The organism is Labrys methylaminiphilus subsp. lupini, assembly GCF_051161885.1.
GTDB lineage: Bacteria > Pseudomonadota > Alphaproteobacteria > Rhizobiales > Labraceae > Labrys.
The window spans coordinates 3,724,624-3,781,783 of the sequence record NZ_JBMDIH010000001.1; the positions used below are offsets into that span (position 1 = coordinate 3,724,624).

Sequence of the window (57,160 nt, forward strand, 5' to 3'; positions counted from 1 at the left end):
CTATGACAACATCGCCTTCGGCGTGCGCCTGCATGAGTCGATCTCCAAGGCGGAAATGGACAGCCGAGTCGAATGGTGCCTGACCAAGGCCGCCCTGTGGAACGAGGTCAAGGACCGCCTGCACGCCTCTGCGCTCGGCATGTCCGGTGGCCAGCAGCAGCGCCTGTGCATCGCCCGCACCATCGCGGTGAAGCCCGAAGTCGTGCTGCTGGACGAGCCGACCTCCGCGCTCGATCCGATCTCGACCGCCAAGATCGAGGAACTGATCGACGAATTGAAGCGGGACTTCACCATCGTCATCGTCACGCACAATATGCAGCAGGCGGCGCGTTGCGCGGATGTGACGGCCTTCTTCTATCTGGGTGACCTCATCGAGGTCGGCCAGACCAACAAGATGTTCACCACCCCGAACGACAGCCGTACACAGGATTACATCACCGGCCGCTTCGGCTGATCCCTCGGCCAGCGTCGAATTCATTTGGAGGCGGCATGTCCGACCACATCGTTACATCCTTCGATCAGGAATTGCGCGAATTGCGCAACATGATCGCCGAAATGGGTGGCTATGCAGAGAAGAGCGTAGCCGACAGCGTCGAAGCCCTGCTCAAGCGCGACACCCAGCGCGCCAAGGCCGTGATCGAGCTCGATCTGGCGATCGACAAGCTCCAGCGCCAGGTCGAGGACCGGGCTATCCTGGTCATCGCCAAGCGCCAGCCACTGGCACTCGACCTGCGCGAAATCGTCTCGGCCCTGCGGGTGGCCAACGATCTCGAACGCATCGGCGACCTCGGCAAGAACGTCGCCAAGCGCGTGGTCGCCATCCACAGCCATGCGCAGCCGGCCCAGCTCTTCGGCGGTTTCGATCATATGGCTGACCTGGTGCTCGAGCAGCTCAAGCAGGTCCTCGACGCCTTCGCCCAGCGCAATGTCGAAGAAGCGCTCTCGGTCTGGAGTTCGGACGGCGAGATCGATGCGATGTACACCTCGCTGTTCCGCGAATTGCTGACCTACATGATGGAAGATCCGCGCAATATCGGCTTCTGCACCCATCTGCTGTTCTGCGCCAAGAACATCGAGCGCATCGGCGACCATGCCACCAACATCGCCGAGACGGTGCATTACCTGGTGACCGGTGAATCGCCGGCCGGCGAGCGGCCCAAGGCGGACAACAGCACCGATCTCGTCGACCTTCCTGTGCCGGCTAAGTAACAAGGGATAGGCCATGCCTCCCAAGGTTCTGATCGTCGAGGACGAAGAAGCATTGACCCTGCTGCTGCGCTACAATCTCGAAGCCGAAGGCTATGAGGTCGACAGTGTGGCGCGCGGTGACGATGCCGAGATCCGCCTGCGCGAAAGCGTGCCGGATCTGGTATTGCTGGACTGGATGCTGCCGGGGTTGTCGGGTATCGAATTGTGCCGGCGCATCCGCATGCGGCCGGAAACCGAGCGCCTGCCCGTGATCATGCTCACGGCGCGTGGCGAGGAAACCGAGCGTGTGCGGGGTCTGGCCACCGGCGCCGACGATTATGTCGTCAAGCCCTTCTCCGTGCCGGAACTCTCGGCCCGCGTCCGCGCTCTGCTGCGTCGGGCCAAGCCCGATCACGTCGCCTCCCTGCTCAAGGCCGGTGACATTTCCCTCGACCGCGAGACCAAGCGCGTTCATCGCGGCAATCGCGAGATCCGCCTCGGCCCGACCGAATTCCGCCTGCTCGAATTCCTGATGCAGGCGCCGGGACGCGTGTTCGCACGCGAGCAATTGCTCGACAGCGTCTGGGGCCGCGACGTCTACATCGACGAGCGCACGGTCGACGTGCATGTCGGGCGACTGCGCAAGGCGATGAACCGCACGCGCGAGATCGACCCGATCCGCACGGTTCGCGGCGCCGGCTATTCCTTCGACGAGACCTTCGCCAAGCAGGCCTAGGACGGATATTTCATCGCCCGACACCAAGGCCGGCGGCTCGCCGCCGGCCTTGTCGCATCACGTACCCGGTACTCGCCCGATCTAGGCGATTTCAGAGGCTTGCGATAAGACGACTTGCCAAAGAAAATGCCGGGGTTGCCATGATCCGTTCCTTGCTCGTCGCGTCGCTTTTGACTGCCAGTTCGTTGGCGCTGCTTCCCAGCGATGCCGCAGCGGCCAAGCTCAAGAAAACCTTGTGTTCGGGCGAGTTCGGTACCGGCTCCGGCTTGGCGGGCTCCTATATCGGCAAGGATTGCTTCATCGCAGCCGACAGCGACATGCAGGAGCAGGTCGCCGGTATCTGCAAGGAAGGCTCGCGATGCGAGGTCGAGGCCATGGTGGAGGTCGCACCCGATGGCAGCAGGCAGATCAGGACCGTCTTGTCCGTCAGGCAGGCCGGACGCGCGCCCGCCACGCGCATGTCCTATGCCCAGAAGGCGGGCAACTATGCCGACGGCATCTATGCCTTGCAGGACGATGGCTGCGACAAGCAGGGGGCGACGCCAGGCAACCGGGTTTCCGTGCAGCTTCTACGGGCAGCCGGTCCTGCCATCCAGCTCTACGGCAAATATTGCGCGGTCATCGAGGCCGATGGCGAGGAGCCTTCCAGCGCCAAGTTCCAGGCGACGCTGCAGCTTCGATGCGGCAGCTCGCCGGCGCAGGACCAGGCCCTGCGAAGCGGCCGCTCCGGCACGGCGGAAACCATCGTGATGACCCCCGCCCCCGAGCGGCAGCTGTGGCTCGATGAAGACACATTGATCCGTTGCCCGATCAAGCGCGCCTATACACCGCAATGGTGGATCGAGGCCCCGCCCTTCAATGGCCGCTATCCCCAATAGCTTCTGCAGGCGCCGATATCAGCCCAGAGCCGCCAGGCGCCCTTGCAGATAACGGCGGATGACGGGATCACTCTCCAGCCCGATCGCCCGCGAATAGGCGTTGCGGGCCTCCTCCTGCCTTGCGGCGCGGGCCAGCAAGTCCGCGCGTGCAGCCCAATAAGGCTGGTAATCGGCGATCCGCCTGTCGCTGGCGACCTCGTCGAGCCCGGCCAATCCGGCTTGCGGTCCCGCAAGACGGGCGAGCGCCACGGCTCTGTTGATGGCAGCGACGGGGGACGCGGTCAGTAGTACCAAGGCCTCATACAGCGTGACGATCGCGGCCCAGTCCGTCGTCGCGCAGATGCGCCTATTGGCATGGGCCGATTGCAGCGCGGCTTCGAGCTGATAGCGACCGATCTGTCGCGCCTGCCCGGCCCTGGCGAGCAAAGCCTCAGCCTCCTCGATCAGGGCGGCATCCCAACGCGTGGTATCCTGCTGTTCCAACGGGATATAGTCGCCGACCGGGCTACGGCGTGCAGCCCGCCTCGCCTCGGCATGCAGCATCAGGGCCAGCAGGCCGAGCACTTCCGGCTCGCCGGGCAGGAGCGAGACCAGCAACCGGCCGAGCCAGATGCCTTCCACCGACAGATTGCGCTCGCGGGCCTGCGCCCCTTCGGGATCGGCCCAGCCCTCGGCATAGACGGCATAGACGGCCTCCAGTACCGCTTCGAGACGACCGGGCAACTCGTCGGGTTCCGGGATCCGGAAGGGGATGGCGGCCTGCTTGATCTTGAGCTTGGCCCGCACCAATCTCTGGCTCATCGCCGCAGGTGAAACCAGGAAGGCGCTGGCGATCGCGCCGGCGTCGAACCCCAATATCGTCTGCAGGATCAAGGGCGCGCGCACGGCGGCATCGAGCGAGGGATGAGCACAAGCGAACATCAGGCGCAGGCGCTCATCGGGAATGACAGGCTGTTCGGCCTGCTCGGAGGCGAGGGCCTCGACATGGCGGATGACCTCGTCCGCCTTTTCGCCGCGCAGCTTGGCGCGGCGGGCCGCGTCGATCTGCCGGCGCCGGGCCGCGGTCAGGAGCCAGGCTTCGGGATTGGCGGGCACACTGCCCGCCGGCCAATGTTCCAAAGCCGCCGCAAAGGCGTCGGCCAGGGCGTCCTCCGCCCCCGCAATGTCGCCCGAACGTGCCGCGAGAAGGGCGACGAGCCTGCCATAGCTGCGTCGCGCGACGATTTCGGCAAGTTCGACGGCGGGGGCGGAAGGCACCGGATCGGCTCGCTTGGTTCAATAATCCTTGGGGTCCCACACCGGCCGGACCTCGATGGTACCGATGGCTGCACTCGGGCAACGCGCAGCCCAGCCGATCGCGGCATCCAGGTCCGGCACATCGATGATGTAGAAACCGCCGAGTTGTTCCCTGGTGTCGGCGAAGGGGCCGTTGAGCACCTGGGTCTTGCCGTCGGCGAGGCGCACGGTCGTCGCCGCAGACGTGGGGCGCAGACGGCTCCACGGGCCGAGAGCACCGGCCGATCTGAGGGCCTCCGTATAGGCCTGATAGGCGGCCAGCACAGCCTGCTTATTGGCGGGGTCCACCTTCAGCATGGCTTCCTCGTTGCTGTAGATCAGAATCGCGAACTGCATGGGTCTCTCCTGTCTCCGCCGGCGCATGATGCGCCGACATGACAATGACGCGCCATCCCGTTCGCTTTCGACAGCAGGACGAAAATTATGCGCTCGCCTTGGTGAGTTGCTCGATCTCGCCCGAACCCAGATTGAGTTCGGTCGCCTTGATCAGGTCCCCAAGTTGCTCGACGCTGGTGGCGCTGGCGATCGGAGCGACGATGCCGGGCCTTGCGATAAGCCAGGCGATGGCGACCTGGGCCGGTGTGGCGCTCTTGGCCTCGGCTACCGCATCGAGAGCGGCCAGGATGCGCAGGCCCCGCTCGTTGAGATAATTGGCCATCTCGCCGCCACGCGCGTTGCTCTTGGCGAAATCGGCCTCGCTGCGATATTTGCCGGAGAGGAACCCCCTCGCCAGCGAGAAATAGCTGGTCACGCCGATCTCGTTCTTGAGACAGAACGCCTCGAGCTCGTTCTCATAGCCGGCGCGGTCATAGAGATTGTAGTGCGTCTGCAGATTCTCGAAACGCGGCCACATCTCCTTGGTGCTGATAGCCAGCGCCTTGAACATCGTGTTGGCACTATGATTGGAATTGCCGATCACGCGCACCTTGCCGGCCTTGATCAACTCGTCATAGGCGGAGAGCGTTTCTTCCAGATCCACCTCCGGATCCTCCCAATGGGAGAGGTAGAGGTCGATGTAATCGGTTTGCAGGCGCCGCAGGGAATCCTCGGCCGCCTTGAGGATATAGTCGCGCGACAGGCCCTTCTTGCCGGGCCCCATTTCCGAGCCGACCTTGGTGGTGAGCACGATGTCGGCGCGATTGCCGCGGGCCTTCATCCATTTGCCGATGATGGCTTCAGACTCACCGCCCTGATTGCCGGGAACCCAGGCCGAATAGACATCCGCCGTGTCGATCAGGTTGAAGCCGCCCCCAACGAAAGCATCGAGGACAGCGAAGGAGGCTTTCTCATCCGCGCTCCAGCCGAAGACATTGCCGCCCAGGCCCAACGGAGCAACCGAAAGATCAGACCGCCCAATCGCACGTTTTTCCATAAATGCTCTCCATGATCATGACAAAATATGGACCTGACCGGCACGAAAGCGTGCCGGCTCGGCCTCCAGGGCCGCAGGGAACTCAAATCGAATAGGTCAGTTCCTGTTCCCCGCCACCTGCCCGACGCATCTCTTCCACCGACATGTTGTCGAGCAGGTCGGAAGAAAGGTCCCGCACACGCCGCATCAAAAGGCGTACGGTGCAACCTGGAACATCCGGGCAGTCGAGGCAAGGCTGATAAGCGGTGTGGCTGGCGCAGGCGATCGGCGCGAGCGGACCGTCGAGGACCCGGATGGCATTGCCGACGCTGATCTGGCTGGCCTCGCGGGCCAGCATATAGCCACCGCCCTTGCCTTTCTTGGAGCGCACGATGCCGGCCACGCGCAACTCACCCAGGATCGCATCGAGAAACTTCTTGGGAATGCGGTTTGCCTCGGCGATTTCCTGGCTTTGCGCCGTCTCGCCGGCCGGCAGGCCGGCCAGATGCGCCAGCGCCTTGAGACCATATTTGCCCTTGTTCGTCAGCATCGCCCTGATTGCTCCGCGTGACAGAAGTCTATCCTGTCTATCACGAATATAGGGATTATCGATCGAATCGGAAGGTCTACCCCAACGAAGGAGGGGCTCGAAACCAAGGCGCATGTGGAAAGAAAGATGCAGGCGAGGACGCCCGTGATCGCAAAGAAGGATCTCAGCTCATCTCAGGCAAGGTCTTGGGCCTGCCCGGCGGTTCGGGAGAGAGATCCTCGTATAGCCCCTGGGCCTCACTGGCAGGCCCCCGGCGCTCACCGAGCGCGAGAATGCGATAGACCCTGACGGTACGCTCCAGCGCGATGGTCAGAACATCCTCGGGCTTGACCGCCTTGGCAGGCGTATCAATTCGGGTGCCGTTGAGGCGGACATGACCGTCCGCCACCAATTTTGCTGCCAGAGAGCGTGTCTTCACGACACGCGCATGCCAGAGCCATTTATCGATCCGAAGACGATCCTGGCTGCCGGCCTGGTCCATAGGTCAGGTTCCTCGAATCCGGTTCCTTGAATCCGATTCTTGGGATCAGCTCTTGTCCGACTTGCCGCCCTGCATCTGCTCCTTCAAGGCAAGGAGCTTGGCGAAGGGCGAGTTCGGATCCGGGGCGCGATTGGACTCGCGTCCCTGCGGCTTGGAGTCGCTCGACCAGTTGCGCGGACGCTCACCACCCCGATCCTGGCGATCGGGACGCGGGCCGCGATCGGGACGAGGGCCACGATCGGGACGGGCATCGCCCTGGCGGCGCCCTCCTTCTCCGGCCGGCTTGCGATCTCCGGGCCGGTTTTCTTCGCGCGGCCGGCCATTGCCGCGATCATCGCGACGCGGCCGTTCGAAGCGATTTGGCCGTTCGCCTTGCCGGGCCTCCGCCCCCTCAGCCGGCGCGGCCGGCGCCGCTCCGTCCACGGGCGCGGGGCGGCCGCGGCGGAAGCCGCCGCCGGCCTCCGGCTTGCGCTCCCCGCCCGGCTGGCGGTTGCCGTGCTGGGGGCGGCCTTGATGATGCGGGCGCTGATGACGCTCGAAGCGCGCCGGACGCCAGACCTCGATCTCCGGCACTTCCTCCACGCCTGCCGCGACGGTAGGCGTCTCGGAGGCAGGTGCCTCGGAGGAGGCTTCGACGGTGGCTGCAGCTTCACCGGTGGCAATCTCGGCGCTTTCGCTCGGTTCCGCGGGCGTCTCCGGAGCCACAGCTTCGTCTGCCGGCGCTTCGTCGACTTGAGTTGCCTCGACTTGAGCTTCTTCGACTTGGACTTCCTCGGCCTGAGTCTCCTCAGCCTGAATGTCCTCCGCCTGGGCTTCCTCCGCTGGCGCCTCGATGCCGGGCATCGCCTCGACCGGCGTTTCGTTCGCCGTCTCCCCGGCAGCCTCGGCGACTTCCTCGAAGCTGTGCTCATGTGGCGGCGAGCCGATCGCCTCCATGGCATCGATCTCGGCCGGGCTCGGCGTGGCCTCCTGGCTTGATTCGGCCGCCTCCGCCCCATTCGCCGCGTCAGAGGCGGCAGCCTCGACAGGGGCTGCAGGCTCGGTCGGCGCAGGCAGCCTGATCTCGTGGGTGATCGCCGGCCCCTTGCGCTTTTCGGAGCGATAGCCCAGGCCCCGCAGGATCGAGGCGAAGTCTTCGCCCGAGCAGCCGACCAGCGAGGTCATCTGCACGGTCGCAATGAAGCTGTCGCCATCGGCAGCGCCGGCCGGCGGCTGGCCTACCGTGGTGCCTGGACGATAGGCAATCGCCGGGCGAATGAGATCGGCAAGGCGTTCGAGAATGTCGACCCGCACCGCCCGCTCACCGCAGACGCGATAGCCGACAAGGCGATAAAGTCCCTTGTCGATGCTCTTGTCGGCCGGCATCGAGGTCCGGCCGGATGCCGCCAGATGCGGGATCTCGTCGAGCCCCTTCTGGTCGAGGCCACCATGGGTGAGAGCCCAGAGCTGCGCCGCGAGCGCGCGGGGCGCCGGTTTCATCAGCATCGGCAGATAGATGTGATAGGCGCCGAAGCGCACGCCATGCTTGCGCAGCGAAGCACGCTGGTTCTGGTCGAGCTGCTTGAGGTCCTCGGCCACTTTGGAGCGGTCGAGCACGCCCAGCGCCTCGACGAGCTGGAAGGCGATTCCCTTGGCCAGGCCCTGCAGATCTTCGGCCTTGTCCAGCAGCAGCAGCGGCCCGAGCAGGCGGGTAATATGGTTGCCGATCCAGATGTCGAGCCGCGTCTGCACGGAATCGCGCGCGGGGCCCGTCAATTGCTCGTCCGCCAGCAGGCGGATGCGCGGGGCGAGCGGCCTTTCCCCACCGAGGAGCTTGGCTACGGGCTCGCCGATCCAGCGCACGGTGCCATCCGCCGCCAGGGCGAATTCGGTATCGGGCGCCTGCGCGAATTTCTGGCTGCGCGTCTCGATCTCGCCAGCCAGAGCCTTGGCTGCCGCGGCTCGCAAGGCACGGCCGCTCTCACCGTCACCGGCACTCGGATCGGGTGCAAACTGGAAACCCTGCAGCGTTCCGACATGCTGCCCTTCGACAATCACATCGCCGGTCTTGGTAATTTCAGTCTCAAGCATAGCGTTTTCTCTAAGGCGCCGCATCAGCACGCTGGTGCGACGGTCGACAAAGCGTTGGGCAAGCCGTTCATGCAATGCGTCGGAGAGCTTGTCCTCCACACTGCGTGTGACACCTTGCCAATGAGCGGGGTCTTTCAGCCAGTCAAGCCGATTTGCCGCAAAAGTCCAGGTTCGGATATGGGCGATACGCGTTGAGAGCGTATCGATATCGCCGTCGGTCCGATCCGACATGGCGACCTGACGGGCGAACCAGTCGTCGGGGACCTTACCCTCACGCATCAAAAATCCATAGAGATTCGTGATGATGTCGGCGTGAGAATGAGGAGAAATCTTGCGATAGTCCGGCAGCCCGGCCACTTCCCACAGGCGCGCCACGGCCTGCCCTCCCTTGGCGAGGCGCCTCACCTCCTCATCGCGGGCGAGGATGGAGAGGGCCCGGATGTCGTCGGCGTCGGGAGCCCGGGTCAGGCCCTGCTCCTCCGGCGTGGCCGACAGCGAGGCCTGGAGCGCCTCCACCGAGGTGAAATTCAAGGCCGGATTGCGCCACTGCAGCACTTTCACGCTGTCGAAGCTGTGGCCTTCGATGGCCTCCACGAGTTCGGGCTCGAAAGGATCGCAGCGTCCGGTCGAGCCGAAGGTGCCGTCGCGAACATGGCGCCCGGCACGGCCGGCGATCTGCCCGAACTCGGCAGGCGTCAGGCGGCGGAACTGATAGCCGTCGAATTTGCGGTCACCGGCAAAGGCGACATGGTCGACATCGAGATTGAGCCCCATGCCGATGGCATCGGTGGCCACCAGGAAATCGACATCGCCATTTTGATACATCGCCACCTGCGCATTGCGGGTGCGCGGCGACAGCGCTCCCAGCACCACGGCGGCGCCGCCGCGCTGGCGGCGGATCAGTTCGGCGATGGCATAGACCTCGTCGGCCGAGAAGGCGACAATGGCGGTTCGCCGTGGCAGACGCGTCAGCTTGCGGTCGCCGGCGAACAGGAGATGGGACAGGCGCGGCCGAGTGACGACGTTGACGCCCGGAATCAATCTCTCGATGATCGGCCTCATCGTCGCCGAGCCGAGCAGCAGCGTCTCATGCGTGCCGCGGCGGTTGAGCAGCCTGTCGGTGAAGACATGCCCGCGTTCGAGATCGGCGGCGATCTGGATCTCGTCGAGCGCCACGAACGGCACTTCCAGATCGCGCGGCATGGCTTCCGCCGTCGCCACCCAGTAGCGGGCCTTGTCGGGCTTGATCTTTTCCTCGCCGGTGACCAGCGCCACGAACTCGGCTCCGACCCGCTCCACCAGCTTGTTGTAGACCTCGCGCGCCAAGAGGCGCAGCGGCAGGCCGATAATGCCAGCGCCATGGCCAAGCAGGCGCTCGATGGCCAGATAGGTCTTGCCGGTATTGGTTGGCCCCAGCACCGCTGTAACGCCGCGTGCGCGCACGGATGGAGGCAGGATGGGAGGCAGCATCAAGTCGGCGGTCTTTCGGGTGTCATTTCACAGAGCAAAGCGCGTTTTGGCGATAACGCTTCCTGGCTCTAATTCCTTGTTTCGATGCGTCTTTGCGATTCGGCGCGATTTCGTCAAATCGCTTTTGGGGAAGCCGAAGCCCCCGATTCAGGATTTGCCGGACACCCATTGCCCCGCGACGTCAAGGAAATACGACCTTTGCGGGTATTTCCTGCATTCTGGTACCAGACACACGCCATTCTGTCTCGCCATGAAACGCAAATATGGGCGCGGGCGGCCGAAATTTAACCCCCCGAACGGGATTGGAACGAAAAGCGCCCGAATCGCTGCCCCGGCTGAATTCCTGCTCTGTTCGGCTGATGTCAGGAAGGTTGGCGCGACGGGAGCCCCTTGCCTGAACAGGGTTAACACCGCATCCGCTCCCGACAGCAGCGACACGCCGGCTCGTTTCCCATTCTGGAACGGGCTTTCGGGGCCTTCCGACAGGCCATTAACGCTTGGAACGGCGTCTGAACGAAGCGAGAGCGAATCACCGACTATCCTGCCGATCGAGCGATCCGGCCCTCTGTTCATCTCTCTTCGCCCATGAGGAAAGTGTTGCTGGCCCCTACTCCCGGCAGGCAAGGGTTAATTCCCGGAATGGACCACCCTGGCCGGCTTTTCAGGGTGCGGCTTAAGGCTTGGTACGCGCCTGGAACAAAGGGCGCCCGAATCACCGACTTGGTTCGACAGCAGAACGGGCCGGTCCTGGGACCGGCCCGCAAATCATGTCGCCCAAATCATGTCACCCCTGGGCGACGAAGTGGCTGCTACCAGCGATGCCAGCGGCGATGTCCCCCGCCCCAGCCGCGATGGTGGTAGTAGCGGGGGCGATAGTAGTGGCGGTAATGGGGCCGATAATAATGGCGCCTGTAATAGGGACGGTAATAGGGGCGATAATAATGGCGGGGTCGCCAATAGGGGCGATGACGCACGCAGCGTCCCCAGCGATTGGGAGCCCAGCCCCGCGGGCAACCCCAGCGAATATCCTGCACCAGACCGCCGGCGTTGGTCTGGCCGGCCGGCGCAACAGGCATGGCTGACGAAGTCTGGACCGTAGCGAAGAAGCCGATCGCGGCAAAGCAAGCCGCGAAGATCAACCCAATGGGTGTTCTCATCCCGCACTCTCCTTGAACGTTTTGCGCTTCAGCAGAACCATAAAGACGCATCGACAAAGGAAGCTCAAGCAAAGACGCGTTTTTTCAAAACACGCTTTGCTTCAGACACTTGTGATGACGAAAATTAGCAAGGGTGAGCTGAACCGTATCTGAACGGCACAGACCTCTGTTCCAAAGCGGAACAACTGGGCTCGATGAGAGACAACGTCTTAAGAAAGCGAACAGCGCCTGAACGAAAGGCGAGCGAATCAGCCTTCGTGGCCGTTCGGATCGGAGCCGATGCGGCGCAGGCGTTCCTTCACGCCGGCCAGTTCGGTCGACATTTCCTGCACGCGGTGACGAAGCTCGTCGGCGATGCGGGCCGCCGTCGCCGGATATTCCTCCAGCGTACGCCGGAACATCTGACGCGACACGCGCAGCACCACGCTGGCCTCGCGGGCGATGGCGGTGGTGGGGCGGCGCGTTTCCGACAGCAGGGCCATTTCGCCGATCAGGGTACCAGGCCCGACGATGGCGCTGGCGACATCATCGTCGATCAGGGTGATCGCACCCGAGACGACGACGAAGCCATATTCGGAAATGTCGTCCTTGCGGAACAGCGTGTCGCCGGCGCGCAGCCGCCTGGTTTCGGACGAGAAGGCGAGCAGGCGCAAGGCATCGCGGTCCATGGCGCGGAACAGCGCCACTCTTTCCAGCAATACCATATCGTCTTCGAGCGCCATCTGCGGCCCTGGGTTCGAGAAGAGAGGCCCTAGAGGCTGTTATGGACCATGGATAGGGTTTTGATGAGGTCAAGACTGGCTAGATGGGAGGAGCGAGCGCTGCCAAGACTTTCGTCTTGGCAAGCGAAGCGACGCTGCAGATGGCCAGTCTTGACCTCACCCCGCAGGGGCGTGGTGCTTTTGCTCGACGAGTACGTCCTTCTTCGTAGCAAACCGCAAGGTTTGCGTCCTCGAACTCCTTCTCCTCGATCAAAATCGCTCACGTCAAACCCCCATCCATGGTCCATAACAGCCTCTAGGGCACCAGCTTGTAGCCGCCGCCTTCGGTGACCAGCAGGGCCGCGTTGGACGGATCCTTCTCGATCTTCTGCCGCAGGCGGTAGATGTGGGTTTCGAGCGTATGGGTGGTCACGCCCGAATTGTAGCCCCAGACCTCCTGCAGCAGCACGTCGCGCTGTACCGCCTTCTGACCGGAGCGATAGAGATAGCGCAGGATCGAGGTTTCCTTCTCGGTCAGCCGCACCTTGGAGCCCTTCTCGGTCAAGAGCAATTTGGAGGCTGGCTTGAAAGTGAAGGGGCCGATGTTGAAGACGGCGTCCTCGCTCGTCTCATGCTGGCGCAGATGGGCGCGCACGCGGGCGAGCAGCACTGCGAAGCGGAAGGGCTTGACGACATAGTCGTTCGCCCCGGCCTCGAGGCCGAGAATGGTGTCGGCGTCGGAATCATGGCCGGTGAGCATGATGATCGGCGATTTGAACCCGTTCTTGCGCAGAAGCTTGACGGCTTCGCGCCCGTCCATATCCGGCAGACCGACATCCATGATCACGAGATCGAGATGGTCCGACTTGGCGATCTGAACCGCGCGGCTTGCGGATTCGGCCTGCTCGATCTCGAACTCGTCATAGAGCGCCAATTGCTCGGCCAGGGCCTGGCGCAGCTCGTTATCATCGTCGACGATCAGAATTTTTCGACTGCCGGACATGAGATTCCCCAGAAGGCGGAAGCGTTTGAAATCCCGCAGATTCCTCCTGAGCGAGCCTGTGGTTCGATCAGGAAGAATCTGTTCAGGCGCTCGGCGTGCGCGGCAGGAAACCCGGTATGCTTTCGCGCTTTGAATACCAAAGCAAAGCGCGTTTTAGCGAAAACGCCCTTTTGCCCTAGTTTCCGAGCCAATCCAATGGATTGGCTCGAGCGTCTTTGCGATTCCTGGTGACTCCCACAAATCGTAAAACGCTTTAGCGCTCTATCGCATTATGACGGTGTGCGCCATGATTTGTGAATCGCAGCAATGCACTTTCGACAGGCATTTGTGCCGAAATTATTGAAAGTCAGCCCTTGAAACACAGGATCGACCTCATCCGCGCGCGGGTCTCGCTGCTTTCAGGCGGCCGCGGACGTTTGACGGTAGGTTGGGTCGCCTATCTTTGGGCGCGCCGACCGCCGGCTTCGTCGCCGTACCACCGGACGTGTTCCGCAAGGCGCTGCCGCGTCTGTCGCGCTATGCCGTGATGGTGGCCGAACGAGGGAGGCATCGGCCATGCGAAAAAGCCCCGAGATATTTCATAGCAAGGATGAATTGATGAGGAAGATCATTTTCGCCGCAGCCGGATTCGCGATTGCCGCGACGGCTTTTGCCACTGCGACGGCGGCCATGAGCGTTCAGGATGTCGCAGCTGGCACCTATGTCCGTCGGGACAATGGCGAAGCCACGCTCGTGGTCAAGCGAACCAGCGAGCATTGGCGGGTGAGCGCCGCCATCGGCGGCGTTCCAAACGGCGCGGCGACGGTTGCCGACTGCGGCTTCATCGCCGAAGGCACGATCACCGGCCGGGCCTTCGAGGGCAAGGTTACCCGCGTCAACATCGTGGCTGATCTCGACGAGGAGGGCGATGTGGCCAAGCCCGGCCTCGGCCTCGCCTTCTCCGTCGACAACGGCGCGATCACGATTCGCGGCGCCGATGCGGCAGCCATCTGCGGTGGCGGGGGCAGCGTGATAGACGGCGTCTACAAGCGCAGGAGCCATTGATACCGGCGCTTCACGACCTGCCTTCCTTCAACCCCGTTGCCGCCCCCTTTCGATCCCCCTGGAATATTCGCAATGAAACGCCTGGCTTTCAGCGTAGCCGCCCTGACTGCATTCCATGCCCTGCCCGCCCACGCCATCGACTGCAAGAAGGCCTCGACCTCGATCGAACGCCGCATCTGCGCCGACAAATCGTTGCGGCAGGCCGATGCCGCGATGGGCGCAGCCTATGCCAAGATCCTCAAGGCCAGCCCGGATCCGCAGATCCGCGCCATGCTGATCGAAAGCCAGAAACATTGGCTGGCGCGGCGGGACCTTCGCCTGGACAACGAGAGCGAAAGCCAAGGCGACGGCCGGAGAGAGGGCGAGGAAGCATCCGATGAGGAGGCGCCGAATGTGCTGCTCAAGGCGATCGAGGCCCGAACCGCGGATCTGGCCGAATACTCCAAGGCCAATCCGACGCTACCGCGCCTCATCGAGATCGCCAACAAGCAGCGCCAGTTCAACGCCCAGTTCACCGGTGGTCCCTTCGCGGGCTACAGCGCGGATTGTGACTTTCTGCCCAGCAGCGGGGACCAGATCTATACCTGCCTGGGAACCCGCTCCTATCAGAACAAGGACCGGGTCTGCTCCGTGACGACGGACTTTGCCACCAACGCGCTCTATGTCACCCAGACGGTGGCCGACGTCGTCGACGGAAAGCTCAAGACGATCGCGACCTGCGGCGACGAGAACGGCAACAGCCCCTGCCCCGATAGCCGGCCTTCCTCCGACCGGCATTGGACCCCTCAACCGGCTGCAAGTGCCAATACAGGCGGCGGCGCGAGCACGCCCTCGCCTAAGATCAGCGCCGATCTCGGCGAGGACGAAGACAGCCCATGGCTGCGCGCCTGCCTCACGGACAAGAGCTATCCCCTCGCCGACCCCACCAGCGACGGCAGCAAGAAATAGCCCCCGCGCACGCCGCCGGCCGAGAGAAAAGCTCAGCGTGTCCCGAAGATGGCGCTGCCCACCCGCACATGGGTGGCGCCGACCTCGATGGCAGTCTCGAAATCGCTCGACATGCCCATCGAGAGCATCGAAAGCCCGTTGCGCGCGGCGATCTTGGCGAGCAGGGCGAAATGCGGCCCGGGCGACTGCTCCACCGGCGGAATGCACATCAGCCCATCGATGGCGAGGCCATAGTCGTCGCGGCAGGCCGCGATGAAGGCATCGGCCTCCTGAGGAACAACACCGGCCTTCTGAGCCTCCTCGCCCGTATTGACCTGCACCAGCAAGCGCGGTGCCTTGCCCTGCCTGGCGATTTCCTTGGCAAGCGCCTGGGCCACCGAGCGACGATCGACCGTATGGATCACGTCGAACAGGGCCACCGCCTCCTTGGCCTTGTTGGACTGCAGCGGGCCGATGAGGTGCAGTTCGACATCGGGAAAGGCGGCTTTGAGATCAGGCCACTTGCCCTGCGCCTCCTGCACGCGATTCTCCCCGAAGACCCGCTGGCCCGCGGCGAGCACGGGCTCGATCGCCTCCGGCCCGAACGTCTTGGAAACGGCGACCAGCGCCACCGAACCGGCGGGACGCAGCGCGTCGGCTTCAGCGCGGGCGATGGCTAGGCGGACCTCCGCAAGGCGGGCCGGAGCATCGGACATGAGATGATTTCCAGAGAGTGACGGAAGACGAAACAGGCCTTCGACATAATAGGACAGGCGGGCCATGGCTACCGGAACCTCGCCGGGCCGTGCTAAAAGCCCTCTCCAGTCATTTGCAAGCGTAGCGTAGAGAGGGTAGGCCGATGATGCGATTCAAGGTGGCCAAATCTATTTTGGCAAGAAGGCAGATCTTGGCACGAAGCACCCTGGCAGCGCTCCTGATCTGCGGTCTGGGACGGCCAGCCTCCGCCCTCGATATCGGCCCGACCACGATATCCCTGCCGGTCTTTGGTATTCCCCTCGACATTCCGATCCGCGCATCGCTCCACAGTAAGAGCGAGGCGGGCGGCGTCCAGCTCGACCTCGCCGTCACCGGCGATCTGAAATCCCTGCAGGACAATGCGCTGGCGATCGCGCGCAAATTGCCGTTTCCGGAGGATGCCTGTGCCCGCAAGGGCCCCAATCTCGTGGTCAACAGCATCGACAGCGCCCGTATTCGCGCCGAGGGCGACACGGCGGTGATCGACGTTGCCGGCAAGGTGACGGCCTGGGGCTGCGCCAAGGTGCTGGGACAGAAGATCAAGACCAAGATCGCCACGGACAGGATTGCCATCACCATCCCGGTCGAGCTCTACATCCCGACGCCGCGCCAAGTTGCCCTGCGGGTGAAGGGAGAAGCCTCGATCAAGACCGGCGATCCGCAAATCACCGAAATCGCGACCGCCCTGCTCGGCAATCTCAACCAGCGCCTGACCGCGGCGGTGGCCAAGGCCCTCGACGAGGACAAGGCCCGGGCCTCCGTACCTCAGATACCGGGCCTCGAGATCAAGATCGAGCAGGCCGTCTTCGCCCAGGATCAGGACAAGCTCCTGGTCAAGGCCAAGGCCGACGGCCACGCCACGTCAGCCGCCTTCGAGAGCCTGATCGGGCTCGCGGGCAAGAAGGCGCCGTGAGGCATTGTCGGGAAATAATTGAAGCACCGCCTTTTTCATGCCCGGGCTTGACCCGGGCAACCAGCGCCCTTGTCTTCGTTGTCTGAAAGGGGGCTGGATTGCCAGAGCAAGCCTGGCAATGACAAAGGCCGAGCCAAGTCGATTCATTTGTTCACGGACGAATCTTAAGCTACCTCAAAGCTGCTGCCTGAGCGTTTCCTGCACGGCTGAATCGAAGGAATCGGCCTTGTTTCTGCCGGTCTTGGTGCGCTCGGCCGCCACGAAGGCATCGCGCTTGCGATTGATCTCGGCGAGCTTCTCCTGCAGGCCCTTGCGCTTGGAGAGTTGCTCTTCGACATAGGCCTTGCGCTCGGCTTCGGACTTGCCTTGCAGCACTTTGGGAAGCGCCGAGGCCGCGACCTTGTCGAGGCTCTGGCGGCCATTGGCGATATCGGCGGTGAGATCTCCCTCGCCCGTCACCACCTCCTTGGGTCCGGCCTTCTTGCTGTAGAAGCTGGAATTGTCGACCTGAGCCGGGGCCGGCGCCTGCTTGCGCAGATCCATCTTGTTGCGGACGGCCTGCTGCCTTTCGCCATCGCCATAGGGCAGCACGGTATCGTCGAGCGACTGCTGCAGTTGCAGGATGTCCTCGTCATAGGGCGTGGGCACTTCGACGATCTGCCCGCCATCCTGGGGGATCGGCAAATAGCGGCCATTGCCGCGGCGGGCGATGTCCTGCCAGATCTGGCGGGTGTCGCCGGCATCGCCGGCCTGGACCGTGTTGACCACGATGCCCTTGGCCACGGCCGCCTTGACGATCTCGGGGTAGCGAGGCGCATTGGGATAATCCATGTGCGGCGGCGCATCCCCCACCAGGAAGATGATCTTGCGGGTCTGGCCTCCGCTATCCCATTGCAGGCTGCGGACAGCCTTATCCAAAGCCTCGTTCACGGATTCAGGCGTGTCGCCGCCACCGTCGGCGGTATATTGCACCAGATCGCCATAGAGCCCCTGGATATCACCCGTAAGGGCATGGACATCGGTGACATAGGCATCGCCGCGGTCGCGATAGCCGATCAGGGCGATGCGAATCTCCGCATCCGGATTGGCGTCGACGATGGCATTGGCGATCGACCAGATCTTGCGCTTGGCACCGTCGATCAAGCTCGCCATCGAGCCGGTGGTGTCGAGCACGAAGGCAACCTCGACGCGCGGCCGCACCTGCGGATCCGAGGTCGCATGGGCAGGCAGGATCGGCATCGCGAGCGCAAGCAGGCTGGCCGTCGCGAAAGCGAGGCGAAGGGCGGATTTCACGGCGTATCTCCCGGGCGTTCTGCAATCGAGTTGCAACACGCCAAGCTCGCCACCGATGATGGCAAAGTCGGGCTCTGGCAGTGGCGCAAGAGCGGCAAAGGAGGTCCTTGGCCGCCACCTGTTTCCTGCGGAACATGTCGAGCCGCGACCCAGATGCGGCGCGGCGGCTTGCCATCTCCTACCCCAGGCGGGAATGTAGCCCCCCACCGCCGTTCGAGCGGCCAGGCTCGCTGCTCGTTGGCGAAGACAAGACATTTGAAACCAGGAGGAAATTTTTGATGAAACGATTGATGGCGGCCGTCCTGCTGGCCGCAGGGGCATTCCTGGCTTCGCCAGCCAGCGCTGCCCCCGAAAAAGTCATTCTCGACACGGATTTCTCGACGATCGGCGATGACGGCCAGGTGCTGATCATGGCGGCCCAATTGCAGAAGGATGGTGTGATCGACCTTCTGGGCATTACCGTGGTCACCGGCAATGATTGGCTGAAGCAGGAAGTCGCCGATGCCCTGCGCGCCGTCGAACGCCTCGGCATCGAGGACAGAGTCGGCGTCTATGCCGGCGCGAACCTGCCCTTGGTGCACGATCCCCGCAGCTTCGAGCATGAGCGCGCTTTGTTCGGCTTCGGCGAAAGCTACAAGACTTCGTTCCATCGCCCGCAGCCTAAGGATGCCGACCTGATCGCCCCGCCGGACGGCTTTGCCAAGAAAACCAAGCTGCGCAAGGACGATGCCGTCGACTTCATCGTGGACACGATCAAGGCCAATCCGCACCAGGTCTCGCTCTTGGTAATCGGGCCGGCCACCAACATCGCCCTGGCAATCCGCAAGAACGCGGAAATCGTGCCGCTGATCAAGCGCATCGTCTACATGGCCGGCGCGGTTGACGTGAAAGGCAACACGACGCCCGCCGCCGAGATGAACGTCTGGATCGATCCTGAGGCCGCCCGCATCGTCATGCGCGAACCGATCGAGCAAGCCCTCATTCCGCTCGACGTCACCGACATCACCCAGATCGGCAAGCCCGAGTTCGATCGCCTGACCGCTGGCAACGGCCCGATTCAGAAACTCTTCCAGGATAGCTGGATGGCCAAGAAATTTGCCAAGGATGACAAGGCCAAGGCCAGCGTATTCGATACGCTCGCCCTCGCCTATCTGGTCGATCCAAGCTTTGCGACGAAGGTCGACGATCTCTATATCGACGTCGACGTGGCGTTCGGGCCTGGTTATGGCCGCACGCTCGGCTATTGGCAGAAGCAGCCGACGGACCTCCTGCAGAAGGTGAAAGTGGTCAAGCAGTTCGACAACAAGCGCTTCTCCGATTTCTACGTCGACCTCTTGACCCGTCCGGTACCGGTCAAGCTGGCCGAGTAGGCAGGGCCTGCCCGACGTTCGGCCGTTGACGATGGCTCAACCCTTGTCATTACCGGGCTCGACCCGGCAATCCAGCTCTCGTTTCCAGAGCGGAAATCCGTCGACGCTGGATGCCCGGGTCAAGCCCGGGCATGACAAAACTGCGCCTGTACCGGCCCTGTCGGGTGATTTCCCGCAGATTCTTCAGGCCTTCGAAAGGAGACAAGGCTAGCTTTGCACCTCCGTGCCCGCTAAAAGCGGCGTTTCAAAATCAACTGTCAGTTGACTATTCAACTCCGAGTTCCCTCCCCCATGACCACCGAGCGCTATAACGCCCGCGACGCCGAGCCCAGATGGCAGAAGATCTGGGCCGACCAGGCGATCTTCGAAACCAGGAATGAGGATCCGCGTCCGCGCTATTACGTGCTCGAGATGTTCCCCTATCCCTCCGGGCGCATCCATATGGGCCATGTGCGCAACTACACCATGGGCGACGTGGTGGCGCGCTATCGCCGGGCCAAGGGCTTCAACGTGCTGCATCCCATGGGCTGGGATGCCTTCGGCATGCCGGCCGAGAATGCCGCGATGCAGAACAAGTCGCATCCGGCCAAATGGACCTATGCCAATATCGACACCATGCGCGGCCAGCTCAAGTCGATGGGCCTGTCGCTGGACTGGAGCCGCGAGATCGCAACCTGCGATCCCTCTTATTACCGCCACCAGCAGGCGATGTTCCTGGACTTCCTGCAGGCCGGCCTGGTGGAGCGCAAGGTTTCCAAGGTCAACTGGGACCCGGTCGACCATACCGTGCTCGCCAACGAGCAGGTGATCGACGGCCGCGGCTGGCGCTCGGGCGCCCTGGTCGAGCAGCGCGAACTGACCCAGTGGTTCTTCAAGATCACCGATTATTCGCAGGACCTGCTCTCGGCCCTGGACACGCTGGATCGCTGGCCGGAGAAGGTCCGGCTGATGCAGAAGAACTGGATCGGCCGGTCGGAAGGCCTGCAGGTGCGCTTCGAACTCGACGCGGCCACGGCGCCGCAGGGCGAGAACGAGCTCCTGATCTATACCACCCGCCCCGATACGCTGTTCGGCGCCAAGTTCATGGCCGTAGCGGCCGACCATCCGCTCGCCAAGGCTGCCGCCGCGAACAATCCGGAGCTGGCCGCGTTCATCGAGGAGATTGGACGTACGGGTACCTCGGCGGCCGTGATCGAAACGGCCGAGAAGAAGGGATTCGATACCGGCATCCGCGCCGTGCATCCCTTCGATCCGGACTGGAAGCTGCCTGTTTACGTCGCCAATTTCGTGCTGATGGAATATGGCACGGGCGCCATCTTCGGCTGCCCGGCGCATGATCAGCGCGACCTCGATTTCGTCAACGCCTATGGTCTCGGCAACACGCCGGTCGTGTGCCCGCCCGACCAGGACCCCGCCAGCTTTGTGATCACCGACATCGCCTATGACGGCGAAGGGCGGATGATCAATTCGCGTTTCCTCGACGGCATGACCATCGAGCAGGCCAAGGAAGAAGTGGCCCGCCGGCTGGAGAGCCGGACGCGCGGCAACGCGCCCGTGGCCGAGCGCAAGGTCAATTTCCGCCTGCGCGACTGGGGCATCTCGCGCCAGCGCTATTGGGGCTGCCCGATTCCGGTGATCCATTGCGAGGTCTGCGGCGTGGTGCCGGTGCCCAAGAAGGACCTGCCGGTCAAGCTGCCCGACGACGTCACCTTCGACCGGCCCGGCAATCCGCTCGACCATCATCCGACCTGGCGCCATGTCGACTGCCCGCAATGCGGCAAACCGGCCCGCCGCGAGACGGACACGATGGACACCTTCGTCGATTCGTCCTGGTATTTTGCGCGTTTCACCGATCCGTGGATCGAGACGGCACCGACAGTCCGTAAGGAAGTCGATGCCTGGCTGCCGGTCGACCAATATATCGGCGGCATCGAGCACGCCATCCTGCATCTGCTCTATAGCCGCTTCTTCGTGCGCGCCATGAAGAAGACAGGCCATGTCGGCCTGGATGAGCCCTTCAAGGGCCTGTTCACCCAGGGCATGGTGGTGCACGAGACCTATCGCGCCGACAATGGCGAGTGGGTGGTGCCGGCCGACGTGCGCATCGAGGGCGATGGCGCCGAGCGCCGTGCCTTCAACAACCGCACGGGCGAACCGGTCGAGATCGGCTCGATCGAGAAGATGTCGAAGTCGAAGAAGAATGTCGTCGATCCCGACGACATCATCGCCGACTACGGCGCCGACACGGCACGCTGGTTCATGCTGTCGGACTCGCCGCCCGAGCGCGATGTAATCTGGACCGAGGACGGTGTACAGGGCGCCAGCCGCTTCGTGCAGCGCATCTGGCGCATCGTCAACGAGATCGCCGCCCATACGGCCTCTCCCGTCGGCCCCACCGCAAGCGAGGACGACGTTCTGGCCGTGCGCAAGGCCGCGCACCGGGCCCTGGCCGCCGTCGAAGCCGATATCGAGCGCCTCGGCTTCAACCGCTGCGTGGCGCATATCTACACGCTGGTAAACAGTCTCGGGCGCGCGTTGGACGGCACCAAGAACGCCGAGGCAGTGCCTGCCAATCTCGCCGCCGCCCTGAAGGAAGCCGGCGTCATGCTGGTGCAGTTGATCGCGCCGATGATGCCCCATCTGGCCGAGGAATGCTGGAGCGTGCTGGGCTGTCAGGGCCTGGTGGCCGAGGCTTCCTGGCCTGTGGCCGATCCTGCTTTGCTGGAAGACGACACCATCACCCTGCCGGTGCAGTTCAACGGCAAGAAGCGGGCCGATCTTACCGTGCCGAAAACGGCATCGCCAAAGGAAGTCGAAGCTGCCACACTGGCTGATGAAACCGTCCAGCGTGTGCTGGAAGGGCGCTCTCCCAAAAAGATCATCGTCGTGCCGGGAAGGATTGTGAATGTCGTCGTCTAGTCAGACCTCGCGCCGCGGTGCGCTGTTCGCCCTCGCCCTCCTGCCGGCCGTGATGCTGGGCGGCTGCTTCCGCCCGATGCTGGCGGATCCCGGCAACGGCTCGCCCGGGCTGAAGGGGCGCCTTGCTTCCATCGCCATCGATCCGGTCGACGACCGTGTCGGCCAGCAGGTACGCAACCGCCTGTCGTTCAATCTCACGGGCGGCGCCGAAACGCCGCCGTCGCGCTACCGGCTGGTGCTTGCGACGTCGTCCAGCTCCGATTCCGCGCTGGTCGACGCGCTGAGCGCCACGCCCCAGGTCGACACCGTGACGCTGACGACGGATTACACCCTTATCGATCCGGCAACCGACAAGATCCTGCTCAAGGCGAAGAACTTCGCGCGCAAGTCCTATAATTCCGGCCTGCAGCGTTTCGCCACCGTACGGGCGCGGCGCAATGCCGAGAATGATGCGGCTGACGTGATGGCCGACCAGATCCGGCTCCGGTTGGCGACCTGGCTCGCCGACCATCCCTGATAGCCGGGGTGAGGCACGCCCGTCCGGCGCGCCTCACCCTATCCCTGGTTCGGTAGCGGCTTGCCCCGCCTGCTTCGGTGCAACGCAAGGCACCACAGACAGTAACGACACCCATAGGCAGTAACCATACATGGCCTCCATCGAACGGCGCGCCGTCGATGCCTTCATCAAGAAACCGGACGCCCATTTCGCGGTGATCATGGTCTATGGGCCGGATACTGGCCTGGTGAGCGAACGTGTCCGTGCACTCGTGGCGGCCTCAGTCGACGATCTCGACGATCCTTTCCAACTCGTTCGCCTCGACGGTGACGAAATCAGCGGCGACCCGGCCCGCCTGGCCGACGAAGTCTTCACCATTCCCCTCTTCGGGGGGCGCCGCGCCGTGCGCCTGCGGGCCGGCAGCCGCAACATCGTGCCGGCGGTCGAGCCCGTGCTCGCCAACCCGCCAGCGGCCTGCCGGGTGGTGATCGAAGCCGGCGATCTCAAGAAGAATCACGCTTTGGTTTCCCTGGTGGAGAAATCGCGAGCCGGGGCGGTAATCGCCTGCTTCGGCGACGAAAATGCCAATATCGGCCAGATCATCGCCGAGGAAGTCGCCATTTCAGGCCTGACCATCGCGCCCGAAGCGCGCGAGACGCTGATTGGCCTTCTCGGCGGCGATCGCCTGGCCACCCGCAGCGAGCTGAAGAAGCTGACGCTCTATGCCCATGGTGCCGGGCGTATCGAACTGAGCGATGTCGAGGCCGTGGTGGGCGATGCCAGCGCGCTCGCTACCGACGAGATCATCGACGCCGCCTTTTCCGGCCGGGCCGACCTGCTCGACTCCACCTTGGCCAAGGCCTGGAATGAAGGGGTCAACACCTCTCAGCTGGCAGGAACGGCTCTGCGTCACGCTCTCCTGCTTCACCGCCTGCGAGGCGAGGTCGAGAAGGGCCGTCCTGCGGCCGCCGTCGTCGATTCGATGGGCATGCAGGTGCATTTTCGCCGCAAGGCCGGCGTCTCGGCTCAGCTTGCGGCCCTGACGATGGCGAGGCTCGATCGCATCGTGGCCGACCTGTCGGACGCCGTGCTCGATGCCCGCCGCAATACTGCCCTGGGGCAGGCGATCGTCTCGCGCGCCTTGATGCGGATCGCCCTCATGGCGAAGGCCCGGCGCTGATCCTGCCTGCCCTGGGCAAGCCTTTTCCTGCAGCGCTGGCCTTGGGCCTTCACCCTCGATGCCCAGCCATAGAACAGGAAGCAACTTCACGGCCACAACAACTGTCGATTACTCTAATAAAGCCCTTATTAATTTACATTCATCGAAGAAATAAAGACAGAATACCGAAAATACCTCATCCTATCCTTCTGAATGCGCGAGAGCTTGCCCTGGAGGCGGCCGGAATTCAGCAAGGAGGACGCGTTGAGGACAGAGGAAGTGGCAGACTTGCCAGGCAGCGATCCGCTTCCGGCCTGGTTGATCTTTACCGGCGTGACTTTATTCGCCTTCCTGCTGGCATGGTATTTCGGGCTGATCGCCAGAATGGTTGCGAGTGACCGCACCTTCATCTCCGTCGTCATTGCCGTTCTATATGTCGTCGCCAGCCTGCACTGCCTGTGGCGCGTCCTGATCATCTCGAAGGAGGGGCAAGCAGCCCTGCGGTCGGCGCGGCTTCTCATCGGCTACGAGAACGGTCGTTCCAATGAGCCGAAAATCGATCTCGTCAAGGAGCTGCCGGCCGGACTTGTCTCGTCCCATATCCGGGACCTCAAGACGAAAGCCAGCCTGCAGGGGCATATGCGCCTCGACCAGACGCTGCTGCTGCGTGTTCTCGCCAATCGCCTGCGGGGGTCGAACGGCCTGGGCGCCTTTGCCAGCGACACCCTGATGAAGCTGGGGCTCCTGGGCACCATCATCGGGTTCATCATGATGCTGGCGCCTATTGCCGGCCTCGACATCGAAGATCACGCGGCCATGCGAACCTCGATGTCGCTGATGAGCGACGGCATGGCCGTGGCCATGTATACCACGCTCGTCGGGCTGGCCGGCTCCATCCTCTTGAAGATCCAGTATCAATTCCTGGAGAACGCCACCGCCGCCATCTTTGCCTTCGCCGTGGACATTACCGAGGTCTATGTGGTCTCGGCGCTGGAGCGGCGGGCTCAGGCGGCATGATCGACGATTTCGACCTGATGCCTCGCGAGGAGGCGTTCGATCCGTTCAGCGTGGTGCTGTTCAAGGCGCTGCAGGTCGTCGCCTTCCTGTTCTTCATCGCCTTGATCATCGTGGCACCCAAGGCTGACAACGGCAAGGTCGACAGCAAGGCCGAATTCCTGATCAGCATGGACTGGCCGGACAACCACCCCGACGACATGGATATTTTCGTCCAGGACCCGCTTGGCAATGTGGTCTGGTACCGCCGCCGGGAGGCTGGCTTCATGCTGCTCGATCGCGACGACAGAGGTGGGATCAACGATTTCGTCATGGTGAATGGCAGCAAGGTTCCGACGGCGACCCGGCAGGAACTGGTCAGCATCCGAGGCTTCGTCGCCGGGGACTACACCATCAACGTCTACCACTTCACTGCGCTGACGGGTCGTATGGTGCCCGTGACAGTGACGCTGCAAAAGCTCAACCCCAAGGTGACCATCGTGGCCAAGGAGACGCTGGAGGTTGTCGACGGCGGCACCGAGAAGACTGCGCTACGCTTTACCATGGATGAAAAGGGCGCGGTGACGAAGGTCGATCGGACGCCGAAATCGATCCTGCAGACCTTCTACAATCCCCGCGCCAATGGTGCCAAGCCATGAGCTGGGTCCAGATCCATGTGCTTCTTCTCACGCTGGCCTATGTCACGACGGCGGCCTTGCTCCTTGCTATCGTGAGCAAGCTGGCATTCAACCGGCTGGCGAAGGTGGCGGCGATCTTGGCTGCCAGTTCCTTCTACGTCGCGGTCTTCTTCTCCACGCAGGGCCTGCTCGGCTGGTCCGCGCCAAGGGCCTTGCCCGAGCGTTTCAAGGTGTTGTGGACCTATGTGGTCGAGCCCGATCCGGCACACGCCAATCCGGGCGCGGTGCATCTTTGGGTCGAGGAACTCGATGCGGCCAATTTGCCCAGCGGTGAACCCCGCTCCTATCTCCTGCCCTATTCGCGACAATTGGCCGATCGGGTCAACCAGGCGCAGGCCCAGATCAAGGACGGCATGCTGGTTGGCGGCAAGCCCCGTTATTATGGGAATCCGTCCTCGACCGAGGGTGTTTCCGGCCCCATCAACGTAAACGCACCGCCGGGCGGCGACCCTTCCGGAGGCGGGGTGCTCGATCCGGCCTTTCTCGGCGGCCAATCGAAGAATGTCGACCTCATTCCCCTGCCAAAGCCGATCCTGCCGGAAAAGGAACTGACCGAGCCGGCACAATGAACGGGCCTGCTTCAGCCCACCTCGATATCGGCTCTTCCTGGGTCCTATTTCAGGATCTTGGTCTGGTCGATATAGAAGATCCGATCCGGCAACTGCAGCTTGCGATCGATGCCGGAGATCGTCACCGTGGTGTCGTAGCCCTGCGGATCGGTGACGGTCCACTGCTTCAGATCGTAGTTCGGTGCCGGAAAGGTCAGCTGTATGCGGGACTTGCCGCCGCTGGCTGCCGACCCTTCCTCCAGGATGACGCTGATTCCGGCCGCTTCGCGCCCGACCGCCAGCACCCTGGAATCCTCGATCAAATCGAGCCTGTCGGCCAATAGAAAGCGCAGCGGCGTCTGCTTGATGAAATAGAGATCCTGGGTGTTGAGCTTGCGGTTGCGAACGGCCACCGAGGTGCCATCCGCCAGCAGTTGCAGCGAGGACGGCGGGTCATAGTCGAAGCGCATGCGGCCGGGCTTGGACACCCAGAACTTGCCATTGATGCGCTTACCGTCAGAGCCGACCTGCACGAAGCTGCCTGAGAAGAATTTGATATTGTTGAAATAACTGTCGATCTGGTCGAGCGTCGCCTTGTCGGCCGCACTGAGTGCCTTGGGATTGATGCGATGGGTATCGATTTCCAGAGGCTGGCCCGAGGCGACCAAGTCGGGTGACGGCAGGGCGTCGGCGGCAGCCGGCACCGTGGCGGCGGGCGGCGTACCGGACTCGTTCTGCCCATAGGCAGTGCCGGCCAGCAAGGACAGGCTCAGAGCGACGAGAACGGTACGGGCAAAAGGCATTGCAAACTCCGAGACGACCGGCGCGGAGACCGGAACCGGCAACTGGAAACGAATGGGGCACATCCCAAAGCGTTTTGCGATTCGAGGGTCTCACCAAGAATTGCAAAGACGCGTCTAAGCGAGGGACCAGAGCAAAGCGACGTTTCACCAAACGCGCTTTGCTCTGGGGAATGTGCCCTAAAGCGTGTCTATGGCCTTTTAGCGGCTTTGCAACAACAAAGCCGTGCAGAAGCCGCGATCAAATATGGATCGCACGTCCTTCGACGGCCAGCGCTGCCTCCTTGACGGCTTCCGACATGGTCGGATGCGCGTGGCAGGAACGGGCGAGATCCTCGGATGAGCCGGTGAACTCCATCAGCACCACGCCTTCATGGATCATCTCGCCGGCACCGGCACCAAGGATGTGCACGCCGAGCACGCGGTCCGTGCTCGCATCCGCAATTACCTTGACGAAACCTTCGGTGGTGCGGTTGGCGCGGGCACGGCCATTGGCGGTGAAGGGGAATTTGCCGACCTTGTAGGCGATACCGGCCGATTTGAGCTCTTCCTCGGTCTTACCCACCGAAGCGATCTCGGGATAGGTGTAAACCACCGCCGGAATGACGTCGTAGTTCACATGACCGTGCTGGCCGGCCAGGATCTCGGCGACGGCAATGCCCTCGTCCTCGCCCTTATGCGCCAGCATTGGCCCGCGCACCACGTCTCCGATGGCATAGATGCCGGGGACATTGGTGGCGAAATGGTCGTCGATAACAACCCGCCCACGCTCCGTGACGACACCGGCTTCCTCCAGGCCAAGGCCGTCCGTATAGGGCCGACGGCCGGTGGCGACCAGCACGATGTCGGCTGCGATGGTTTGCTTGTCGCCGCCCGCCACCGGTTCCACGGAGACGACGGCACCCGCAGCGCTGGTCTCGACACCGGTGACCTTGGTGGCGAGCTTGAACTCGATGCCCTGGCGGCCGAGCAGACGCTGGGCCTGCTTGACGACCTCGCCATCCATGCCGGGCAGGATACGATCAAGGAATTCGACCACCGTAACCTCGGCGCCGAGGCGGCGCCATACCGAGCCGAGCTCGAGGCCGATCACGCCGGCGCCGATGACGACCAGCTTCTTCGGCACGGTGGCGAGCTCGAGCGCGCCTGTGGAGGAAACCACGGTCTTCTCGTCGATGGTGACGCCGGGAAGCTGGGCGACATCCGAACCCGTGGCGATCACGATCGACTTGGTTTCCAGCGTTTCAACCGAACCGTCTTCGGCCGTCACCTCGACCTTGCCGGCAGCGAGGATCTTGCCGGTGCCTCGATAGGCCGTGATCTTGTTCTTCTTGAACAGGAAGGCAACGCCCTGGACATTGGCGTCCACGGTCTCCTGCTTGTGCTTCAGCATCTGGCCGAGATTGAGCACGGGCGCCGGCACTTCGATGCCGAAGGCCTTGAAGCCATGCCCGGCCTCGTCGAACAGTTCGGAAGCGTGCAGTAGCGCCTTGGACGGGATGCAGCCGACATTGAGGCAGGTGCCGCCATAGGTGGCACGCTTCTCGACCACTGCGACATTCATGCCGAGCTGGGCGGCGCGAATGGCGCAGACATAACCGCCGGGGCCAGTGCCGATAACGACGAGATCATGAGAGGGCATGGGCTTTCTCGTTTTTCTTTACCCTCCCCTGGAGGGGGAGGGTCGGCCGGAGGCCGGGGTGGGGTGATTTCCGCGCGCCCGTCGATACGACCAAGTGTGGTAGCGCTCCGCAATGTTGAGCCACCACCCCACCCCGACGCTACGCGTCGACCCTCCCCCTGCAGGGGAGGGTAAAATTTTACAGATCCAGTACCAGACGAGCCGGATCCTCCAGGCTCTCCTTGACGCGCACCAGAAAGGTGACCGCTTCCTTGCCGTCAATGATGCGATGGTCATAGGACAGCGCCAGATACATCATCGGACGCGCCACGATCTGGCCGCCGATGACCATCGGACGCTCCTGGATCTTGTGCATGCCGAGGATGGCCGACTGGGGCGCATTGAGGATCGGCGTCGACATCAGCGATCCATAGACGCCGCCATTGGAGATGGTGAAGGTGCCGCCCTGCATCTCCTCGATCTTGAGCTGGCCATCACGCGCGCGCTTACCGAAATCGGCGATGGTCTTCTCGATGCCGGCGAGGCCGAGCGTCTCGGCATCCCGGATCACCGGCACGACGAGGCCCTTGTCGGTGCCGACGGCGACGCCGACGTGGCAATAGTTCTTGTAGATGACGTCCTGCCCGTCGATCTCGGCATTGACGGCCGGCATCTCCTTGAGGGCCTGGGTGCAAGCCCGCACGAAGAAGGACATGAAGCCGAGCTTCACGCCGTGCTTCTTCTCGAACAGATCCTTGTACTGGTTGCGCAGCGCCATGACGTTGGTCATGTCGACCTCGTTGAAGGTCGTCAGCATGGCCGCATTGGCCTGCGCTTCCTTGAGGCGGCGGGCGATGGTCTGGCGCAGCTTGGTCATGCGCACGCGTTCCTCGCGCGCGGCATCGGCCGGGGGCGAAGCGACCCGCGGAGCTGATGGCACCGGAGCAGCGGCAGGAGCCGGTGCGGGAGCTGCAGCCGGGGCCGTGGTTTGGGCCGGCTGAGCCGTAAGCACATCGCCCTTGAGCACCTGGCCGCGGCGGCCAGACCCTTCGATCTGGGCGGGGTCGAGCCCGCGATCGGCGGCGATCTTGGCCGCGGCGGGCGAAGGCGGAACAGCGGAAGCAGCCGGCGCGGCGGCTGCCGGCGCAGCAGGGGCTGGTGCCGGGGCGGCAGGAGCCGGAGCGGGCGCGGCGGCCGGGGCAGCGGCTGTGCCGGAGCCCGCCCCGATGGTGCCGAGCGTGGCGCCCGGCCCAACGGTCTCGCCTGTCTTGGCCAGGATCTCGCCAAGCACGCCGGCGGCCGGGGCATTGACTTCCAGCGTGACCTTGTCGGTCTCGAGTTCCACCAATGGCTCGTCGGCCCTCACGGCCTCACCCGGCTTCTTGAACCATTTACCGATGGTGGCTTCCGTGACCGATTCGCCCAGGGTCGGCACCTTGATTTCCGTCGCCATGCTCTCACGCCCGCCTTGAGGCGCCCTCTTTTTCAAAGCGTTTTGCGATCTGGCGGAATCGCCAAGAATCGCAAAGACGCGTCCATACAAAAAGTTAGAGCAAGGAAGCGTTTTCATCAAAACGCGCTTTTGCTCTGGGGAGTTGCGGCAGGCGGGAACAGATCCCGCCCGCCGGTGCGAAGTGAGCCCGTCAGATCGTCAGGGCTTCGTCGGTGAAGGCTTGCAACTGGGCCAGATGCTTGGACATCAGCCCCGTTGCGGTCGCAGCGGAAGCCGGACGGCCGGCATAGGCAGCCCGCTTGGCCTTGGTGCCCGCCTGCCCCAGCACCCATTCCAGATAGGGCTCGACGAAGGACCAGGAGCCCATGTTCTTGGGCTCTTCCTGGCACCAGACCACATCGGCCTTGCGGAAGCGCGACAGCTCGTTGGCCAGCGACTTCAGCGGGAAGGGATAGAGCTGCTCGACGCGCAGCAGATAGATGTCGTCGATGCCCCGCTTCTCGCGCTCGTCGAGCAGGTCGTAATAGACCTTGCCCGTGCACAGGATGACACGCCGGATCTTCTCGTCCGCCACCAGCTTGGTGGTGGAATTGCCGAACTGGGCATCATCCCACAGGATGCGATGGAAGGTGGTGTCGGCCCCCATCTCGCTGAGCTTGGAGACGCAGCGCTTGTGGCGCAGCAGCGATTTCGGCGTCATCAGGATCAAGGGCTTGCGGATGTCGCGCTTGAGCTGCCGGCGCAGGATGTGGAAATAGTTCGATGGCGTCGTGCAGTTGGCGACCTGCATGTTGTCCTCGGCGCACATCTGCAGGAAGCGCTCGAGGCGGGCAGAGGAATGCTCGGGCCCCTGCCCCTCATAGCCATGCGGCAGCAGGCAGACCAGGCCGGACATGCGCAGCCATTTGCGCTCGCCCGAGGAGATGAACTGGTCGAACACCACCTGGGCGCCATTGGCGAAGTCACCGAACTGGGCTTCCCACAGGGTCAGCGCCTTGGGCTCGGCCAGCGAGTAGCCATATTCGAAGCCGAGCACGGCCTCTTCCGAGAGCATCGAGTTGATGACCTCGTATTTGCCCTGACCTTCGCGGATGTTCTTGAGCGGCGTGTAGCGCTTCTCCGTCTCCTGGTCGATCAGCACGGAATGGCGCTGGGAGAAGGTGCCGCGCTCGCAGTCCTGGCCCGAGAGCCGCACGCGATGGCCCTCGTCGCACAACGTGCCGAACGCCATGGCCTCGGCGGTCGCCCAATCGAGCCCCTCACCGGTCTCGATCATCTTCCGGCGCGTTTCCATGAAGCGCTGGATGGTCTTGTGGACCTGGAAGCCTTCCGGGAGCTTGGTCAGCGCATTGCCGATCTGGGTGAGCTTGGCCATATCGACGCCGGTAGCGCCGCGGCGCGGATCGTCGTCACCCGAACCGATCGCCTTGAGGCCGGCCCACTGCCCGTCGAGCCAATCGGCCTTGTTGGGCCTGTAGGCTTGGCCAGCCTCTTGTTCGGCCTCCAGGCGCGCGCGCCAGTCGGCCTTCATCTTCTCGACCTCGCCGGCGGTGACCACGCCGGTCTCGATCAGCCTGTTCGAGTAAAGCTCGACCACGCCCGGATGCGAGCGGATCTTGCGATACATCAGGGGCTGGGTGAAGCCCGGCTCGTCGCCCTCGTTGTGCCCGAAGCGGCGATAGCAGAACATGTCGATGACGACCGTCTTGTGGAAGGTCTGGCGGAATTCCGTCGCCACCTTGGCGGCGAACACCACCGCCTCCGGATCGTCGCCATTCACATGGAAGATCGGCGCCTCGATCATCTTCGCCACGTCGGAAGGATAGGGCGAAGAGCGCGAATAGCGCGGATAGGTGGTGAAGCCGATCTGGTTGTTGATGATGAAATGCATCGAGCCGCCGGTGCGGTGCCCCTTCAGGCCCGACAGGCCCAGGCATTCGGCGACCACGCCCTGGCCGGCAAAAGCAGCATCGCCATGGATGAGCAGCGGCATCACCTTGGCGCGCGAATCGGTGTCGCCATGCTGGTCCTGCTTGGCGCGCACCTTGCCGAGCACCACGGGATCGACGATCTCGAGATGGGACGGATTGGCGGTCAGTGACAGATGCACCTTGTTGCCGTCGAACTCGCGGTCCGACGAGGCACCGAGGTGGTATTTCACGTCGCCGGAGCCTTCCACGTCGTCGGGCGTATAGGAACCGCCCTTGAACTCGTGGAAGATGGCGCGATGCGGCTTGCCCATCACCTGGGCGAGCACGTTGAGGCGGCCGCGATGGGCCATGCCCAGCACGATGTCCTGCACGCCGAGCGCGCCGCCGCGCTTGATGATCTGCTCCAGCGCGGGAATGGCCGATTCCGAACCGTCGAGGCCGAAGCGCTTGGTGCCGGTATATTTGACGTCGATGAACTTCTCGAAGCCTTCGGCCTCGATCAGCTTGGAAAGGATTGCGCGCTTGCCCTCGCGGGTGAAGGTGATCTCCTTGTCCGCCCCTTCGATGCGCTGCTGGATCCAGGCCTTCTGGGCGGGATCAGAGACATGCATGAACTCGACACCGAGGGTCGAACAATAGGTGCGCTTGAGGATCGTCTCGATCTCGCGGATGGTCGCGAATTCCAGACCGAGGACATGGTCGATGAAGATCTTGCGATCGAGGTCGGCTTCCGAAAAGCCATAGGTCTGCGGATGCAGCTCTTCGTGATCGCGCGCTTCCTGCAGACCAAGCGGATCGAGATTGGCGAAGAGGTGGCCGCGCATGCGATAGGCGCGGATCAGCATGATGGCACGCACCGAGTCGCGCGTCGCCTGCAGCATGGCCTCGGAGGAGATGGCCGCGCCCTGGGCATCCGCCTTGGCCTTGATCTTCTCGCCGACCTTCTTCTCGATCTGGCCCCAATTGCTGTCGAGGGCCGAGACGATTTCACCATTGGCCGCAATCGGCCAGTTGGGTCTGGCCCAACTCGCGCCACGCGCATTCTTCTCGACGATCGCCTTGTCGTCGGCGAGACCGGCAAAGAAGGCCGCCCACTCGCCGTCGACCGAGGACGGATTGTCCTCGTAGCGCGCATAGAGATCTTCGAGATACTCGGCGTCGCCACTATAGGCGAAGCTTTGCAGGTTCATGTCGTCTTGACGATCCATCGTCCCGTTCCTTCGGTTCCGAGGGCCGGGGCGACGGCCCCGGTCCGATCTCAGCCCCTTTTTGGCTTCAGCCCTTCAGCAATTCGGTGAGCGTGGTACCGAGGCGAGCGGGGGATGGGGATACCCTGACGCCAGCGGCTTCGAGCGCGGCGATCTTGGAGCCGGCATCGCCCTTGCCGCCGGAGATGATGGCGCCGGCATGGCCCATGCGCCGTCCGGGCGGTGCGGTGCGGCCGGCCACGAAGCCGACGGTGGGCTTCTTGCGCCCGCGCTTGGCCTCGTCGATCAGGAACTGCGCCGCATCCTCCTCGGCCGAGCCGCCGATCTCCCCGATCATCACGATCGAATGGGTGTCGGGATCGGCCAGGAACATCTCCAGCATGTCGATGAACTCGGTGCCCTTCACCGGGTCGCCGCCAATGCCCACCGCCGTGGTCTGCCCCAACCCCTCATTGGAGGTTTGGAACACCGCCTCATAGGTCAGCGTGCCCGAGCGCGACACGATGCCCACCGAGCCCTTCTTGAAGATGTTGCCCGGCATGATGCCGATCTTGCACTCGTCCGCCGTCATCACCCCCGGGCAGTTCGGCCCGATCAGGCGCGACTTCGAACCCGACAGCGACCGCTTCACCTTGATCATGTCGGCGACCGGAATGCCCTCGGTGATGCACACGATCAGCGGGATCTCGGCATCGATGGCCTCGCAGATCGCATCGGCCGCCCCCGGCGGCGGCACATAGATCACGCTGGCATCGGCCTGCGTGACATGGCGCGCCTCGGCCACGGTGTCGAACACCGGCAGGCCCAGATGCTGCGAGCCGCCCTTGCCCGGCGAGGTGCCCCCCACCAGCTGCGTGCCATATTTGAGCGCCTGCTCGGAATGGAAGGTGCCGTTCTTGCCAGTGAAGCCCTGGCAGATCACTCGGGTTTGCTTGTTGATCAGGATCGACATTACTTGGCTTCCCGCACGGCTTTGACAATCTTCTGGGCGGCATCGTCGAGGTCGTCGGCAGCAATCACATTGAGGCCGGATTCACGGATGATCTGCTTGCCGAGTTCGACATTGGTGCCTTCGAGCCGCACCACCAGCGGGATCTTCAGGCCGACTTCCTGCACCGCGGCGATCACGCCCTCGGCGATCACGTCGCATTTCATGATGCCGCCGAAGATGTTGACCAGGATGCCCTTCACTTTCGGATCGGCCGTGATGATCTTGAAGGCCGCCGTCACCTTCTCCTTGGTGGCACCGCCGCCGACATCCAGGAAGTTGGCCGGCTCCTCGCCATAGAGCTTGATGATGTCGAGCGTGGCCATGGCCAAGCCAGCCCCGTTCACCATGCAGCCGATCGAGCCGTCGAGGGCGATGTAACTGAGATCGTAGCGCGAGGCCTCGATCTCCTTGGGATCCTCTTCCGACTCGTCGCGTAGCGCCACGATGTCGGGATGGCGGTAGAGGGCGTTGGCATCAAAGCCCATCTTGGCGTCCAGGCATTTGAGCTGGCCGTCCTTGGTGACGATCAGGGGATTGATCTCCAGCAGCGCCATGTCCTTGGCCACGAAGGCGGTGTAGAGCTTGGTGGTCAGGCTGACCGCCTGCTTGGCCAGGTCCCCGGAAAGCCCGAGCGCCTTGGCGACCGCTAGGCCGTGATGGTTCATCACCCCGGTGGCCGGATCGACCGAGAAGGTCACGATCTTCTCCGGCGTCTCATGGGCCACCTTCTCGATGTCCATGCCGCCCTCGGTGGAGACCACGAAGGCAACGCGGCTGGTCTCGCGGTCGACCAGCACCGAGAGGTAGAACTCCTTCTCGATGTCCGAGCCGTCCTCGATATAGAGCCGGTTGACCTGCTTGCCGGCCGGGCCGGTCTGCACCGTCACCAGCGTGTTGCCCAGCATCTCCTGCGCACTGGCACGCACATCCTCGATCGACTTGGCCAGGCGCACACCGCCCTTGGCATCGGCAGGCAGTTCCTTGAACTTGCCCTTGCCGCGCCCGCCGGCATGGATCTGCGACTTCACCACATAAAGCGGACCCGGAAGCTCCTTGGCCCCCTTAACAGCTTCCTCAACCGTCAGCGCAGGCACGCCCTTCGATATGGGCAGGCCGAATTCCTTCAGGACCGCCTTCGCCTGGTATTCATGGATGTTCATGGCCAGTAGCTCCAGATTGGCTAAAGCGTCTTTGGGGTTTGGTGAAATCGCCTCAAACCCCAAAGACGCGTCTTCGTTCGAACGCTTTGTGCTTGGGATCAGGCGAGCGAGGGAGCGATGGCCTTGCAGGCGTCGACCAGCGACTTCACCGCGTTGACCGACTTCTCGAAGCCGGCGCGCTCTTCCTTGTCGAGCTGGATCTCGACGATGCGCTCGACACCGCCAGCGCCGAGAACCACGGGCACGCCGACATAGAGGTCCTTGACGCCATACTGGCCGGTGAGTTGCGCGGCGCAGGGCAGCACGCGCTTCTTGTCCTTGAGATAGCTCTCGGCCATCACGATCGCGGAGGCGGCGGGTGCATAGAAGGCAGAGCCGGTCTTCAGGAGGTTGACGATCTCGGCGCCGCCGTCACGGGTGCGCTGCACGATCTCGGCAAGGCGCGCCTCGGTGATCCAGCCCATCTTGATCAGGTCCGGCAGCGGAATGCCGGCCACCGTGGAGTAGCGCACCGAAGGAACCATGGTGTCGCCATGGCCGCCGAGCACGAAGGCGGTGACGTCTTCCACCGAGACGTTGAATTCGTCGGCCAGGAAGTGGCGGAAGCGCGAGGAGTCGAGCACGCCGGCCATGCCGACGACTTTGTTGGCCGGCAGGCCACAGGACTTCTGCAGAGCCCAGACCATGGCGTCGAGCGGGTTGGTGATGCAGATGACGAAAGCGTCCGGGGCATATTTGGCGATGCCGGCGCCCACCTGTTCCATCACCTTGAGGTTGATGGTGAGGAGATCGTCGCGGCTCATGCCGGGCTTACGCGGCACGCCGGCGGTGACGATCACCACATCGGCGCCCTTGATGCCTTCGTAGCTCTGGGTGCCGGCAAGCTTGACGTCGAAGCCGTCGACCGGAGATGCCTCGGCGATGTCGAGAGCCTTGCCCTGCGGCACGCCTTCCATCACGTCGAAGAGCACGATATCGCCCAGTTCCTTCAGACCGGCCAGAAGAGCCAGCGTACCACCGATCTGTCCCGCCCCGATGAGAGCGATCTTGCTACGTGCCATAACGTAATGTCCCTGAGATTGTAGCCAAAGGTGAGTTTCGTTCTCCCCTCCGATAGCCCCTTTGGAAGCGGGGTTCAAGCGATAGGCGACCCCAGGTTGAAATGCCCCCTCCATCGCGTCTCGAGGATGCAGATGGAGATAGAATAACTCTTTTTAATCAACAAGATGATAGAAAGGAACACATTCCTCTCCCGACAAGATTCAGGCCGAAAATCAATGTTACAAATTTCATTTTTTGTAACATGTAACACGGTTCTTGTGATTTTCTTCTGAATCCGCCGCCCTACCCGTCCAGGTAGGATCGCTCTGCTCCCAGGGACCACCCGGCGGTGGCCTGACGCGAACTTACCTCCTTTCAGTGCCACGCAATATGCACGGTACCGTGACAGGCGGCGCCGGCCGGGCTACAAGGCGGCCACAAATTTGGAGAATCCGATGCGTCCCTCCCGCCGCGCCCCCGACGAGCTGCGCCCCGTTTCGATCGAGCGTAACGTCGCCCGCTATGCCGAAGGCTCTTGCCTGATCAAATTTGGCGAAACCCATGTGCTGTGCACCGCCAGCCTCGAAGAAAAGCCGCCTTCCTGGCTGCGCGGCACCGGCAAGGGCTGGGTCACGGCCGAGTATGCCATGCTGCCGCGCGCCACGCATGAGCGTACGCGCCGCGAATCCACCTCGGGCAAGCCTTCCGGCCGCACCCAGGAGATCCAGCGCCTGGTCGGCCGCTCGCTACGCGCCGTGGTCGATCTGGTGCGCCTGGGCGAGAAGCAGATCACCATCGATTGCGACGTGCTGCAGGCCGATGGCGGCACCCGTACCGCCTCGATCACCGGCGGCTTCGTCGCCCTGCAGGAATGCGTGAAGTGGATGATGGAGCGCAAGATGCTCACCGTCAGTCCGATCAAGGACCATGTCGCGGCGATCTCCTGCGGCATCTCGAAGGGAAATGCCGTGCTCGACCTCGACTATGCCGAGGATTCGGAAGCGATGACCGATGCCAATTTCGTGATGACGGGCTCCGGCGGCCTCGTTGAGATCCAGGGTACGGCCGAAGGCGCGCCCTTCAGCCAGGACCAGTTCCTTGAAATGCTGGCGCTGGCCCGCAAGGGTATCGGCGAACTGGTCGAATTGCAGAAGCAGGCGGTGGCGTAATGGGCCGCCGTCTCGCCGGAAAGCTGGTGCTGGCCACGCACAACAACGGCAAGCTCTCCGAGTTCAAGGCCCTGATGGCGCCTTACGGCGTGGATGTCGTCTCCGTCGGCCAGCTCGGCCTGCCCGTGCCGGAGGAGACCGGCACGACTTTCGTCGAGAATGCCCGCATCAAGGCGCTCGCCGCCCTCGAAGCCACCGGGCTGCCGGCCATCGCCGACGATTCAGGCCTGTGCATCGAAGCCCTGGACGGGGCGCCGGGCGTCTATACCGCCGACTGGTCCGGTCCGACCCGCGACTGGGACGTCGCCATGCAGAAAGCCCAGGACGAACTCCTCGCCGTCGGGGCCACCGAGCCGGCCCGGCGGCGCGGCAGCTTCGTCTCCGTCCTCACCGTGGTCTGGCCCGACGGCCATTCCGAAACCTTCGAGGGGCGGGCCGAAGGCACGCTGGTCTGGCCAACCCGCGGCGGCCATGGCCATGGCTATGATCCGATGTTCCAGCCCGACGGTTCGGACAAGACCTTCGCCGAGATGACGGAAGCGCAGAAGAACACCATCTCCCACCGCGCCCGCTCCTTCCAGAAACTGGCGGATGCCTGTTTGAAGGATTGAAGATTCCAGGAGCACCGGCTTTCAGCCGGCCCTTCCTCTCCTGCAAGCCGGCCTTCCCAGGAAGGATCAGCGCCGGCGTGGCACGGCGACTGTTGCCAGCAGACTGACCAGGATGCCGGCAGCGGCAAGCCAGAAGGCGAGTTGCGCCCCCTCGGCCATCGCACCTCTCAAGGCCTCGCCCGAAAGGCCACCGACATGGCGGTTGGCAATGGCGATCAGGATGGCGAGGCCGACGGCATTGCCGATATTGAGCGTCGTCGAAGCCATGCCGGAGGCGATGCCCTGCTCGTCATGATGCACGCCGGAGGCCGCCGCAATCCACATGGCGGTCCAGACGATGCCCTGTCCCACCCCCGAGACGATCACGCCGGGAACGATCGCCAGATAGCCCGCCCCGACGCTGGCGCCAGGCACCATCAGCGCCGTGCCGACGGCACCCACCAGCATGCCCCAGACCAGGGTGGGACGCGTGGAGATCCGCGTCGCGAGGCGCTCGCCGAGCTGCGTCCCGGCCGCGATGGCCAGTGACGGCACCAGGAAGGCAAGCCCGGTTTCGAGCGCCGAAAAGCCATGCACGGTCTGGAACAGCACGGTGAGGAAATAGGGCAGCGCCCCGAAGGTCGCCATATAGAGGAAGGTGATCGTCATGCCCGCCACCAGGCTGGCATTGCGGAACAGGCGCAGTGGCATCAGGGGATCGCGGCTGCGCGCCTCGATCAGGGCGAAGACCGACAGAAAGAAGACGGCCAGCACCGCACTCGCCAGGATGCTCGGCGCGGTCCAGCCATAGTCTGGGCCCTGCACCAACGTGAAGACCAGCAGGGTCGCACCCATCGTCACGGCAATGGCGCCGGGCAGGTCGAAGCGCCGATGTTCGCGCCGCTCCGGATCGCGCGGGATCACGAAGAAAGCGGCTGGGATGGCGATGGCGGCGAGGACCACATTGACATAGAACACCGCCGGCCAACCGAAGGCAGCGGTCAGGAAGCCGCCGGCCAGCGAGCCGATGGTCAGGCCGCTGGCGCCCGCACCGCCCCAGACCGCCAAGGCGCGGTTACGTTCCGGTCCCTCGGCAAAAAGCCGGTTCACCAGAGACAGGGTCGCCGGAAACAGGAAGGCGCCACCGATGCCCTGGACCGCGCGTGCCGCGATGATGACGGCCGGCGAACCGGCAAGGCCGCCGGCCAGCGAGGACAGGGCATAGAGTGCCAGTGCGAAGACGAAGACGCGCCGCTGGCCGATGAGATCGGCCGCGCGGCCTCCGAACAAGAGGAAACCGCCGCAGAACACGGTATAGGCGCTGACCACCCATTGCAGAGTCTGGCCGGAAAAGCCGAGTCCCGCGCCGATTTCAGGCAGGGCAACAAAAACGATGTTCAGATCCAGCGCAATGATGAGCTGGGCGAAGGCCAGCAGGGCCAGGGCCCAGCCGGATCCGGCAGCCCGCGCGCGCCCAGCCCCCAGTTCCAGGCCTCGTTCCAATGACGACATCTCAGGCTCCATTATTTGTTGATCGACAAAGAATGGAGCCTGATGCATTCAAGTCAAGAAAATTATTTGTCGACCACTAAAGAATTAGAACGACAATCGCGGCACGAGGGAGGAAGCAAACCCTCCAGAGGAACTCGCAGATGCCGAACTGCCAAATGCAATCACCTCTCCTGCAGCGCCTGCCGGAATGCCTCGAAGGCCGGCAATGCCTCGCCCCGGCGGCGGATGAGCAGCGTTTCGATCAGCCCGAGGCGGTGGGTCTGAACGCCGCTCCCGCCCGGCAGGAGGTCGAGCACGGAACGTGGCATGACGCCGATGGCATTGCCGGCCGACACGGCGGCCAGCATGGCGTGGTAGGACGAGAGTTCCTGCACCCGCAGCCCCTTGACGCCTTCAGCCCAATGTTCGGCGACGGCCCGGTAGGTGCAACCGGGTTCCAGCGCGGCAAAACTCTCGACCCTGAGATCGGCGGCCGTGCCGATGGGAGGATGACTGGAAGGCAGCACGATGAGCAGGTCTTCGGTGAAGACGTGCTCGGCCTCCAGCCGTTCGGCATCATAGCCGGTGTCGATCCCTTCCATCGGCGGCTTGCCGATCAGGGCGCAATCGAGTTCATGGGCAAGGAGCCGGCGGATCAGCCCCTTTGTGCCGCCGGTGGTCAGTTGCAATGATACGGCGGGCCAGGCGGCATGAAACCGCGCCAGGACCGGCGGCAAACGGCTCGCCGCCGTGCTCTCCATCGCTCCGACCCGGAACAGTCCCGCCGGACCCGACGGTTTCACCGCACTGCGGGCTTCGTCCGCGAGGGCAAGCAGCCGATGAGTATAGGACAGGAAGATCTCGCCTTCCCGGGTCAGGCGCATGCGCTTGCCCGCGCGGCTGAACAAGGCAACGCCGAGTTCCCGTTCGAGTTGCTGGACCCGCGTGGTGACGTTGGAAGGCGCCCGCCCCAGCCGGCTCGAAGCTCGGGTGACGCTCTGCTCGGCGGCGACGGTGCGAAAGATATCGAGGGATGACAGGTCCAATTTCGTTCTCATTTAAAGAATTAAAAATTAATATCGTTTTTAAATAAGAAATGATAGAGCTGCCTTCACTTACTTATGCTGGCGCTGGCAAGACAGCGAGGCAGATCAAGGAGAATGGCAATGTGGCCCGATCGGCGCATTCAGGAGCTCTTCGGTATCGAGATCCCTATCATCCAGGCGCCGATGGCAGGCCCGAGCCATTATGAAATGGTGATCGAGGTCAGCGAGGCAGGCGGGCTGGGCTCCCTCCCCTGTGCCACGCTGACGCCCGAACAGGTCCGCACCGAGCTCGGCATCATCCGCCAGCAGACCACCAAGCCGATCAGCGTCAATTTCTTCAGCCACACCGCGCCCGAGCCCGACCAGGCCCGTGAGGCCGGCTGGCGCAAGCGGCTCGAACCCTATTATCGCGAAACCGGCATCGATCCAGCCGCTCCGATTCCGAGCTCGAACCGGGCGCCCTTCGACGATACGTTCTGTACCATCGTCGAGGAGTTCAAGCCCAAAATCGTCAGCTTCCATTTCGGCCTGCCCGAAAAATCCCTGCTCGACCGTGTACGGGCGACAGGCGCCAAGATCCTGTCCTCCGCCACCACGGTCGACGAAGCGCGCTGGCTCGAGGATCGTGGCTGCGACGCCATCATCGCGCAGGGCTCCGAAGCGGGCGGCCATCGCGGCATTTTCCTTACCGACGACATCGCCACCCAGATCGGCACCTTCGCGCTGGTGCCACAGGTGGTGGACGCTGTGAAGGTACCGGTGATCGCGGCCGGTGGCATTACCGACGCCCGCGGCATCGTGGCCGCCTTCGCCCTGGGCGCCGCGGCGGTGCAGATCGGCACAGCCTATCTGTTCACGCCGCAGGCGCGGCTCGCAGCTCCGCACGCGGCTGCCTTGCGCAGTCCCGACGCCGACAAGACGGCGCTCACCAATCTGTTCACCGGGCGGCCGGCCCGTGGCATCGTCAACCGCCTGATGCGCGAAGTCGGCCCGATATCGGACCTTGCCCCCGCCTTCCCGCTCGCTGGCGGCGCGCTGGCGCCGCTGCGCGCCAAGACGGAACCGCAGGGCTCGGGCGATTTCATGTCGCTATGGTCCGGCCAGGCCGCACGCCTCGCCCGGGATGGCTCTTCGGCGGGCGAGCTGACGAAGCTTCTGGCGGCGGAAGCGCTGGCCAAGCTGGAAGGATAATGGAGGGTCGATCTCCAGATCGACCATCTTGGAAACGCCGCGGATGAGGAGGGCAAGGTGGTCGATCTCGCTCCATCAATTGATGGAGCTGTGGAGATCGACCCTCCGGTTCCGTGCCAAACCGGCAAGACTGATGCTTGCTGATATACTGTTCTCTTCCTACTCAGCCGCCATCGCCATCGCCGGCGTCAGCCACAAATCGAGGAAGCCATGCAGCCACTGCTGCATGCCCGGGTCATATTGGTAACGGCCCGAGAATTGTTGCTCACGATCCTGCGCGCCCGACAATTTGAAGCTTTCCTCGCTGCCGGTGGTCCAGCGATTCATCATCAGATAGGTGACTTCTGGGTGGAACTGCAGGCCATAAGCGGCCCGTCCGCAGGCGAAGGCCTGATTGGCGAAGGTCTTGCCGGTCGCGAGCAGCCGCGTGCCCCGCACATGCTCCGAGCCTTCATTGTGCCAATGATAGACATGGCTCGGCCAGGACATCAGGGCGCGGCCGTCCTGGGTCGGCTCGATCGGCCAATAGCCGATTTCGACCTTGCCGCCCTCATGGCGCGAGACCCGGCCGCCGAGATGGCGCGTCAGCATCTGGGCACCGAGGCAGACACCGAGAAAAGGCTTGTTCTCGTTCAAGGGCACGCCGATCCAGTCGATCTCGCGGCGGATCCAGGCTTCCTCGTCATTCACGCTCATCGGCCCACCGAAAATCACGGCGCCGGCGTGATCGCGCATCGTCTGCGGCAGGGGATCGTCGAAGCGGGGGCGCCTGATATCGAGCTCATAGCCGCGTTCGATCAGGAAGCGCCCGATCCGCCCGGGCGAGGAGTGTTCCTGATGCAGAACGATGAGGATCTTTCCCGTCACGATTCGGCCTGTGAAACGATTTCGTAACCATGATGTTACGGAAGTCTTAGCGAAAAGTTAAGCATTCGCGGTGCCGGAAGGCACAGTTCTGCCATTGGCGTTGCCATTTTGCACGGGTTGCCGTGAAGCCGGCGTGAGCAGATTGAACTCCGCCACCGGCACGCCGTGGTCGCTGGCGGTCCGGACATTGCGGGTCATATCGGTCATATGCGTGTCGACGACATGGTCGTTATAGACCTGGAGATAGCGAAAATCCCCGATCCGGTGTGGATTGCGGCTGTGGAATTCCTGGCTGAACAGGATGTGGTCCAGCACCTGATAGTCGCCGAAATGGATATGGGTGTAGAGGGTCGTTCCCTTGATGTGCACCGCCTGTTGATCGGACGCGGCGTAGAGATGCAGGTCCCACAGGCGTCGGTTCTTGCGCTGCCAGTCCCCGGGATCGGCCATCAGCGGCTTGAGGGTTTCGGGCAGCGGCTGCTCCCCGCGGATGAGTTCGGTGGTCACGCTGGTGAGTTCGTCGTTGAGATCGCCCAGCACCATCACCGGACGAGGCTCGGTCCCCCGCCCCGCCATCTCCCGCGACAGCATCACCCTCAGCGCCGCGGCCTCGGCGCCGCGCTGGAGCAGGGCGCGCACCACGGCGAGCGCCCGCACGGCGGGGTCGCGGCGATCCTCGTCCTCCAGCACCACCGGCCGGCGGGACTTGAGATGCGCCACATAGACGGTCAGCGGCACACTGTCGGGCAACAGGACCTCGGCCCGCAGGACCGGGCGCTCGAAGAAATTGATGCCAACGGGCACGGCCTGCTGGCGCCCGTTCTCGTCACGCCTGACGGCAAAGCCCTGGCCCAGGCCCGGAGGAAAAGCAGCGATCGATTCGACCTTGAGCACCGGCAGCCGGCTCGCCAGCCCGACCCGTGGTGCATTGAGTGCTCCATCCGGGGTCTTGGGCCCGTCGTCATCGGCGAGCGGCGCGTTGACGGTCGCGCCCTGCAGGCGCGGCGCCTTCCAGACCGCCTCGCGCAGGGCTTCCTCGTGGAACACTTCCTGGAAGCCGGCGAGATCGACCTGGCCGCGTTCGAGCAGCCCGCCGATGAAGGCGGTCTTGGCCTCATACTCCTCGGGCGAATAGGGCGGCTGCTCGTGGAAGCGCACGCCGGGCCTCGCCAGCAGCTGGGTGTTGAAGGTGGCAACGCGCAGGACGGAGGAGGACATCGGCATAACCTTGCGAGAGCTTCAATCTCGCAAGGCTGAGGATTCGTGGCAATCCCCGGGAAGGATATGCAACTACCATCTTTACCTTCCAGGGGAGGGTAAGCAGCGGCTACTCCGCCGGTGCGAGTTCCCTGCGGTTGCGGATCGGGCGCCCCGGCGAGAGAGCCTGGGCCGCATGCAGGATCGCATTGGCGTCAAGGCCATGGTGGCGATAGAGCTCCTGGATGCTGCCCGTCTGGCCGAAATGCTCGACGCCCAGCGAGGTCACGCGCTGGCCGCGCACGCTGCCGAGCCAGGCCAGGGTCGCCGGGTGGCCATCCAGCACGGTGACGAGGCCGCAATCGCGAGAAAGCGGGGCGAGCAGGCGCTCGATATGGCTCTTCGCACCGGCATTGCCGCGCTGACGGGCGCGTTCGGCCGCCGTCCAGCCGGCGTTGAGCCGGTCGGCGGAGGTGATGACCAACAGGCCGACATCGCGGCGGTCCTCGCTCATCAGGCCGATGGCCTCGATCGCCTCCGGCACTACGGCGCCCATGGCCGCCACCACGATCTCGGCATTGGGGCCCGGCGGGCGTAGCCAATAGGCGCCGTTGACGATGTCGGCGGCCAGCGCTGGCGACATCGTGCGCTGCGGCTGCTCGATGGTGCGGGTCGACAGGCGCAGATAGACCGAGCCGCCGGTCTCGTCGCGCAGCCAGGTGGTCTCGTCGCGGTCACCCTCGCCGTCCCGCTGCATATAGTCGAAGCCAAAGCGCATGATCACCGCCAGTTCGTCGACGAAGGCCGGCTCGAAGGCGGCGAGACCGTCCTGAGCCAAGCCGATCAGCGGCGTGGCGATCGACTGGTGCGCCCCGCCTTCCGGCGCCAGGGTGACGCCCGACGGCGTCGCCACCACCATGAAGCGGGCGTCCTGGTAGCAGGCATAATTGAGGGCATCGAGGCCGCGCTGGATGAATGGATCATAGAGCGTGCCGATCGGCAGCAGCCGCTCGCCATTGATGGAATGCGACAGGCCCAGCGCCGAGAGCAGGATGAAGAGGTTCATCTCGGCAATGCCGAGCTCAATATGCTGCCCCTTGGGCGAGAAGTCCCAGGAGAAGGTCGAGGGGATCTTCTCCTTCTTGAAGACATCGGCCAGTTCCTCGCGCGCGAACAGGCCGCGCCGGTTGACCCAGCCGCCGAGATTGGTGGAGACGGTGACGTCGGGCGCCGCGGTGACGATACGCTCGGCCACTGGCAAATCGGTGGCGGCGAGGTCGTTGAGGATGATGCCGAAACCCTGCTGGGTCGACATCGAGGCGGATGCCCGATAGGGCAGTGTGGCGGGCACCTCGACCTTGGGGGCGGCCAGACGCCGCCTTCCCTTCTGTACGAAGGGCACCCGATCGAGCGCGGCCTGCATGGCCTCAGGCGTCAGCTCCAGCCCCTCGAACTTGTCCCATTCATGCCCGGGGCGGATGGCCATCGCCTGCTGCCAGGTCTCCATCTGGGCCGGCGTCATCAGGCCGGCATGATTGTCCTTGTGCCCCTGGAAGGGCAGGCCGAAGCCCTTGACCGTGTAGGCGATGAAGCAGGTCGGCCGGTCATGACGGGCCGCCGCCTCGAAGGCGTCCAGCAGGCTCGGCATGTCGTGGCCGGCGAGATTGGTCATCAGCGCCGCGAGTTCGGCGTCCGAGCGGCTCTCGATCAGCCTGCTGACCTCGCTCTGGTCGCCGATGGCATCGTTGAGATGGCGACGCCAGGCCGCTCCGCCCTGATAGCACAGCGCCGCGTAGAGCTGGTTGGGGCAGTTGTCGATCCAGTGCCGCAGCGCCTCGCCGCCCGCCTCGGCGAAGGCAGCCTCGAGCAGGCGGCCATATTTGAGGATGACCACCTCCCAGCCGAAATTGCGGAAGATCGATTCGAAACGTTGCCACAGGCCCTCGCGCACCACGGCATCGAGCGATTGGCGATTATAGTCGACGATCCACCAGACATTGCGCACGCCCTGCTTCCAGCCTTCCAGCAGGGCCTCGAAAATATTGCCTTCGTCCATCTCGGCATCGCCGACGAGGGAGATCATCCGTCCTTCCGGCCACTCGCCCCAGCCCTTCGCCTTCACGTAATCCTGCACCAGGGCCGAAAACAGGGTCTGGGCCACGCCGAGGCCGACGGAACCGGTGGAGAAGTCGACGTCGTCGACATCCTTGGTGCGGGAAGGATAGCTCTGGGCGCCCTTGAAGCCGCGGAAATTCTTGAGCTTATCGAGAGTCTGCAGGCCAAAGAGATAGTTGAGCGCGTGGAAGACCGGGGAGGCGTGGGGCTTCACCGCAACGCGGTCCTGCGGCCTGAGCACCGCGCCGTAGAGGGCCGTCATGATCGTCGCCAGCGAGGCAGAGGAGGCCTGATGGCCGCCGATCTTGAGGCCATCCTCCTTCGCGCGCAGATGGTTGGCATTGTGGATCATCCAGGAGGACAGCCACAGGGCCTTGCGTTCGAGGGCGGCGAGAAAGGAGAGACGAGGGTCGGCCATGACGGAGATTCCAGCTGAACTGGCTTGTTATAACAAAAGACGACGGGCGATTTTGGTTGATCTTGAAGGCTGCAACACATGGCTTTAGAGAGTATCGCCATTCGTGACAGGGAATGCGCATAAATTACGCAGAGCGGGACAATGACTGCACTCGACGCCATCGACAACAAGATCCTCCGCCTGCTGCAGGAGGATGGCCGCATGACGGTGCAGGCCCTGGCCGAGCAGGTCGGCCTGTCGCATTCACCCTGTCTGCGCCGCGTGCGGCAACTGGAAGAGAGCGGCGTCATCCGCGGCTATGTCGCCGTGGTCGAGCAGAAGGAGGTCGGGCTGCCGGTCAGCGTGTTCATCTCGATCAAGCTCGAACGCCAGCGCGAGGAGGATCTCGATCGCTTCGCCGCCGCCATCGCGCCCTGGCCTGAAGTGCTGGAATGCTATCTGATGACCGGCACGCGCGATTATCTCCTGCGCGTGGTCTGTGCCGATCTCGCCGCCTATGAGCGTTTCATCAAGGAAAAACTCACCCGCCTCGATGGCCTCGCCTCGATCGAATCCAGCTTCGCTCTGGCGCAGGTGAAATATACGAATGTGCTGCCGATACGGTGAGGCCCGGAGCGCGGACATCTCAGCGACATGCTTGCGTGTCGCGATGTCCGCTCTTCCCTTGCAGGCGTTGCTCTTCCAAGAGCGGACAGGATGTCCGCGCTCCGCTACTTCTTCGCCACCAGCGCTGATACGCCCACCAGCAGCCAGGCAGCCATCGAGCCGGTACCGCCGATCGGCGCGGCCATCGGGAACAGGCGCTGGCCTGTCATGGCGTTCAACACCACGTCGGCCGAGAACAGGGCCACGGCGGCAGCGAGGAGGAAGGCGGCGGGCCGGGCCAGCATCGCATAGAGCAGGCCTGCGCGAATGGCCACGACAATGGCGATCAGGGCCGTCGCATGGGCGAGCACCATGATGGCGGCGTAGTCGATGCTGGGCCATTTGCCATGGGCGGCAAGCGCCATCAGGCCGATGCCGGCGGCGCCGTACAGGCCGCCCAGCACGGTGAGCAGGCGGTCGGCGATCACAGCGTCAGGCCGCCGCGCTCGGCCAGGATCTGGGCAATGGTGGCACGCAGTTCGTCCATGCCCGTGCCTTCACGGCTCGACGTGACGATGAGTTCGGGGAAGGCGGCCGGGCGGCGCGAGATCTTTTCCTTGGTCTCGGCGATGCAGCGTTCCAGATCGGGCTTTTTCACTTCGTCGGCCTTGGTCAGCACGATCTGGTAGACGACGGCCGCCAGATCCAGCGTTTTCAGCACGGCATCGTCGGTGGTCTTCAGGCCATGCCGGGCATCGATCAGCACGAAGACGCGCGCCAGATTCACTCGTCCGCGCAGATAGTCATGGATCAGCCGGGTCCACGCCTTGACCTTGGATTCGCTGACCTTGGCATAGCCATAACCCGGCATGTCGACGAGGGTCAGGGCTGGGTTCGAAGAAAAGAAGATCAGTTCCTGCGTGCGCCCCGGCGTGTGCGAGGTGCGGGCCAGGGCGTTGCGGTTGGTCAGCGCGTTGATCAGGCTCGACTTGCCGACATTGGAGCGGCCGGCGAGCGCGATCTCGACCCCACCGGGGGGCGGCAACGCCTCAAGCGTATTGGAGGCGTGGCGGAAATCCCAGGTGCTGGCGAAGAGTTTCCTGCCGGCTTCCGTATAATCAGGTCCCTCGGACATCAACTCGCCGCCGATGATGGCTTGCGCCCGAACATGGCCTTGAGATTGTCCCACAGCTCAACCTTCACGCCGTTTTTCTTCATGATGAAGACCTGCTGCAGGATCGAGAGCGTGTTGTTCCAGCAATAGTAGATCACCAGGCCGGCTGGGAAGGCGGCGAGCATGTAGGTGAAGATCAGCGGCATCCAGCGGAACATGGCGGCCTGGGTCGGATCCGGCGGCGCGGGGTTGAGCTGCATCTGGATGAACATGGTGATGCCCATCACCACCACCCAGAAACCGACCATCAGCACGGAGGGCGGCGTCCACGGGATCAGGCCGAACAGATTGAACAGGGTGGTCGGATCGGGCGCCGACAGATCGTGGATCCAGCCATAGAAGGGCGCCTGGCGCATTTCGATGGTGACGAACAGCACCTTGTAGAGTGCGAAGAACACCGGAATCTGCAGCAGCATCGGCAAGCAACCCGAGAGCGGATTGATCTTATTTTCCTTGTACAGGGCCATGGTGGCCTGCTGCTGTTTCATGCGGTCGTCAGGGAACTCGTCCTTGATCTTCTGCATCTCGGGCTGGAACTTCTTCATCTTCGACATCGACTCATAGGAGCGATTGGCGAGCGGGAAGAAGAACAGCTTGAGGATGACGGTGGTGCCGAGAATGGCGAGACCGAAATTGCCGAAGAGATGGAAGAGGATCTCGATCAGGCGGAACAAGGGCTTGGTGATGAACCACAGATAGCCCCAGTCGATCAGATAGGCGATGTTATCGGTCTTCAGCTTATCGTCGTAATAGGAAAGGGTCGCGACTTCCTTGGCGCCGGAGAACAGATTGGTGCTCACATCCGCGCTCGCGCCCGGCGCAATCGTCAGGGCTGGCCGGTCGATCTGGGCGAGATAGGCCGGCGTGCCGCCGAAATCCTGGCCGACGAAACGGGCGGTGAAGCGGGCCGAGGGATCGGGAACCAGCGCGTTGGCCCAATACTTGTCCGTGAAGCCGAGCCATCCCGTGACGTCGGCAAAGGGCTCCTGCTTGGCGTCGGGCGCCAGATCCTTGTAGGACAGTTCCTTCTGGGAACCGGAGAACCGACCAATCGGCCCCTCATGCAGAACGTAAGTGCCCTGAGTCCCCGGGGTACCGACGCGCAGCATATAAGCCTGGGGCACGATCTCCACAGGCGCCGTACCCTTGTTCTCCACGCTGTCCTTGACGGTGAACATGAAACCGCCGATCGGCTTGGCGGCGCTGGCCTGCTGATCCTTGGGCAGATTCTGGCGAGGCAGGTCGAGCTTGTCGGCGGGCAGCGTCTCGCCGGCCGACGGCAGCAGGGAACCGCTCTGGCCGCGATCCTCATCAATCGAGATGGTGCGGTGGAAAATCAGGCCCTGGCCATTGTCCCATTGCAGCTCGACTGGCGTGGCGGCCGACAGGGGCGCTTGCGACTTGGCCGTCCAGACCGTCTTCAAACCGGGCAGGTTGAGCTTGGTCGCGGCATTGGAACCCGGCTTTTCCTGCCAGCCAAAGACCGTCAAATAGGGGCCGCGATTTTCCAGATTGGCGTGATGATCAGCCGGCTTTACAGGGGTGCCGAACGGCGAGAAGAGATCGACATTGGAAGAGTTGGGGTCGAGCGTCTCGCGATAACCGCGCAGGGCCACGTCGTCGATCAGGCCGCCAACCAAGTTGATCGAACCGATCAGACGCTGGGCATCGATCTTTACGCGCTGCGTGCTCGCCGCCACCGCTTCAGCGCGGCTGGAGAATTGCTTCTGCCCTCCCGCGCCGCCGGGAACGCCGGGCGTGGGCGTAGCCGCCTGCTGCTGCTGTTGTTGCTGCAGGGTCTGCTGGATCTGTTGTTGCTGCTGGGCTTCCTGCTGCTGGCGCCGCTGCATGGGCTGGCCGATGAAATATTCCCACACGACGACGACGAGCAGCGTCAGGACGACCGCCAGAACGACGTTCTTGGTGTCAAAATTCTTCATCGTACAGCCTCATCGGCTGAACGGCGTGGCTTGCGGGCGCCTTGACGCTCGCTGTGCACACGGCCGAACGCCGTTACCATTTCATCAACGATCGTCGCAAAAGATGCGTCGAGGGCGGAGCGCCGCCCGAGCACGACATAGTCATAACCATCGCGCGCGTGAAGAGCGCCAGACAGCCGCACCGCCTCGCGCAAGCGCCGGCGGATCCGATTGCGCTCGACGGCGCAACCTTCCTTCTTGGTCACGGTGAAGCCGACACGCGGCTCGACAGTCTCAGACGCCGGCGGCGCAGCCTCGACTGCACCCGCGCGCTCGCGGCGGCGTGCCTGCAGGGATAGCGTTGCAGCATGTGCCCTACGGCCTTCGCGGACGAAAAGGAAGTCCCGGCGCTTGAGCAGACGCTGCATCGATGAGGGCTCGGAGGCTCTTGAGCAAAATGCTCCAGGCAAAGTTTCCCGGCAAGATCTGGCCAGGAAACTTTGCAAATGTCCGGAATCTCGCTGATTTCTCTCGATCGTGCCCGTGGCACGATCGAGAGAAATCAGCTTGGCACAATGATGCGGAATCATTGTGCCAATCCGTTCCGGTCAGGCCGACAGGCGCTTGCGGCCGTGGGCGCGACGGGCAGCCAGAACCTTGCGGCCTGCCTTGGTGCCCAGACGGGCACGGAAGCCATGGCGACGCTTGCGGACAAGCTTGGACGGTTGATAAGTACGTTTCACGGGTCGTTCTCCGCGGTCGCGGCCGGATGCCGATCGAGTTGAATGGAAAAGCGCACCCCCGAACACCAAAAACGCGCCCCGGCCTTCGCCCTGGGTGCGTCCGGGCCCGATAGGGCGACGCCAAATTCGCCGGTGCTTATGGGGGATGGCGTCCGGGAAGTCAATCGGGACTCGCAAGAAGTCGCGGAGAATACGACGACAGCGTGACGGAGCCGGTGACGTGATCCCGATATCGGCGTGAAATCCCCTTCCGGGGATCGATCGTCCGATCCAGACGGGGATGGCAGGGCGCGCACCCTCTCCGGGCAGTGCGGGATCTGCCGCCGGAAATGATCAAGGATTTGCACCGGTCGACCGCAGCGATGTAGATGGCATCCGTCCGGCTTGTGAAGTGGATCTGGTCGTGACGGCGGTTCGTTCTCGGACTCGACCGGGAAACTCCATAAGCAAAGGTGCAAGCAAAATGGCCGATCAGAATGATGACTATGTCTACGATGAGGTGACCGGCGAATGGCGGCCGGCCTCGGAGATGGCGCCTCCCGCCAAGGCGGACCGGGCCGTGGTACGGGATGCGGCCGGAAATGCCCTCGCCGATGGCGATTCCGTGGTCCTCGTCAAGGACCTCAAGGTAAAGGGGGCCAATCAGACCCTCAAGCAGGGCACGGTCATCAAGTCGATTCGACTGACGGACAACGATCAGGAAATCGACTGCCGCCACGACTCCATCAAAGGTCTGGTCTTGCGTACCGAGTTCGTACGCAAGCGCTAAGGCGTGTCGATCGCGGAACCGGAGCGAGCATCGGCGCCCTGCCGCGGCCTGTCCGTCGTCCCGGTACCTTGCGAGCCTGAAGCCGGTTGCGGTGAACAGCCCCCTGCGACATATATCACGACCTATATCAATTGCGTCGAGGGCTGCGAAACGCGCCAGATCCACAGACTATGTGGCGACGGAACAAGGCGGGCCGGTAGAAGAGAACGCAGGTTTGCCGACCACCGCCTTCGAAGATCCGTCTCGAATGCGGCACTTGGCCCCTCCCCTTTCGGCTCGCTGCATCGCGGCCACGATACCTTCGTTTTATCCCCCACTCTTCGGGCCGTTCCAAATTCATGTCGGCACCATGACATTGCCGAAATTCAAATTTAAATTATATTGGGGGTGTATTTTGAGGTTATTGCCATGTGTATTGTTACGCTATTGCATCGCATTCTCGATGCCCGCCCGCGCCGCAACCGGCCCTCTTCCGTCAACGAACTCGCTGCCCAACCGGACATTCAGATCGTCTCGCTCCCGCCTTCAGGCTCGATGAGCGCCCTGGCCAAGGCCTTGCAGGCCGCGCATCTCACCGAAAGCAAGACCTGACCGGGTCCCAGCCCATCCCGGACTTGCCCGTCCCGGATGACACGATCGGCCTGCCGCTCTGCCAACCGATGAAGCCCGGTGATCGCCGTCAGGTGCCACGCGGTTTCGTACGGGTGGTCGGCAGGGCTGCGGCCGGATCTTCGGGCCAGGGATGGCGGGGATAGCGCCCTTTCATCTCGACCCGGACGGCGGCATAGGAGCCCTTCCAGAAGCCTGGCAGATCCTTGGTCACCTGCACGGGCCGATGGGCCGGGGAAAGCAGGTTGATGGTGAGCGGCACGCGCCCGCCGGCAATGCTAGGATGGGTGGCGAGCCCAAATAGTTCCTGCACGCGCACCGAGATGGCGGGACCGCCCTCCGCCTCGTAGTCGATGGCGAGACGCGAGCCGGTCGGCGCCTCGAAGAAGGCCGGCGCTTCGGTATCGAGCCGCCTGCGCTCGTGCCAGGGCAGCAGGCCGGCGAGGGCATTTTCCAGATGCTCGGCCGTGATGCCGGACAGGCCCCGCACACCTTCGATGGCCGGGGCGAGCCAGGTTTCGGCATTCTCCGCCAAGGCCTGATCGGAAAGATCGGGCCAATCCGGCGAGCCGCTGGCGGTGAGGAAGGCGATGCGGTCGCGCAACTGGCGCTGGGCCTTGCTCCAGGGCAGGCGGCCGATGCCGGCCTGGGCGAGGCCGCGAGCAAGTACGGCGGCAGCGGCGGCATCCAAGGTCAGCGGCGCCGTGGTCTCCTGCAGCACCAGGCGGCGATAGCGTCGGACAGAGCGGGCCTTCAGGCTGGCGCTGGCGGCATCATAGCCCATGCTCACGCTTTCGCTGACGCCGGACAAAGCCTCGATCTCCTCGGCCGCGATCGGAGCCGCCAAGAGGATACGGCTCGCGCCGGCGCTGCCCGCCATCTCGGCGATGGCGAGTGTCGGCTCGCGGGCCAGGCGGTCATACGGCTCCAGGCGGGCAGCCCGACCATTCTCCATGGTGAAGCTGCCGGGCTGCCCCCTAGCCACCGCAATGCGGTCCGGATAGGCCAGGGCCAGAACCGGACCGGCCCGGGCCGAATCGCCCTCGCCCCGCCCCGCTTCCTTGCTGGCCGTCTCGGTGCTGGCGGTTCTGGCCCACCCGGTCCTTGCCCAAGTCCTGGCCAACCGGCGCATGTCCTGCGCCCGCCCGCCGCGGTCTCGCCGAAAGCGTTCAATGCGCTCCACCAGGTCGGTGCCGTCGCCGCCGAGCCCCCGTTCCGACAGGATGGCGGCGATTTCGGCCGCGAGCATCCCTTCTCCCGCCGGCGCGGCTGATACGATCATGCGCGCAAGCCGAGGCGGCAGGGCCAGACTGGAGAGATGGCGCCCCATTTCGGTCAGCCGGCCATCGGCATCGACAGCTTCGATTGCCGTCAGCAACGCTCTCGCCTCCTTGAGCGCGGGGGCAGGCGGGGGATCGAGCCAGGCGAGCGCCAGGGGATCGCCCACCCCCCAGGCGGCACAATCGAGCAACAATGGGCTGAGATCGGCCGCCAGGATCTCGGGCTTGGCGAAAGCCTCGAAGGCGCCGGTGGCCGCCTCCTCCCACAGCCGGTAGCAGGCACCCGGCTCGGTACGCCCGGCGCGACCGCGCCGCTGGTCGGCGCTCGCGCGCGACACCCGCACGGTTTCGAGCCGGGTGAGGCCAAGATCCGGCTCATAGCGCGGCACGCGGGCGAGGCCCGCATCGATGACCACGCGCACGCCCTCGATGGTGAGGCTGGTCTCGGCGATCGAGGTTGACAGCACCACCTTGCGGCGCCCCGCCGGCGCGGGAGCGACGGCGCGGTCCTGGTCGCGCGCCTCCATGGCGCCGAACAAGGGAGCGATGTCGACGCCCTCGCCAAGATTGCGCTCCGCCAGCAACCGGGCCACGCGGGTGATCTCACCCTGGCCGGGCAGGAAGACCAGGATGGAGCCCGTCTCCGCCCTCAGGGCCCGCATCACCGCATCGGCAACCGCTTCGTCGAGGCGCTGGCGTGGATCGCGGCCGAGATAATGCGTGACCACCGGAAAGGCACGGCCGGCACTCTCGATAACCGGCGCATCGCCCAGAAGCGCGGCAACGCGCGCGCCGTCGATCGTCGCCGACATCGGCAGAATGCGCAGGTCCTCGCGCAGTCCGGCCTGGGCGTCGAGTGCGAAGGCCAGCCCCTGGTCGGCGTCGAGCGAGCGTTCGTGGAACTCGTCGAACAGCACGGCGGCCACACCGTCGAGCAAGGGGTCGTCGAGAATCATGCGGGCGAATACGCCCTCGGTAACCACCTCGATGCGGGTCCTGGCCGAGATGCGCGATTCGAGGCGCACGCGCAGGCCGACCGTGGCGCCGACGGATTCGCCCAGCGTGGCAGCCATGCGGGCGGCGGCAGCGCGAGCGGCAAGACGACGCGGCTCCAGCACGATGATCTTGCCCCCGCCTGTCCAGGCCTGGTCCAGCAGGGCCAGCGGCACGCGCGTGGTCTTGCCCGCACCGGGCGGCGCGACGAGGACAGCATTGGAACGCGCCTGCAGGGCCTGCTTGAGGGCCGGCAGGGCATCATCGATGGGCAAAGGCTGATCGAACACACGCATCGCGCCGATGTGACGCATCAAGGAGGCAAGTGCAATGGCGGACGGGCCAGCCGTCCCGGAAGTCGCTGCTATCCCTCTCCTGAAGGGGAGCGGCGGCTCCCGGGGACTACGCCCAATGTGGCATTGCGACCGACAGGCCGCCGGACGATTTTAACCATAGTGTGACTTTTTCGTCATCGACGCCTCGCCTGCCTTCGGCCATAGCTAGCTCTCGACGATTGAGGACGAGGCGATGGAACGGCGCGCCTATGAAGCTCCGCTCGACCCCGCACTCGCGGTGTCGGGCCTCCTGACCCGGCTGGGCTTGTTCCTGCTGGTCATTTTCGCGCCTTTTTTTGCCATGTTCTCGCGCCACGCCGTGGCGATCATCGTACCGATCGCCACCGCCCTGCTGATCCTGGCGGCGGCGCTCGACAACCGCCTGCCGACGGCGCTGCGCCGCCTGCAGGGTGCGCTGACCTCGCCCCGCACCCTGGCGCTGCTTGCCTTGCTGGTCTGGGCTGCCATCAGCATCTGGTGGACCCCCCGTCCCGCTTCGGCGGCCGGCCGGCTGCCGGGCATATTGGGCGTCGTACTCTTGTTCGCCGTCACGATTTCCTGCCTGAAGCCGCGGGTGCGCTTCAGCGACGCCAACCTCATTCCGATCGGCGTCGGCATCGCCAGCGTGACCCTGATCTTCGAATATCTGCCGGGCTCGCCTCTGCAAGGCCTCGGTGAGACGGGCACGGAGGACGCCGAGAGTACGCGCGCCGCCCTGCTTCTCGCCCTCCTGGTCTGGCCGGCGGTGGGCGCCGTCCTGGCACGCGGCCGCAGCTGGCAGGCCCTGCTGCTCTGCCTGGTGACGATATTGGCGCTCTGGCTGGTGCATGATCTGGTGATCTTCACCGCCTTCATCGCCGGCATCGTGGTGATGACCCTGGCCCTGTGGCGCCGGCGGGCCGCCGCTTTCGCCGTCGCCATCTCGGCTCTGGTCCTGCTGGTGCTCGCACCATTGGCCGGCTGGATGATGGCACGCTGGGGCGGCTTCCTGCTGCCGGCCGAGGGCGATCATTTGGTGGCGCTCTGGCGCGACGTGACCTACGCCCTGCCCGATCACCTCTTAGCCGGCTTCGGATATGATTCGAGTTCGTCGCTGACCCGTGGCATCGGCGGCCAGCTCCTGGCTTCGCCCCACAATGCCGCGCTGCAGATCTGGCTCGAACTCGGCCTTGTCGGCGTGGCGCTGGCGGCAATCGCGCTCTGGCTGACGCTGATGGGCATGAACCGCGACGACGACCGTTCGGCACCCGCCGCCCTCGCTGTTTCGGCCTCCGCTTTGGTGATGATGTTTGCAGGCCTCGCCGCCTGGCAGCCCTGGTGGCTGATGGCGCTGGGCCTCACCAGCGTCTCGCTCGCCTTCCTGGCCCGGCTGGGCGCGCGTCGGCGCGATTGAGGGGGCGGTTCCCGCTCAATCACCCCCGCCGCGCCACGCCCTTCAGATTGGCGAGCGCGGCTGCCAGGGTCTCGTCCCGCTTGGCGAAGCAGAAGCGCACCACGGTCGTTACCGCATCCTGCGCATAGAAAGCCGAGACCGGAATGGCGGCGACCTTGTGCTCGACCACCAGGCGTTGGCAGAAGCCGACATCGTCCTCCTCGATGCCGCTGGCCGTCAGGTCGATGTTGAGGAAGTAGCTCGCCTGGCTCGGCAGGGTGGCGAAGCCGAGCTCGGCCAGCCCCTCCGCAAACCGATCGCGCGAGCGTTGCAGCGCTGCCCGCATGCCAGTGAAATAGGCGTCCTCCTTGCCGAGCCCGTAGGCGACGGCAGTCTGCAAATTGGGAGGCGTGGTGAAGGTGAAGAACTGGTGCGCCTTGGCGATCACCTTCAGGATTGGCGCCGCCGCCATGACGAAGCCGACCTTCCAGCCGGTGAGCGAGAAGATCTTGCCGGCCGAGCCGATCTTCACCGTGCGCTCGCGCATGCCGGGAAAGCCGATCAGCGGCCGGTGCACCCGGCCGTCGAACAGCACATGCTCCCAGACCTCGTCGCAGACGGCGATGGCGTTGTAATGCACGCAATATTCCGCCAGCAGGGCCTGGTCTTCGTCCGAAAAAGCGATGGCGGCCGGATTGAGTGGGTTGTTGAACAACACGACCTTCGTGCGCGAGGAAAAGGCGGCATCGAGCGTCTCGCGCGTCAGGCGCCAATGGGGCGGTTGCAGCGTGACGAAGCGCGGCACCCCACCCGCCCGGCGCACCAGCGGCAGATAGGCGTCATACATCGGCTGGAACAGCACCACCTCGTCGCCCGGCTCTATCAGCGCCATCAGGGCGTCGGCAATCGCCTCGGTGGCGCCGGAGGTGACCATCACCTCGGTTTCGGGATCAAGCGCCACGCCCTGGAAGCGGGCATAGTGCTCGGCGACGGCGCGGCGCAGCTCGGGCAGGCCGAGCATGGGCGGATATTGGTTCCAGCCCGTCATCACGGCCTCGGCCGCCTTTTCGCGCACGTCGAGCGGCCCGGCATCGT

At 64.0% G+C, this 57,160-nt stretch carries 51 protein-coding genes (2 of these 51 running past the window's edge); 21 read left to right on the forward strand and 30 right to left on the reverse strand.

Going from position 1 to position 57,160, the window contains the following annotated elements; genetic code table 11:
• The 4 genes from pstB to ACN6KF_RS17645 all read left to right on the forward strand — a co-directional run.
• Positions 1–454, forward strand: the 3' portion of a protein-coding gene (pstB, locus tag ACN6KF_RS17630; protein ID WP_434958092.1) for a phosphate ABC transporter ATP-binding protein PstB. The gene continues 374 nt to the left of window position 1, outside the view; the window shows 454 of its 828 coding nt (coding positions 375–828); the start codon falls outside the window, past its left edge; the stop codon is at positions 452–454.
• 35 nt (positions 455–489) lie between these two features.
• Positions 490–1,209, forward strand: a complete 720-nt coding sequence (gene phoU, locus ACN6KF_RS17635) for a phosphate signaling complex protein PhoU (RefSeq protein ID WP_434958093.1) — start codon at positions 490–492, stop codon at positions 1,207–1,209.
• Between the two features lie 13 nt (positions 1,210–1,222).
• Entirely contained in the window at positions 1,223–1,924 is a 702-nt protein-coding gene (phoB, locus tag ACN6KF_RS17640; RefSeq protein ID WP_149253701.1) for a phosphate regulon transcriptional regulator PhoB, read from the forward strand.
• A gap of 140 nt (positions 1,925–2,064) precedes the next feature.
• Positions 2,065–2,802 (forward strand): hypothetical protein, encoded by a 738-nt coding sequence (locus ACN6KF_RS17645; protein ID WP_434958094.1) that lies wholly within the window; start codon positions 2,065–2,067, stop codon positions 2,800–2,802.
• Between the two features lie 18 nt (positions 2,803–2,820).
• Here the strand turns inward: ACN6KF_RS17645 and ACN6KF_RS17650 are convergent, their stop codons facing one another.
• The 9 genes from ACN6KF_RS17650 to ACN6KF_RS17690 form a co-directional block, all read right to left on the reverse strand.
• A complete protein-coding gene (locus tag ACN6KF_RS17650) occupies positions 2,821–4,059 on the reverse strand; it encodes an RNA polymerase sigma factor (RefSeq protein ID WP_434958095.1) in 1,239 nt (412 codons plus the stop codon).
• A gap of 18 nt (positions 4,060–4,077) precedes the next feature.
• A complete protein-coding gene (locus ACN6KF_RS17655; RefSeq protein WP_434958096.1) occupies positions 4,078–4,434 on the reverse strand; it encodes a YciI family protein in 357 nt (118 codons plus the stop codon).
• An 85-nt stretch (positions 4,435–4,519) separates the two neighbouring features.
• On the reverse strand, positions 4,520–5,470 hold the full coding sequence (locus ACN6KF_RS17660; RefSeq protein WP_434958097.1) for an aldo/keto reductase: 951 nt from the start codon (positions 5,468–5,470) through the stop codon (positions 4,520–4,522).
• An 82-nt stretch (positions 5,471–5,552) separates the two neighbouring features.
• The gene (locus ACN6KF_RS17665) at positions 5,553–5,999 is read right to left on the reverse strand and encodes an RrF2 family transcriptional regulator (protein WP_434958098.1); all 447 of its coding nucleotides are present in this window, start codon (positions 5,997–5,999) and stop codon (positions 5,553–5,555) included.
• A gap of 163 nt (positions 6,000–6,162) precedes the next feature.
• A complete protein-coding gene (locus tag ACN6KF_RS17670; RefSeq protein ID WP_434958099.1) occupies positions 6,163–6,480 on the reverse strand; it encodes an RNA-binding S4 domain-containing protein in 318 nt (105 codons plus the stop codon).
• A gap of 45 nt (positions 6,481–6,525) precedes the next feature.
• Complete coding sequence (locus ACN6KF_RS17675) at positions 6,526–10,020, reverse strand: helicase-related protein (RefSeq protein WP_434959697.1); 3,495 nt, start codon at positions 10,018–10,020, stop codon at positions 6,526–6,528.
• A gap of 809 nt (positions 10,021–10,829) precedes the next feature.
• Positions 10,830–11,177 (reverse strand): hypothetical protein, encoded by a 348-nt coding sequence (locus tag ACN6KF_RS17680; RefSeq protein WP_434958100.1) that lies wholly within the window; start codon positions 11,175–11,177, stop codon positions 10,830–10,832.
• A 248-nt stretch (positions 11,178–11,425) separates the two neighbouring features.
• Positions 11,426–11,899, reverse strand: a complete 474-nt coding sequence (locus ACN6KF_RS17685) for a cyclic nucleotide-binding domain-containing protein (protein WP_434958101.1) — start codon at positions 11,897–11,899, stop codon at positions 11,426–11,428.
• Between the two features lie 295 nt (positions 11,900–12,194).
• Positions 12,195–12,881, reverse strand: a complete 687-nt coding sequence (locus ACN6KF_RS17690) for a response regulator transcription factor (RefSeq protein WP_434958102.1) — start codon at positions 12,879–12,881, stop codon at positions 12,195–12,197.
• A gap of 597 nt (positions 12,882–13,478) precedes the next feature.
• Here ACN6KF_RS17690 and ACN6KF_RS17695 point away from each other — a divergent pair.
• Complete coding sequence (locus tag ACN6KF_RS17695) at positions 13,479–13,925, forward strand: hypothetical protein (protein ID WP_434958103.1); 447 nt, start codon at positions 13,479–13,481, stop codon at positions 13,923–13,925.
• A gap of 72 nt (positions 13,926–13,997) precedes the next feature.
• Complete coding sequence (locus ACN6KF_RS17700) at positions 13,998–14,873, forward strand: lysozyme inhibitor LprI family protein (RefSeq protein ID WP_434958104.1); 876 nt, start codon at positions 13,998–14,000, stop codon at positions 14,871–14,873.
• 32 nt (positions 14,874–14,905) lie between these two features.
• On the opposite strand, the gene ACN6KF_RS17705 is transcribed toward ACN6KF_RS17700, so the two are convergent.
• Positions 14,906–15,568 (reverse strand): YggS family pyridoxal phosphate-dependent enzyme, encoded by a 663-nt coding sequence (locus tag ACN6KF_RS17705; protein ID WP_434958105.1) that lies wholly within the window; start codon positions 15,566–15,568, stop codon positions 14,906–14,908.
• A 191-nt stretch (positions 15,569–15,759) separates the two neighbouring features.
• On the opposite strand from ACN6KF_RS17705, the gene ACN6KF_RS17710 reads away from it, so the two are divergent.
• On the forward strand, positions 15,760–16,521 hold the full coding sequence (locus tag ACN6KF_RS17710; protein ID WP_434958106.1) for a hypothetical protein: 762 nt from the start codon (positions 15,760–15,762) through the stop codon (positions 16,519–16,521).
• 174 nt (positions 16,522–16,695) lie between these two features.
• Here ACN6KF_RS17710 and ACN6KF_RS17715 read toward each other — a convergent pair whose 3' ends face one another.
• On the reverse strand, positions 16,696–17,814 hold the full coding sequence (locus ACN6KF_RS17715) for a vWA domain-containing protein (RefSeq protein WP_434958107.1): 1,119 nt from the start codon (positions 17,812–17,814) through the stop codon (positions 16,696–16,698).
• 107 nt (positions 17,815–17,921) lie between these two features.
• On the opposite strand from ACN6KF_RS17715, the gene ACN6KF_RS17720 reads away from it, so the two are divergent.
• From ACN6KF_RS17720 to ACN6KF_RS17750, 7 genes are all read left to right on the forward strand, one after another.
• Positions 17,922–19,184, forward strand: coding sequence for a nucleoside hydrolase (locus ACN6KF_RS17720; RefSeq protein WP_434958108.1), 1,263 nt, complete (start codon positions 17,922–17,924; stop codon positions 19,182–19,184).
• Positions 19,185–19,475: 291 nt separating this feature from the next.
• Positions 19,476–22,103: a leucine--tRNA ligase gene (gene leuS / locus ACN6KF_RS17725; RefSeq protein ID WP_434958109.1), complete on the forward strand. Its 2,628-nt coding sequence runs from the start codon at positions 19,476–19,478 to the stop codon at positions 22,101–22,103.
• Positions 22,090–22,620 (forward strand): LPS assembly lipoprotein LptE, encoded by a 531-nt coding sequence (gene lptE / locus ACN6KF_RS17730; protein ID WP_434958110.1) that lies wholly within the window; start codon positions 22,090–22,092, stop codon positions 22,618–22,620. Before leuS ends, lptE begins: the two co-directional genes overlap by 14 nt.
• 130 nt (positions 22,621–22,750) lie before the next feature.
• The gene (gene holA / locus ACN6KF_RS17735) at positions 22,751–23,779 is read left to right on the forward strand and encodes a DNA polymerase III subunit delta (protein WP_434958111.1); all 1,029 of its coding nucleotides are present in this window, start codon (positions 22,751–22,753) and stop codon (positions 23,777–23,779) included.
• Between the two features lie 192 nt (positions 23,780–23,971).
• Positions 23,972–24,775 (forward strand): MotA/TolQ/ExbB proton channel family protein, encoded by an 804-nt coding sequence (locus ACN6KF_RS17740; protein WP_434958112.1) that lies wholly within the window; start codon positions 23,972–23,974, stop codon positions 24,773–24,775.
• On the forward strand, positions 24,772–25,410 hold the full coding sequence (locus tag ACN6KF_RS17745; protein WP_434958113.1) for a hypothetical protein: 639 nt from the start codon (positions 24,772–24,774) through the stop codon (positions 25,408–25,410). Before ACN6KF_RS17740 ends, ACN6KF_RS17745 begins: the two co-directional genes overlap by 4 nt.
• Positions 25,407–26,018: a hypothetical protein gene (locus tag ACN6KF_RS17750; protein WP_434958114.1), complete on the forward strand. Its 612-nt coding sequence runs from the start codon at positions 25,407–25,409 to the stop codon at positions 26,016–26,018. The genes ACN6KF_RS17745 and ACN6KF_RS17750 overlap by 4 nt, the downstream gene beginning before the upstream one ends.
• 44 nt (positions 26,019–26,062) lie before the next feature.
• On the opposite strand, the gene ACN6KF_RS17755 is transcribed toward ACN6KF_RS17750, so the two are convergent.
• From ACN6KF_RS17755 to mdh, 7 genes are all read right to left on the reverse strand, one after another.
• Entirely contained in the window at positions 26,063–26,800 is a 738-nt protein-coding gene (locus ACN6KF_RS17755; protein ID WP_434958115.1) for a LolA family protein, read from the reverse strand.
• Positions 26,801–27,038: 238 nt separating this feature from the next.
• On the reverse strand, positions 27,039–28,439 hold the full coding sequence (gene lpdA / locus ACN6KF_RS17760) for a dihydrolipoyl dehydrogenase (protein ID WP_434958116.1): 1,401 nt from the start codon (positions 28,437–28,439) through the stop codon (positions 27,039–27,041).
• Positions 28,440–28,617: 178 nt separating this feature from the next.
• Positions 28,618–29,871: a 2-oxoglutarate dehydrogenase complex dihydrolipoyllysine-residue succinyltransferase gene (gene odhB / locus ACN6KF_RS17765; protein ID WP_434958117.1), complete on the reverse strand. Its 1,254-nt coding sequence runs from the start codon at positions 29,869–29,871 to the stop codon at positions 28,618–28,620.
• A gap of 190 nt (positions 29,872–30,061) precedes the next feature.
• Positions 30,062–33,010, reverse strand: coding sequence for a 2-oxoglutarate dehydrogenase E1 component (locus tag ACN6KF_RS17770; RefSeq protein ID WP_434958118.1), 2,949 nt, complete (start codon positions 33,008–33,010; stop codon positions 30,062–30,064).
• A gap of 67 nt (positions 33,011–33,077) precedes the next feature.
• Positions 33,078–33,962, reverse strand: a complete 885-nt coding sequence (sucD, locus tag ACN6KF_RS17775; RefSeq protein ID WP_434958119.1) for a succinate--CoA ligase subunit alpha — start codon at positions 33,960–33,962, stop codon at positions 33,078–33,080.
• On the reverse strand, positions 33,962–35,161 hold the full coding sequence (gene sucC / locus ACN6KF_RS17780) for an ADP-forming succinate--CoA ligase subunit beta (RefSeq protein WP_434958120.1): 1,200 nt from the start codon (positions 35,159–35,161) through the stop codon (positions 33,962–33,964). Before sucC ends, sucD begins: the two co-directional genes overlap by 1 nt.
• Positions 35,162–35,259: 98 nt before the next feature.
• Positions 35,260–36,222: a malate dehydrogenase gene (mdh, locus tag ACN6KF_RS17785; RefSeq protein ID WP_434958121.1), complete on the reverse strand. Its 963-nt coding sequence runs from the start codon at positions 36,220–36,222 to the stop codon at positions 35,260–35,262.
• A 435-nt stretch (positions 36,223–36,657) separates the two neighbouring features.
• On the opposite strand from mdh, the gene rph reads away from it, so the two are divergent.
• On the forward strand, positions 36,658–37,371 hold the full coding sequence (gene rph, locus ACN6KF_RS17790) for a ribonuclease PH (RefSeq protein ID WP_434958122.1): 714 nt from the start codon (positions 36,658–36,660) through the stop codon (positions 37,369–37,371).
• Entirely contained in the window at positions 37,371–37,982 is a 612-nt protein-coding gene (gene rdgB / locus ACN6KF_RS17795; protein ID WP_434958123.1) for an RdgB/HAM1 family non-canonical purine NTP pyrophosphatase, read from the forward strand. Before rph ends, rdgB begins: the two co-directional genes overlap by 1 nt.
• 66 nt (positions 37,983–38,048) lie before the next feature.
• Here the strand turns inward: rdgB and ACN6KF_RS17800 are convergent, their stop codons facing one another.
• Positions 38,049–39,473 carry an MFS transporter gene (locus ACN6KF_RS17800; protein ID WP_434958124.1) on the reverse strand — a complete coding sequence of 475 codons (1,425 nt, stop codon included), beginning with the start codon at positions 39,471–39,473 and terminating at the stop codon, positions 38,049–38,051.
• A 161-nt stretch (positions 39,474–39,634) separates the two neighbouring features.
• Positions 39,635–40,498 carry a LysR substrate-binding domain-containing protein gene (locus ACN6KF_RS17805; protein WP_434958125.1) on the reverse strand — a complete coding sequence of 288 codons (864 nt, stop codon included), beginning with the start codon at positions 40,496–40,498 and terminating at the stop codon, positions 39,635–39,637.
• A 114-nt stretch (positions 40,499–40,612) separates the two neighbouring features.
• Here ACN6KF_RS17805 and ACN6KF_RS17810 point away from each other — a divergent pair, with 114 nt between their 5' ends.
• Positions 40,613–41,689, forward strand: a complete 1,077-nt coding sequence (locus tag ACN6KF_RS17810) for an NAD(P)H-dependent flavin oxidoreductase (RefSeq protein WP_434958126.1) — start codon at positions 40,613–40,615, stop codon at positions 41,687–41,689.
• 159 nt (positions 41,690–41,848) lie between these two features.
• Here ACN6KF_RS17810 and ACN6KF_RS17815 read toward each other — a convergent pair whose 3' ends face one another.
• The 3 genes from ACN6KF_RS17815 to ACN6KF_RS17825 all read right to left on the reverse strand — a co-directional run bounded on the left by ACN6KF_RS17815 (position 41,849) and on the right by ACN6KF_RS17825 (position 46,286).
• Positions 41,849–42,556, reverse strand: a complete 708-nt coding sequence (locus ACN6KF_RS17815) for a glutamine amidotransferase (RefSeq protein ID WP_434958127.1) — start codon at positions 42,554–42,556, stop codon at positions 41,849–41,851.
• A gap of 57 nt (positions 42,557–42,613) precedes the next feature.
• Complete coding sequence (locus ACN6KF_RS17820) at positions 42,614–43,774, reverse strand: endonuclease/exonuclease/phosphatase family protein (protein ID WP_434958128.1); 1,161 nt, start codon at positions 43,772–43,774, stop codon at positions 42,614–42,616.
• Between the two features lie 109 nt (positions 43,775–43,883).
• The gene (locus ACN6KF_RS17825; protein WP_434958129.1) at positions 43,884–46,286 is read right to left on the reverse strand and encodes a transketolase; all 2,403 of its coding nucleotides are present in this window, start codon (positions 46,284–46,286) and stop codon (positions 43,884–43,886) included.
• Between the two features lie 141 nt (positions 46,287–46,427).
• Here ACN6KF_RS17825 and ACN6KF_RS17830 point away from each other — a divergent pair, with 141 nt between their 5' ends.
• Positions 46,428–46,892, forward strand: a complete 465-nt coding sequence (locus ACN6KF_RS17830) for an Lrp/AsnC family transcriptional regulator (protein WP_149253666.1) — start codon at positions 46,428–46,430, stop codon at positions 46,890–46,892.
• Positions 46,893–46,996: 104 nt separating this feature from the next.
• Here the strand turns inward: ACN6KF_RS17830 and ACN6KF_RS17835 are convergent, their stop codons facing one another.
• From ACN6KF_RS17835 to rpmH, 5 genes are read right to left on the reverse strand one after another with little or no spacing between them, the layout of a single operon-like run.
• On the reverse strand, positions 46,997–47,359 hold the full coding sequence (locus tag ACN6KF_RS17835) for a DUF423 domain-containing protein (RefSeq protein ID WP_434958130.1): 363 nt from the start codon (positions 47,357–47,359) through the stop codon (positions 46,997–46,999).
• Positions 47,356–48,006 (reverse strand): ribosome biogenesis GTP-binding protein YihA/YsxC, encoded by a 651-nt coding sequence (yihA, locus tag ACN6KF_RS17840; protein ID WP_434958131.1) that lies wholly within the window; start codon positions 48,004–48,006, stop codon positions 47,356–47,358. The genes ACN6KF_RS17835 and yihA overlap by 4 nt, the downstream gene beginning before the upstream one ends.
• Entirely contained in the window at positions 48,006–49,985 is a 1,980-nt protein-coding gene (yidC, locus tag ACN6KF_RS17845) for a membrane protein insertase YidC (protein ID WP_434958132.1), read from the reverse strand. The genes yihA and yidC overlap by 1 nt, the downstream gene beginning before the upstream one ends.
• Positions 49,982–50,554 carry a ribonuclease P protein component gene (gene rnpA / locus ACN6KF_RS17850; RefSeq protein ID WP_434958133.1) on the reverse strand — a complete coding sequence of 191 codons (573 nt, stop codon included), beginning with the start codon at positions 50,552–50,554 and terminating at the stop codon, positions 49,982–49,984. The genes yidC and rnpA overlap by 4 nt, the downstream gene beginning before the upstream one ends.
• Positions 50,555–50,572: 18 nt before the next feature.
• Positions 50,573–50,707 carry a 50S ribosomal protein L34 gene (gene rpmH / locus ACN6KF_RS17855; protein WP_082980037.1) on the reverse strand — a complete coding sequence of 45 codons (135 nt, stop codon included), beginning with the start codon at positions 50,705–50,707 and terminating at the stop codon, positions 50,573–50,575.
• 463 nt (positions 50,708–51,170) lie between these two features.
• Between rpmH and ACN6KF_RS17860 the strand changes: the two genes are divergently transcribed.
• Entirely contained in the window at positions 51,171–51,476 is a 306-nt protein-coding gene (locus ACN6KF_RS17860) for a zinc ribbon domain-containing protein YjdM (RefSeq protein ID WP_434958134.1), read from the forward strand.
• Between the two features lie 408 nt (positions 51,477–51,884).
• Entirely contained in the window at positions 51,885–52,067 is a 183-nt protein-coding gene (locus ACN6KF_RS17865) for a hypothetical protein (protein WP_434958135.1), read from the forward strand.
• A gap of 88 nt (positions 52,068–52,155) precedes the next feature.
• Here ACN6KF_RS17865 and hrpB read toward each other — a convergent pair whose 3' ends face one another.
• The gene (gene hrpB / locus ACN6KF_RS17870; RefSeq protein WP_434959698.1) at positions 52,156–54,672 is read right to left on the reverse strand and encodes an ATP-dependent helicase HrpB; all 2,517 of its coding nucleotides are present in this window, start codon (positions 54,670–54,672) and stop codon (positions 52,156–52,158) included.
• A 214-nt stretch (positions 54,673–54,886) separates the two neighbouring features.
• Here hrpB and ACN6KF_RS17875 point away from each other — a divergent pair, with 214 nt between their 5' ends.
• Positions 54,887–56,086, forward strand: a complete 1,200-nt coding sequence (locus ACN6KF_RS17875) for a hypothetical protein (RefSeq protein WP_434958136.1) — start codon at positions 54,887–54,889, stop codon at positions 56,084–56,086.
• A gap of 19 nt (positions 56,087–56,105) precedes the next feature.
• Here the strand turns inward: ACN6KF_RS17875 and ACN6KF_RS17880 are convergent, their stop codons facing one another.
• On the reverse strand, positions 56,106–57,160 hold the 3' portion of the coding sequence (locus ACN6KF_RS17880) for an aminotransferase (protein WP_434958137.1). The gene runs 100 nt beyond the window's last position; 1,055 of the gene's 1,155 nt are visible here — the last part of the coding sequence; the start codon falls outside the window, past its right edge; its stop codon occupies positions 56,106–56,108.

Bases quoted from the DNA above. Each gene is read 5' to 3' on its own strand.
- ACN6KF_RS17860 (WP_434958134.1), top strand. From the start codon at position 51,171: ATGGCCGATCAGAATGATGACTATGTCTACGATGAGGTGACCGGCGAA.
- ACN6KF_RS17685 (WP_434958101.1), bottom strand. From the start codon at position 11,899: ATGGCGCTCGAAGACGATATGGTATTGCTGGAAAGAGTGGCGCTGTTC.
- odhB (WP_434958117.1), bottom strand. From the start codon at position 29,871: ATGGCGACGGAAATCAAGGTGCCGACCCTGGGCGAATCGGTCACGGAA.
- leuS (WP_434958109.1), top strand. From the start codon at position 19,476: ATGACCACCGAGCGCTATAACGCCCGCGACGCCGAGCCCAGATGGCAG.
- ACN6KF_RS17660 (WP_434958097.1), bottom strand. From the start codon at position 5,470: ATGGAAAAACGTGCGATTGGGCGGTCTGATCTTTCGGTTGCTCCGTTG.
- ACN6KF_RS17875 (WP_434958136.1), top strand. From the start codon at position 54,887: ATGGAACGGCGCGCCTATGAAGCTCCGCTCGACCCCGCACTCGCGGTG.
- lpdA (WP_434958116.1), bottom strand. From the start codon at position 28,439: ATGCCCTCTCATGATCTCGTCGTTATCGGCACTGGCCCCGGCGGTTAT.
- ACN6KF_RS17750 (WP_434958114.1), top strand. From the start codon at position 25,407: ATGAGCTGGGTCCAGATCCATGTGCTTCTTCTCACGCTGGCCTATGTC.
- ACN6KF_RS17680 (WP_434958100.1), bottom strand. From the start codon at position 11,177: ATGAGAACACCCATTGGGTTGATCTTCGCGGCTTGCTTTGCCGCGATC.
- rph (WP_434958122.1), top strand. From the start codon at position 36,658: ATGCGTCCCTCCCGCCGCGCCCCCGACGAGCTGCGCCCCGTTTCGATC.
- sucC (WP_434958120.1), bottom strand. From the start codon at position 35,161: ATGAACATCCATGAATACCAGGCGAAGGCGGTCCTGAAGGAATTCGGC.
- ACN6KF_RS17705 (WP_434958105.1), bottom strand. From the start codon at position 15,568: ATGTCCGATGCTCCGGCCCGCCTTGCGGAGGTCCGCCTAGCCATCGCC.
- ACN6KF_RS17830 (WP_149253666.1), top strand. From the start codon at position 46,428: ATGACTGCACTCGACGCCATCGACAACAAGATCCTCCGCCTGCTGCAG.
- ACN6KF_RS17670 (WP_434958099.1), bottom strand. From the start codon at position 6,480: ATGGACCAGGCCGGCAGCCAGGATCGTCTTCGGATCGATAAATGGCTC.
- ACN6KF_RS17825 (WP_434958129.1), bottom strand. From the start codon at position 46,286: ATGGCCGACCCTCGTCTCTCCTTTCTCGCCGCCCTCGAACGCAAGGCC.
- ACN6KF_RS17800 (WP_434958124.1), bottom strand. From the start codon at position 39,473: ATGTCGTCATTGGAACGAGGCCTGGAACTGGGGGCTGGGCGCGCGCGG.
- hrpB (WP_434959698.1), bottom strand. From the start codon at position 54,672: ATGCGTCACATCGGCGCGATGCGTGTGTTCGATCAGCCTTTGCCCATC.
- sucD (WP_434958119.1), bottom strand. From the start codon at position 33,962: ATGTCGATCCTGATCAACAAGCAAACCCGAGTGATCTGCCAGGGCTTC.
- phoB (WP_149253701.1), top strand. From the start codon at position 1,223: ATGCCTCCCAAGGTTCTGATCGTCGAGGACGAAGAAGCATTGACCCTG.
- ACN6KF_RS17665 (WP_434958098.1), bottom strand. From the start codon at position 5,999: ATGCTGACGAACAAGGGCAAATATGGTCTCAAGGCGCTGGCGCATCTG.
- ACN6KF_RS17770 (WP_434958118.1), bottom strand. From the start codon at position 33,010: ATGGATCGTCAAGACGACATGAACCTGCAAAGCTTCGCCTATAGTGGC.
- lptE (WP_434958110.1), top strand. From the start codon at position 22,090: ATGTCGTCGTCTAGTCAGACCTCGCGCCGCGGTGCGCTGTTCGCCCTC.
- rnpA (WP_434958133.1), bottom strand. From the start codon at position 50,554: ATGATTCCGCATCATTGTGCCAAGCTGATTTCTCTCGATCGTGCCACG.
- ACN6KF_RS17755 (WP_434958115.1), bottom strand. From the start codon at position 26,800: ATGCCTTTTGCCCGTACCGTTCTCGTCGCTCTGAGCCTGTCCTTGCTG.
- ACN6KF_RS17675 (WP_434959697.1), bottom strand. From the start codon at position 10,020: ATGCTGCCTCCCATCCTGCCTCCATCCGTGCGCGCACGCGGCGTTACA.
- yihA (WP_434958131.1), bottom strand. From the start codon at position 48,006: ATGTCCGAGGGACCTGATTATACGGAAGCCGGCAGGAAACTCTTCGCC.
- ACN6KF_RS17700 (WP_434958104.1), top strand. From the start codon at position 13,998: ATGAAACGCCTGGCTTTCAGCGTAGCCGCCCTGACTGCATTCCATGCC.
- ACN6KF_RS17740 (WP_434958112.1), top strand. From the start codon at position 23,972: ATGCGCGAGAGCTTGCCCTGGAGGCGGCCGGAATTCAGCAAGGAGGAC.
- ACN6KF_RS17820 (WP_434958128.1), bottom strand. From the start codon at position 43,774: ATGTCCTCCTCCGTCCTGCGCGTTGCCACCTTCAACACCCAGCTGCTG.
- rdgB (WP_434958123.1), top strand. From the start codon at position 37,371: ATGGGCCGCCGTCTCGCCGGAAAGCTGGTGCTGGCCACGCACAACAAC.
- mdh (WP_434958121.1), bottom strand. From the start codon at position 36,222: ATGGCACGTAGCAAGATCGCTCTCATCGGGGCGGGACAGATCGGTGGT.
- ACN6KF_RS17745 (WP_434958113.1), top strand. From the start codon at position 24,772: ATGATCGACGATTTCGACCTGATGCCTCGCGAGGAGGCGTTCGATCCG.
- ACN6KF_RS17655 (WP_434958096.1), bottom strand. From the start codon at position 4,434: ATGCAGTTCGCGATTCTGATCTACAGCAACGAGGAAGCCATGCTGAAG.
- yidC (WP_434958132.1), bottom strand. From the start codon at position 49,985: ATGAAGAATTTTGACACCAAGAACGTCGTTCTGGCGGTCGTCCTGACG.
- ACN6KF_RS17810 (WP_434958126.1), top strand. From the start codon at position 40,613: ATGGCAATGTGGCCCGATCGGCGCATTCAGGAGCTCTTCGGTATCGAG.
- ACN6KF_RS17690 (WP_434958102.1), bottom strand. From the start codon at position 12,881: ATGTCCGGCAGTCGAAAAATTCTGATCGTCGACGATGATAACGAGCTG.
- ACN6KF_RS17865 (WP_434958135.1), top strand. From the start codon at position 51,885: ATGTGTATTGTTACGCTATTGCATCGCATTCTCGATGCCCGCCCGCGC.
- phoU (WP_434958093.1), top strand. From the start codon at position 490: ATGTCCGACCACATCGTTACATCCTTCGATCAGGAATTGCGCGAATTG.
- holA (WP_434958111.1), top strand. From the start codon at position 22,751: ATGGCCTCCATCGAACGGCGCGCCGTCGATGCCTTCATCAAGAAACCG.
- ACN6KF_RS17695 (WP_434958103.1), top strand. From the start codon at position 13,479: ATGAGGAAGATCATTTTCGCCGCAGCCGGATTCGCGATTGCCGCGACG.
- ACN6KF_RS17645 (WP_434958094.1), top strand. From the start codon at position 2,065: ATGATCCGTTCCTTGCTCGTCGCGTCGCTTTTGACTGCCAGTTCGTTG.